The following is a 56,958-nucleotide window of genomic DNA, read 5'->3' as shown; positions in this document are numbered from 1 at the left end:
CTGGCCGGAGGCCTATGAAGACGCGCTGGCCGCCTGCGCGCCAGAGGCCACAGATTTCGACCGGCAAGTCGCCTTGATGCAGTTTGACAAAGGCTGGCTCAAAGAAATGCGCAGTTCGACCAATCCGTTTTACTCCAATCACAACAACACCAACAACACCTACGTCGGCTATTGGAATTTCGAAGCCGCCGCCATCGTCGCGATGTTCGGCATCGACGACACGCCACTCGCGAACTCGAAAACCTACCCCAAAGACTGGGCCGACTGGGTGCGGAGATAAGCGGGAGGTCTGAATGTATCGCTGGATTACCTGACGCAAATTCAAGTGTAGAAAATGGGTAATGACATTATTGAATGATTGGTTGAAATACGTCGACGACCCCGGGCTGTTTGATGATCATCATTTCGAAAGTCTGATGTTAGTGCTGGAAACGCGGCAGCAGTTAAACGCGGCCTTCGCTCATTTACCCGGCGGGACTGAGTTCATTGATCGGATTTTTTGGCTGCGTGAACAAGCTGCGTTTAATGGAACATATCTTGTTGCTAAGCCCCAAAAGGTTGACGCGGAAATTATCGCGCTGGCAGAGCTGTATCGCGATTGCGTGGCCGACAGATTAAGTTAGCTTGGTGATGATGAGGCAGTGTTGGTCCGAAAAAACCAATTCTGGAAATTACCAGATCTCACTACAAAGCGAGCATTGCATCCGAGATGCTTGCCATGCCTGAGAGCGACGACAACGATCGGCGATGATGAAACAGGCATTATTTTTGAAAGGCCTGGATGGCTTTTAGGCCTGTACGAAGCGGTCTACATGATGACCACCATTCCTGAGGTCACCCGTTACCTTCTGGCCCCCTTTTTACGCTACTCGCTGAATGATGAACCTGCCACAAAGCTCTGGCTGATGGGGTACAGCGTTGATTTCACTGAGGACAATACTTTGCTGATTGCCGATGATGCCTGATGGCATAAGCCCCGCCCCCATCCTGACAGAGCGCGAGGCGCTTGAGACCTGTATCGCCTATATCGAACTGGCCAACGAAGGTCAGGGGGATGTGACCTTTCAGGGCACCTATTTGATGATGAAATTCATGTTTGAGGCGCTGAACGCGGGCCGCACCCTACGCGATGCGCTTTGGGAAGATCGGTTTTTACCAAAGTTGAAAGAAACCCAGGAAAAAGCGGATTTGCTTGATCCCGATATCGCACGTGCATTTGGACTGATGGCGGATGCGTTGCACACCACCTCTGACACTTTGGATGGGAATGAGGGCTTTTTCTTTTGGGTTTCCTACCTCAGCACGATCATGGACAAGATGGTTAACGAGCGTAAAGACAGGTCTGAAAGCCTCAAGGTTCCGGTGTGGATCGTTCGCGATAGGCTTCTCGAAGCCATCTACAAAAAAATGCTGGTGGTGCGTCAGGTTGTGAATTCAGGTGGATCTTCCGAGAGCTACCATCAATGGGACATAGAGGCGAATATCGCAAAGAATTGTTTCTGTTACCTTCCGGTGAAAACAAATATTCTCTCGCGGACATTTGCGCTTGGCTTACAGATCGGTCGCGATGACGTCTGGGGCGAGGCGCGCGTACATGCAGAACGGCTTGCAGCCTATATCCTGGATGAACGTTGCCGCGGTCAGCCCGCCAACCTTCTGGACCCAAATGGGATCCGTATCAAACCCGAAGATCTGGCCTGGGCTTGGGGCAAAGAAGGACGCCACTTCTTGAACTATTGGTGGGAAAAAGACCCCGACACGCTGTGGCCCCGGTACTATAATCCGGTCTAAACATCAGGACAGGCGCTCGGTGTTGCATTTGCGGCGCTGAGCGTAAAATCAAAACGATTTCAGAGGATCACATATGCCCGCAGCAGGCCGCAAAGGCGATACAGGATCTGGACACGATGGCTTCCCGCCCACACCGGCCACGGCTGGAAGCGGAGATGTCTACGCCAATGGCAAACCCGTTCTGCGCAAAGGGGACCCTTTCGCGCCGCATTCCAAACCGAAACACCCACCCCATGGACGCGCACTTTCAGCCGGATCCGGGAGCGTGTTCATCAACGGCAAACCCGCTGGCCGCGTCGGCGACGCCATCGACTGTGGTGGTTCCATCGCAAGCGGGTCTGGAGACGTGTTTATCGGTGATTAGTGTACCGGCATGACACTGCACAAAGCAGATGCATCGCAGCCGGACGGCACTGTGTTCATCAATGTCCACAAACAGCGTGACGATAGCAAAGCTGCCCCTTTGGCTTTTCAGATTCGGGGCTTTGAGGTTGGCAAAAACCGTCATGGCGAGACTACTGCTGTCCCTTGGGCTGTCCCGTTTGAAGCCAGCAGCTCGCTGATCGAGGAAGCCCCCCAAAAAACAGCAAAGTCCGGGAAAGAGCCGATTTCAGCTCAGCGTGCCAAAGATCTGTTCCGCGTGCTCTCAGACCTTTGCAAGCAGGATGCTGGACAATGGCCCAAGGCCCTGGGTCAAATGTCTGGCGAGCCATTCAACGGTATTCGCACCAAGCGCAGCACGCACTCCGCTGCAGACGCAAAATGTCAGGGGCGTTTTCCCGGAAGCGGACACTCGGTGCGGCGGTTTGGATATTTCTGATGCCGCAGCCGCACCGATGTCAGCGAAGCGCAGTTAGTGAACTTTGCAAAGTCTTTCGATCTGCCACCTGGGCGGCGGTCCAATGCTGCACGCGCAATGCAAACAGCAGACCTTCGCCGCGCGTGCAGCCACCAACCATCATCGAACGGAAGGGGTGCGGACAAAGCGCTAATTCGCTGCAACTGCGCTAAGGTCTTCTTTTTAACCGTCGCCACCTGTGACACCGGATCAGTGTGTTTAGTGCGTTTCAAAGTTCAAAATGGCCACTTCGGGAACCGGCGGTTTAATGTTGCCGTGGTCGAACAATCCGGTCTGGGTCGACCTCTTGGCAATTGATAGAGGCGCAGCGCCAACCTTCGAGAAGGGCTTCGACTTCGCGCTGTCTTTTCCGTATGGCCTGCAGGTCAAACGGCACATTTTCAGTATCTAAACGAACATGTCCTTGTTCTCGATTGGCAATGACAGTGCACCAGTTCCAACGGCATTCACGCCAGACTTGCAACCTCGCATTCTCGTCTGTGTAGAATTCTCGCTGATGGAGTTTGTAACCATGCAACCCTTGCCTCGGATCGATCTTCATCCAGTACTTTTCCCGGATCGGGCCGATTGTTTCGCCTTCGAATGTGATATTGCTCATTCTTTCGAGGGTACGTCTTACGTACCAATTGCTGGTTATCGGACGATGGGAAAGTCGCAAAGCGACTTGCCGCGGCGTTCCTTTTACATGTTTGCAACGCCCGGAATAAAAGGCCCTACCGGTTTGAAAGCATATGGTCAGTGAAAGCCCCAGCTCTTCCGGCGGGTCAACATCGCTTCTGTAGGCAACCTGCGGTGCATAGTGCCGGGGAATGGCATAGCCTTCGTTATTGAAGTTCAAAACGATCAGGTCCGGAGCGGGAACAACCAATTTGGCAGCTTCAAAAAGCGCGGGCCAGATCAGAAAACAGATCCCCAACTCGGCAACAAACCGCAGTGGACTGATTTGTCTGGCTTTGACCAAATGACGCGTTGCCACAAACCCGAAAGCAACAACCATGGCAAGACCCGACCCCAAAAAATAGGGGAGATAATGGGCGACATCAGAATGCGGGTGATAGGACGACGTAAGCCCCCCTAACACTCCCTTGTATACAAAATAAATAATTGAGAGCAGGAAGATGACGAGCGAGAAACCGCCATGGAAAAACCGTTGCCAAAACGACATTATTTGATTTGGGCTGGAATTCATTCCAAGAACCTAGACCGTCATGCGGGTATTATCAAATCTTTCTTCAATCTATTATAGTCATGACGTTTACCGGTTTTTCCGCCGTTAAACCAGTCATTCACGTGTCGCGCAGCATCGGTGACTCTGGGCTCTCAGCACCCGCCCAACTGCCGAGCCCTCCTTTGATGGACACCCAACCCTATGCGGACATACAGATTAAGATCAATTGGTGACGCACAGCGGACTTAGTGAGCTTTCGCTGCGGCTGCGCCGATGGCTGCTCTTGGACCATGCCTAGCGATCAATGCGCGCGCAACGCAACTAGGTATAGAAGCAGAAAGACAGCGCCAATTGAAACGAACCAACCAAGAACAAGATATAAATCCCTCAATTTGTCGGAGAAGTGGAGCTTAACCTGATCTAGACGTCCGTTCGGTTCTCGCCTCCAAGGCCTCAGTATTCTTGGAAAGAATGAGGCCAACCCATGGACAATTCCAATTGGAAGCACCGATAGAATAACACCAAAACCAACTGCACTTCCTAACACCCCCGCGAAGGTCCAAGTGCCTGCAGCGGCATCTAAAATCACCAATATGATTACTATCGTGCAAAAAACTTCGGTCAGCGCCATCGAAAGCGCGCCCACTCGTTGCATAGGTGTTTCGGGTGCTGTTCTAGCCCAAAATGACAAAAGGCGATTGATACTCAATTTTGCGAGACCTAGTCAGCAACGGTTCTTACCCACTTGTAGCGGTCCTTCGAGCAGTACGCAGCATCTTTCTTTATGGGCTCTCAGCACCCATTCGCCGCCCAACTGACGAACGTCTCCATTGTTGGACGCCCCACCCTATGCGGACATAAAGATTACGATCAACTGGTGGCGCACAGCGGGACTTTGCCGACTTTCGCTGCGGCTGCACCGGTGTCCGCATTTGATTGCAGGCGTTTATAACTGTTGCTGCACCACGACAGCAAACCTAGTCTTTCAGTAACGAGGACAAAGATGGGACAGCACAATGTCGAACGGAAAGCTAGTTTTGCCCCAATTGATTTTATCGTCCAATGAATTTCTTGTTGGTTTGGGCGGAGAAAAAAATGAGGTAGAACTTCCACCAACTTGGCTCTATTTACTTGAACATCTTGTTGCTTCTGGGGCGCAGAAAATCGTTGTTTGTGAGGAGTCTTTTCCAGAAAACACTCTCCTGTCGCTTCCTGAGTTAATGAAGAAATATATTGAAGTTTCTTCTGCACCTAGCCGCGGAAGGAACGTCGCAAACGCTTTTTTTGAGGAAATACTCGACGAACTAGAAATTGATCACCGCGGTAATGGTTGGTTTCTTCGTGGCAATGCAACAAGGAATTTCTTTAGTCCTGCCGTTGATGCGCACAACTGCCTTAGCCTTTTCCTTGGAGCCTTTTATTCAAAGGCGCATTTTCATTTCGACATCAACGCGTTCGTCAGCCAACTAAAGTCTACGATGAATGAACTTCGCAACCCTGAGTCACGGGCAAAAATAGCTGCGTTACTCAACTGCTTAAATTCTTATGAAGGTGTTGCCCTACCGAGCCTAGGGGCGATTGCGCAACATAGCCCGAGAAGAACAGAGCTCTTAGTGGAGTTGATGCGTAGCATAGAGTTTGACGCGCTTAGCAAGGAACACGGCAAGTTAGGAGCGATTGCTGACAAGACGCACTTGTTGGAACAAATCAATTCAAGAGTACGTAGGGTACTATCGCTAAGATCGGCTAAAGAGATTGCCTCATATTCATCCAAGGCGGCTTCAGTCGCAGTAGGTGCGCCGATCCCCGGGTCCGCACTAGTCGAGAAGATTGTCGGTGATGCGTTCTTGCCACCTGCAATTAATCTATATGATGAAATGAAAGTTATTGCCGCTCGCGTCCAACGTGACTTCCCAGACAGGAAAATTGACTGGTACCACGAACCTTACGACGGGATCTTTCGACGTTAGACTTGATGGCTGGCCCGAGCGGTAGCCAAAGTTGTTGATCTACCACTCCTATGCCTATTTGAACACTGAGGCGTTTAACCAAGATCTCGCTCAGACATGATCGATAGCAGACGTTCGCGCAAGTTGCAGCATCGGTCAGAATGGGCTCACACCGGACTTGCGGCGGTGCGGCTCCAAGGTTGCAGCGAACCCGCATCTGATCCATGCTGCCAGATGACGCCAGTCAGCCCTGACCAGCCATTGACGTCATGCCAGAGTGCTGCAAGCGCAACATCTAGCAAAAAGCGCCGACCCAATGTGAGGTTAAGTCCGCGAAGGGAGCTTTTGCTGCGCTTGCGCGAATGGCAGCTTCACAGCGACAACGAAATTCGGAGCTGGCTTCCGCAATGCTCTTAACGAAGTGGGGGTTCGAACCCTTCTTCGCGATACAGTTGCTTGATCTGTTGCTCAAGTTCGTCGGCAGTCGGCCTGGTCGTGGTAGGCATTAGCTGAGTTAGCTCGCGCAATAGCTCAACCTTTTCCTCCATTTCTTTCAGCTGCTTTTCCCGTGAGACTGCCAGCGACACTTCTGTCAACGTCGAGTACAGGTCCGCTGCCTCCTCGACTTTTCTTCGCACATCTTGGTCTGATTGGGAGCATCGACTAAGCCAGAGTCCCCTTGCCGACTCTAATGAAGTATCTGCTCCGGCATTCAGAAGGAGCTCATGAATGCGCAGGTAAGGCCTTCGCTGCTCGTAATAGGGCAACTTAACAATGAAGGGTACAAGAACAAAAGGATTTTCCGCTTCCGGGTGACACGCAAGCATTGTCTCAGATAGCGCCAATTGGGCGTGCTCGTATGCTGTTAGACCGTCGTTGTCTTCACTGTTGAGCCATTGATTGGCTCTTTCGTGATCGAGCAAGAGTTCAACAAGAAAATAGAACCCTTGAGCGGATGCTTCGTGCAAAGGAGTGCGCCCATGCTCATTCAAGACAGAGTTGTCTGATTGTAGATTTTGCAGCGCGGACGTCATCGCACTAGCAGAAGTTTCTTCCAATGATCGCCATTCTAGGTCGCTGCCCCCTGAAAGCTCGCTCGTCCTGTACAAGTCACTACCGAAGGCAGAGACAGCCATAGCCTTATCTTCCATCGCCCTTACAGGCCCTGCACCCACCTTCGCAGCCACGCAAGCGGAGGTATCAAGCCGGTCCCTGACGATATTGGAAACAGGGTTCAAACAGCTCAGCACAGCCGATCGGATTCAGGTCCAACGCGAGCTGGCAGCCTATAACTTCTACGGCAGCACGTTAGATGGCCTGTGGGGCCGCAATACGGCCCATGCGCTCAGGCAAGCTCTGGGGCTGATGGAACACAATATGGGACATCAGATAGATCTGTCCTCCTCTTCAGAGGTGCAAATCTTCCTTGGTCGCTTCATCGATGGATCAGCCAGCGCCTTTATCTGGGGTGAAGGCGAAGAATGTGATGGATGTGGGGAAGACAATGTGGCTGCTGTCCCTGAACCCGACCAATACGACAGCGCTGATCAAACACTCGAGCAGGCGATTTACAGGACCTGCCTGAGAAACGCCAAATTGATAAACCAATTCATTTCAACAGATCCCCTTGGTAGCGATGCTTTCAACACCAAGGGCAATATGCCAAGTCTTTGGTCGCAAATCGGCATCCCAGCGAGCCAACTCAAACTAAGGCATGTCAACAATCAGTGGCAGCCAGTCGGCACCGTCACCTTAGAAGCCCTTTGCAAAGATCAGGAAGCTTGGGCCGAACCTTTTGGTTCAGAATTGCAATACAGGGGTGAGCGGCAGCGATTTCGTGACCTTGCCTATTTCAACACAGAGACGCAGCAACCCGATAAAAATATCGCAGTCTATGGCAAGCACACAGTTGCCGTGTATCCGCTGTCACCCAAAGAGATCGACAGGCTGAACGGTATCTCAAACGCCCTTGATTTCACGGCGGTGTCATTCCACCTGACGGAACAAACAGCCTGTCGAGAACCTCAAGGAACAGCAGTTAGGTCCCAAAAGCCAATCTCAGAATGTGGGGGCATTCACGAGGTCATGAACCTCGGCAAGCCGGTAGATTTGACCCAGCAAAGCAGGTGCCGTGTAACATTCCATGTCGCAGCCAACACGTTCAATGTGGAACAACATAGGCTTGAAAACAGCAATCTGACAGCTTTCAACAAAACCGGGGGATATGCAGCCCTCTCACAACCCTTCGCAATGACCTATCTCTCGCTTTGGTCGCAGGCCGACAATCAAGACTGGCACGCGCAAGGCTCTTGGTTTCTCGAAAGCCCCCAAAACAGAACCGCACTCACCGATATCTTGAGCGCAGCCACAGACGCTTTTGAGCAATCAATAGATTGGCAAGGCGCACAGCAAGAGCTGAATAAATCTGCATTACATATGGAAGCTCTTCCGGCGAATGGCCGGGATACAAGTCCCGTTGTCACGCATCCAGCTTGCCAAGCTGCCCTCACAGACACCCGCAATCAAGTCGCCAGTGAACGTTGAACACCCGACGCACCGCTGGGTGACATCAAATCGTTTTCAATCGCCAACATCATTTGAAGCACAGAGAAACAGATATGACACAAACAACAGAGACCGCAAACCAAGGTAAGAAACGCAAAGGCCCTATTCGGAGGTTGAAAAAACCAATCATTTTGTTGGGTATCGGCTACATCCTCTACTGGCTTTTCACCTCGGATGTTCAAGGTGAGAAATTCGAAAAATACGTGGCTGCCTATGCTCCGGCGGACCAACATGTGTTTTTGGACATTATCGGCAGCGCTATCGCCGAAGCAGATGCCGCCGCCAACGATGCAGCGGCAGCAACAGCCTTCATCAACGCCAACGGAACCCTGTGCGGGGACCAAGTGTTTCATGGTTTAGCGCCGCACCACAATTGGGTTGGGTTATTTGAAGATGCAGACGCCACCGATGCAGGAGACAAAATCTATGTGGAACTCTTCGTCGGCTTTGGAAACAGCGTCCGAGCCGAGGTTGCCCCAAATGCATGGCCTGCCATCTTGACCATGAAACGCAACGACCCCGTGATGTTTTCTGGAAAGTTCAAATACGGCAATATGCTTGAGAACCAATGTATCCGCACCACATGGTCCGCAGTGTTTGGCTCATCGCCAGACCTCGAAGACCGAACATTCCTGTTCAGCCTGACGGACATTAAAGTCGTGCCCACCATAGAATAAAACGTTCACTTTGAACGACTTGGACGACTGGCAACCTTTGCCAGTCGCCAAGCTTCGGTTCGATCTCCGTTGATCGGAAAACAATAGAAATCCCAAAAAAGACGAGCGTTGGACCCAGCACCAACGCTCGTTTTTTGACCAAGGCATAGATGCCTTCTGGTGGAATATGGGGGGCGTACTCGGCCCTAATTGAATGAATTGCCTTTGGCAGCAATTCCGTTAAAAAACGACCCAAGGAAACAACTACTGCAATCGCCTTGAACACACTGAAACACTGAAGCACTGAAGCACTGAAGCACTGAAGCACTGAAGCACTGAAGCACTGAAGCACTGAAGCACTGAAGCACTGAAGCATCACTCTACTTTTTTCATAACAAAATAGTTTCCTAACATTGCAGCAGGATAAAATTTCGTTATTTTCATTCACCGGATTCAAACAGATCCCTAGTATGTTCCCCAGACTTACGAATCTTTTTAAGCTTAAATTTTGCGGCCAAACCATCGTGCAGCTGAATACCTTCAAAAAAGTCGGGAGAGGTATGGCCTTCGAAATAAAAATCTGCTCTCGATCCACCAGAGGGCACACCCACAATACCATGAAAATAGAGCAGTTCCAGAACATCCAATGGCTTAAATAACTCCTTGAGCGCCTGACCTTTCTCACTCATAGCGGCGATACTGTCTATGCGATGCTGCAGTTCGTCTATGTTGAATTTCCGATGAAAGCGAGAGAAAACGGATTCAAGGGCTGATACGACCTCTGCACCAACCGAACCGGACAACTGTGCCTGAATATCGCGCCAACTGCCAAAGCTGTAAGGTCCGAGGGATCTGTCCAGCAAACTTTTGTCAAACACCTTAGCATCCCCATCCAAGTCGCGGCAGGCATTAAGGTAGCGAACAACATCTCTAGGTTTCATCCAAGTTAGGCGCAAAATTTCGTTGGGTGACAGAACTTCTCCTTGAGTTTTCTGAAAGTATTTCTTCCATATTTCTCGGTAGTTCTCGTCGTCTTGGTGTCCATAAATGCCTAGTTTTTTCTCAGAATGGATAATCTTCTTGCAAACCATTTTTATCAGAGGATGGTCTACGTCTCGTCGACCTAACTCCCCCCAATTCATGTGTATACCTAGAGTTTCCAGGTATTTATGCACCTCCTTACCCAACCGATTGACTTCACGGAGTATTTCTGAGCGAATGGCTGCGCTGAAGAAAACGCGCCTTACCGAAGACGAATGGCTGCGATTAAGATTGTAGATGGTAAGAATAAGGTCTCGGATGAGAATGCAATCAAGGTCAAATGCTTTACCAGAGCCAACTCTAGGATCGATTTCGTCAAACATCAAATGGTAAGAACCTGCAGAGAAGGTAAGCTTACTGTATTCATCCCGAAGTTCCGAAACATAGTCAGAAAACTTGGCCACATCGCTGGACGATCCATCGAACTCAAGATCAACTACCACAGATGGACTCTCGGCTAAAGACAATGAACCTTTACGTACTTTTGGCAAAAGGCGAGCAAATCGGTCAAAAACCGATCCAGACTCAACAAGGTCCAAGAGCTGCAAAAAACGCTTGAAGTGAACATCGTGAACAACTTTCAGGCCTCCGTTTTCCTTGACCTGTTCACTAAGTTTTTGGAGGAGGATAAATGTCCAAAGGTCCTCATAGTCGATATCGCGAAATGGGTTTAGGCGGTGCTGGAAATCATCTGGGTCAATTTTTCGCTTTTTTGCAGTGAACTCCGTTAAATCCTCGTAGATGGCTTTTGGGAAGTCCTTAGAAAAAAGATAGAGATCAAAATCCCTACCCATTTGGGTATCGCGTCTAAGGCGCTCACCTATATAACGAAGGAACGCCGTTTTTCCCGCACCTTTTTGACCGTAAACAAAGCATTTCCGACCGTCTAAGAACGAAGCAACCTCTGCATCGCTACGGACGTAGTAAGAGTTGTAAAAATCGCTTCGGGCCTCTCTCCCGCTGATATCGAGTTCTATGGTAGTGTCTACTTCGCCTAGATACATGTTCTTCAACGAAAGCTTATCACCTTGCGCCATGCGTTTCTTCTTCGCGGGGGTTCGCTTTGACATCGCATCGTACCGTCTTTGAAAGTTGCAAGAATCACACCAACCACCGCCCGCAAACGTAAACATATCGGAAACGGGAGCGTGTCTACGACTCCGAAAACTAACACGAAATTGTAACACCCACTTCGGTCTTTCCAATCACACTTTGCATTGCGAAAAATTTTCTAATATATCAAACGGTGGCTCATACGAACTACAAATGCACCCAATCAAGCGCAATGGTTCTAGTGTTTAATTTGAACACACTGGGTGCTTCACAGCAAGTTAAATAGCATAATGCCACTTTACTTAAAGCAGATTTTAGACTTGAGGCTTATAAATAGCTCTTGACAATCTCACTTACTGTCAAGAGCTAGCATGAAGCCACACTTGAAGAAAAGGACGGCTATTTCCGCGTTTATACCGCAAGGGTATTCCATCGAACGCTCTGATGCTGCAACGTTGCCACGGGCGCTAGCTGAGCATAACAGACATCTAATAAGACAAGAGTTCAAAGTAGATACGCGGCAACAGCGCCTCTCCCCCTCCATTCTGAAATTCCTTCCCTCAATCACTCAAGCCTTTCGTTGATCCATTTTCCCAACTTTCGGAAGCCTTCTACGACAAACCAACGTTTGTCGGTTACGGAGGGATTTTTTGGTCGAATATGTCGTCTATTTTCGAGTTTCAACGGAACGCCAAGGACGCTCAGGTCTCGGGCTGGAAGCGCAACGCACGATGGTCGAGCAATTCCTTCAGCCAAACGACAACGTGATTGCGGAGTTCACCGAAGTACAATCAGGAAAGCGCAATGACCGAGTTGAACTGTGGAAAGCGATCAATCTCGTCAAGAAGACCCGATCCAAACTGCTGATCCCAAAACTCGACAGGTTTTCTCGGAAGGTCTCGTTCATCTCTGGCATCATTGATCAGGGGATTGAGCTGGTCGTCTGCGAACATCCAAATGTCTCAACATTCTTTTTGCATCTGCTGGCGTGTTTCGCTGAAGAGGAACGCAGACAGATTTCTGAGAGAACCAAAGCTGCTCTGCAAGCCGCCAAGGCGCGTGGAACGATCCTTGGGCGGAACGCACAGCGGCTTGCAAAGGTCAGACAGCAGGAAAAGCAGGAGTTTTATGGAACGATCAGCCAAGAGTTTGAGACGGCTTTGGCTGAGGCTGGCAGCTTTTCAGGAACAGCTAAGCTGCTGAACGCGAGAGGTGTGAAAACCCGCAAAGGTGGCAAATGGCATCCACAAACGGTCAAAAACTATGCAGCCAGCTTGAAGGGAGCAAAGCGGACACTTTCAGATTAAGCAGCGAATGCCCGTAGAGAGCCCAAACCTCCCAAAGTGAGGTGACGCGGCGAATGACTGCATCGCCAACTCAGAGAGTGTCAAAAACCTACCAAAACTGAGAGGAGTTTTGGCAACGGTTTGTGATCACGGCAGAATCCGCAATATCAAGGCCCAAGAACACGTGGTCAGAAACGACAGTTTTTGACGACCGCCTATGCGCGAAAGTTCTGAATGAGTGTAAGCGTTAACCTGGTGTCACAGCCCTCCCACACCCATGCCCAGACCCCGATGAAGGTTTCGCTGTGATCTAGTTGGTGAAACTGATCTGGCTCAAGGGGTGGCGGAGGCATCGGACGCCTTAGTAGACAACGACCTCTCGGGAGTGTCAGGAGTCGTTTGCAACACTGAGCCGGAATCGCTCTCTGTGCTATAAACGACCTAAAGCATCGCAACGATACGTTGTAAATTACAGAGGTTCGGAATACACTCGGTCTCTAGCAAGGGATGTTAATTCATGGGAAATAATTCAATTAATAGTTTGATATATTAACCTCGGAGAGGTAAGTTTCTAAATGGCTTTAAGATTCTGGATTTATGCTGGCAAGAATGCTACGATAATAATGGTACTAAACCTACTTGCTGGCTTGTTTCTAATTGCAGCATCATTTGCTCTGCAGATTCACGATGTGGAGTTTAACGGTTATGTTTCAGGCGAGAAGTTGGCGGGTTTTCCGGTCGCGGCAACCTATAGCAAACAGGTTGGCTATGTCTGGGCACCAAACTGGGCCATTACAGGTTTGCTTCTGCTACCTCTTGCGCTGGTCAATTTGCTGCTGGCCATCCGGGAAATCGAACGGCTACTGCGGGAACTGGTCAGTTCGGGGATGCTGCGCCGAAAAGACTTCTCGCCAGCAGATCCGGACTTGGTAATCGCGAAATGGCGAGACATGGCACGCCCTTGGGCGCTGATCGGCCTCGGCGTCGCCGTCTCCTCGGGACTTTATATCGGGTTGTTCGATTTCTGGCCGGTCGTATTGGAGTGGCTGTGGATGGAGCCAAGCGAACACCAGAAACGCTTCGTCGATTTGCAAGATCCGGTCGGGTTCATCCATCCCCTGCACGAGTTCGACTGGTCCGTTGCGGCAACGTTCGATGGCGCGCTCATCAGTACGACCGCAAACGCGATCTTCGGCTTCGCGGCCTACTTTCTGATCGCAATCGTCGGCATGGGCATTGTATTCGGTGCATTCATTTTTCTGTGTTCTTTCTCCGCCTTCTTCTCTGAGACCATGCGACATGAGCTTGACCTAATCCTGGTTCCTGATCTGGGAAGCGACGACAGCCGCTGCGGTTTCGAGCGTTTCGAGAGCTTCTTCCATCACCTGATCCTCGCGGCAATTTTCACCGGGACCATGGCTGTCGCGATGCACTTGCAAAATGTCTTTCTGCGCTCGACCGAAGATGAGACTATCATCGATATGGTCTTTGGCGGTGCGATTGCGATCTTCCAGAAGGACTTCACCAAGCTCAGTATCGAGGATTTCACAACATTTCTGAGATCTATGAACGATGTTGTCGATCTGAGCGATTACACCTTAAGTCTTCAGACTTACGCGGCCCCTATCGTACTGTTCATGATTGGGGCGATCACTTTCAGCTGCCTATGGCTGTGGTTGCGGCGCGCGGCTATCGATGGGCGCTTGATCTACCGAAACAATCCCAGCCTCAGCGACGAGGAAAGCGACAAGCTCGATGAGATGGATATCTGGCCTATCGGCTGGATGTCCCTCGATCTGCTGATCTCCGTCGGTGTGGTGGTGTTCCTGTCACTATGGTTTGTGAACTTCGTTTCGCTGGTCCTACTGTATTTTGCCGTGAAAGCTCTGGCAGCGATCCTGTCCGCAGTCTGGGAAACGGTCGTAAGGGCAGTCAAGCGGCGCCGAAAACGAAACGACCGTAAACGAGGCGGCAGTTGAGCGAAACGGTGCGGCTGCTGTTCTGGAATACCTACTGCGAGAACTCCGACAGTGGCCGCATCACGAGCTGTCTGGATGCGCTGAGCCCCGATGTGGTTGTCATGTGCGAGGCGACGGAGGGGCACCTCGAAGCAGTCGCACGTCGCTACCGCCACGTTGTCCAAGCCCGGGACTACCTTCAGGATGGCGTGCTCTGCCATGTAGCTATCGCTGCCCAAGTCCCATTATCCGACATCAGCGTTGTCCGCCACGGAGAGATCAACAAGGCCCCGGCGTCCTGGCTTGCGCGGCGCATGGGCTGGGTCGAGTTTCTGGACACGCTTGCAGCCAGTCTTCCGGCGCTCGGATTCCGAGTGCTCTGTTTGCACCTGAGCGCTGGTTGCGGACCAATGCGACGGCGTCGAGAGCTTGAGGCTGCCGCCGAACAGATTTCCCTTGAGGGACCAATGGTGGTTGCAGGCGATTTCAATAGCTTCTCCGAACCATGGCTCGCGCCGATACTAGCCGCACCGCTCGGCTATACGTGGCGGGATTGGGGGTGGCGCGAGCGCAGCGCCAACGATGCCTGGTTCGCCGAACGTGGATTTACGCCGGCAATCGATGGCATCACCTTTCCCCGTTTCCAACTGAGGATGGACCAAATCTATGTTAGGGACGTGACCCTCACCACTGGCGGGGCTGTATCGGAGCTCTGGGGATCAGACCACCGTCCGGTGATGATAACGCTCTCGACATAGCGGGATGAGCACCCGCATACAGCGAATGAATGATCGCTGCCAGGCTATCCGGCAAATGGTTTTGAACAGGGTTCTGATCACCAACTGAAACCACGGTTTTTTGGAAGCCGCCATTCCAAGAAGGTCCGCAAAGTCCGCGTTCCAGCCCTGCACAGCGCAAGATCCAATGTCATCTACTGCCCTCTCACAGATCCTCTTGCAAAGGCTTTGCCATATCCCTTTCGACGATCTTCAGATCAAACGTGGCCTTTGGTGTGAGGAATTGTTCAATATCCAGTTTAGGAAATAGGTCCCTCTTGATCGCCTCCAAGATCTTAACGGACTGGTCACAGTTGGGGACTTGCTTGGTTACAAAGGCTTTCTTCTTCCGGGCATTGTCCACATCGGTCTTGGCGCAGGGAATGCCAAAGCGGTCGTTGAGGATATTTGCGAACGTCTCTGCCTTCAGTTTGAAGCCGTCAGGAAGCACATCCTGATCAACAGCGCTTGGTTTAAGCTCATGGGTGCCAGCTTTGCGAAGCCTCTGAGCGATCACCAGATCCCTGCGAATGCGCTTTAGGATGCCATCCTCCTTGGCCAAATACGCCTCAGCCGGACCTTGTGCCGCCAGCTTGCTTTCAAAGTAGGTGGCCCATTTTTGATAGTCTTCAAAGGATTTGAGGCAGCGCGGGGCGTCCTTGGTATAGGAACGCCAAAGCTCCCGAACGGTATTGTACTGCTCAACACTGTCCCAAGGTATGGTGGAAAACGCCAGATGACTGACTTCGGATTGGGTGCCAAATTGCACTGGAACATCACCAGCAGCATGCGGCCTGCGTTTCCAGTCAAACTCCATCGACAGACGCTTGGTCATTGTCTTGTCGACAAAATCCATCCCCTTTTCGTGCATCTCCCGAATGCCTGCCCCCAACACAACCGCCATTGTATCTGTTGGCTTCCGGTTTAATAACAGCTCCACAATCTCATCATTTTGCTGTGACTTGGACCACGTTCGATCAAGTTTGATCCCCCCCTTGGCCAAGACAACCCGTTCATCCTCCCGAGGCTCAAGATTGACACCTTCAAAGTCCGAGACCTGAGAAGGTTTCAGAGTCGCCTGCCCGCGTGTCCGCCAGCCAATCGGTTGGCGTATGACGTGCTTGGTCTCATAGATCTGCGTATCCCCAACAAGTATGCCGCGCGCAGATCGATAGTCCCAACCCAAGTTTATAATGGTCGTCTTCCTCATCTGCGCATCCGTTGCAGTTGTAAGAAAGCCATCTGTGGTGACGCTGAAGATCTCAACACTCCGCGGCAGCGCGTTCATGATTTCGCCCAGCGTCGCGCGGCAGAGAGCGGTAATATAAGCCGCATAGACAGGATTGGTAATCTTACTGGGCTCCAAACGCTGGGTCTGCGCAGATCTCAGATCGTACACACGGCGCTCCCTGAGCCCCTGCGCCGTCTTTCCATAAGTGGAATTGACCAGCTCCTTCCAAAAGAGATTGTTCAAATTCTTCTTGGGGTGTTTCTGACGCTCAATGATGCAGTGCTTGGTAAAATCAAGGAACGGACGAATAGGATACCCATGTTCCCTGATGCGGCTGAAGACATAATCACTGTCGATGTATCGCCCCTCCACCAGTTCAATTTTACACCCCAACTGGAGCGCCAAATTGATCTCGCTGATGTGGGTGGTGCTGTTGCCTTTGCGGGGAAACAGCAAGCCCGTTTCCGTACGCACTGGCAAAACGGGAAAGCGGACATCATCAGGGAACTCAAAGTTCACATTGGCAAAGGCCAGATCTCCGGATAAAAACGTCCCTTTCTTTAGTTCTTTAGTGGGCGTGATGGGGCGAATGCTGTCCCAATGCACCTCCCCAATCAACGACATGGCCGACGGGTAAGCACTGGAAAGATCATAGTCATACCAAACACCTTCGGGTGCTGGACCAAACCAGAATTGCTCATTGCGCCCACCGTGATAACATTCTGTAAAGAAGTCCTCACTCCAGTGAAGCTTCGACAAAGACACTGTTTTCGTCTCCGTCACATAGCGCTCTCGTTTCTTATCCCAGCGCCGCTCCTCAACAGTCTCCTTGCCCACCACATATGCAGGGTCAAGACCAAGCTTTTTCCAGTGGTTTTGAATCAGGTCGACACCAATGGAGGTCAGCGTCACAGGCAATTTGAAGGTGCCAGTCTGATCAAAGTAGAGACGGATCAATCGGGTGGTGTATTGATCGCAGATCTCAGCATCCCGGATCGCATAGTCCCGGAACCGCTCCCAATCAGCGGCCATAAAATCGGCCATATGCGTTTCGTAGTGCAGATCTTTGTCAGGGTCATCTGACAGAGACAACTTCTCAAACCCAAGTATATCACCAAGCTGAGCAAGACTTCTGGCACCTGCAGGAGCCAATGCAAGTGTATCCCGGATCTTAACTGCAATCCGCACATGTCCTTTGCCGTCGTCGCAGGGCAAAGAGACCTCAATATCCGAGCTGACATTCATAAACAGGCTGCGAATGTTGTCGAGATTCAGCGCACCCCGGCGCTCGTCATCCTTGAAGTCACTAAACGCAGGCACATCCGCACGGGTAAAATGCGCCACCAGATAGATATCAACGGGCATTTTGACATCTGGATAGGCTTTGAGCCCTTCCGCCAAAGCATGTGTGACAAAGGCCTCAAGGGACAGACGGTCGCTGACCAAAGGCCCATCCGGCAAGATAATCCCAGACCAATGCGGTTCCTCCCCAGCATTATCTGGAGTGACGACACGACAGCTAAATTGATAGGAAAGCACTTCATTTTCTATCTCGACCTGTCCTGCCGCATTGGTCCGTGGCCTGCGCTGATACTCCGTGTCAAAGCCAAAGACCAAATACCGTCCTTTTTTGTATCTGCGACCGTTCGGCTTGCCAAATTGCGTAGCGGAGAAGAGAGAGGATGAAGGCATCGGTGGTCCTAAAAGACTTCAAAAAATGGGCTGAGCGCAGCTTCAGGGTTCCTGTTGAAGCGGATGCCGAGTGTTAAAAATAGTAAAAGTTTGTGCTCTACACCCAAATAGAACTTTTACTATTTTTATGATCCTTAAATGGGCCAAAAAAGTTCAAATAAAACATGTGACATCGCCAGAGCTCCCCAAGCACCGACCTATAAATAAACCATATAAAACAATATACTATACATATACAAACATACAAATACAGCTCGCAACTCTCTTGTATCAGGAACGCGATACAAACCAAAATCATAATCAGCCCGAAGCGTTATGCAATCAGAAGGGAATTTCCACCGGACGGTGCAGAGCCAAAGTTACAACGGCCAGCAGACATAACGTCATAGAATAGTAGGGTTAGGAGACAGCGAAAGCGGGGGAAAGATGAAAGCCCCCAAAGAGAGCAAGAGCAAACAATTGTCATCACGAGACGGGGAAGTGCCGTCGCCGAGCGTGTCAAATTGCCATCTACAGGACGCACGCATATCGGTCCGCCGTGTAAGCAGCACGTAGGCTGAGACCGGATAACCGCCAGCCGCACCCTTCAGGTAATCGTGTGTAGATGGTTTGTAAGATCACCAGATCTCACATGCTTCTCCTCAACGGATAGGAGAAGTATGTCCAAATTCCAAAAAACACTAAAAGATTATCCGCCAGAAACATACCCCCGAAGGGGGTACTCAATCACAAAGTGATTGAGCCTCAAGCAAATATAAGCTGTTATAAAGATTGATTATAATCTTCCTATAGACACCCAATGGGTTCACTTCGTGAACTGTGCTTCGCACAAAAGCTAGAGATTTAAAGCCCCGGTTGGGTTCCGGCGGGCTGAGTTTAAATTCCGGAGATGACCTAGAGGGCCCTAAGTCTCCAGCTCTAAACTTGCTGGGAACAAAATATCTTCCCAAAGTTTGACCTCTCCAACACCCCCAAGCACGCAATCGAGGTAGTTCCGATCAAACGTATCCGGACAGTCATCAATCAGTCTTGGAAAGGGCAAATCAGGATCTGTTGGCAGGTAAGACCAAAAGAAGAGTCTGTTTTTGGGGCTGTTTGCTTTCTTTTGCTGATAGAGCGCTTGGACCTCTGCCTCTGTCATCCCCCGAAGGAGAGCAAAATGGATGGAGCGGCCTCGTTTCCGCCCAGTACCTTCAAACATCACCTTCTTATCCTTGAGATTGCCAGCATTGCGCGCCAGCCATTGGAAAGCCAACCGATTGTCAGATCGAGACCCATGGACACGCGATGGTTGGAAACGGATTACTTCTAAGTCATTCATAATAATTACCTTTCAAATGAGTATATGTGTTCAAGTGTGGCCATCGCCATGACAGCGCTGGCCCCTGTTTTAAGCCTTGGCAAAACGACTACGGATCGCCAAAGCAGCCGCCTCCAAAACCTCATCCAACTGACCATCTTGAGCCAAGGATTTGAGCTTCTGGAGGGATTGGACAACGCCCTTGGCGTCACCGCATTTGATTGTTGCCATACCATCCGCAAGCTCAAGCGCCGCTCGCCCATACCGGGGGGAGAGGAACCATTCTCCGGCTTCAGACTGCCATGCCCAACTGGACGCCTTTGGCAGCGCATCGCCTACGCGGGCTGCTGCCAATTGCTTCTCAATCGCAGCTATGAACTTCTGACGGCGCAGATGGCTGGCCGACAAGGACTTGGGTTTGGCAATGGCGGACAGATCAAATTCTTTACTAAGGGACATATCGCTTCTCCTGTGATGTCCCTTGCGCCCTCCCCCAAGACGCGCTTTGCAGACAACCCGCTCCGTCAGCCGACGATCTGAAGGTTCTCAATCAGCTCTTTTGAGGGGGCCATCTTCTTCAGATAAAACCGCTCTAGCTGATCCACCGAAGTGCCTGCATTTTTGGCCAACGTATGAAGGTTCACCTTACCTTTGGACTCCCGCAGCCGGGCCTGGATAGCATAGTGGCGTAGCGAATAAGGAGACAGTTTGCGATCCCCGTCCGCAAGCCCTGCTTCCTTCAGGATGTGGTTGAAGATACGCCGGGCCGTATTGATCGCTGTGCGACGGTTTGGGTATTCAGGCATCCACACGTATTCATCAGCGGGATAGCGGATGCCCTTAAACGGGTCTTTGAGGTCAGTGTAAAAAGGCACCGCAATTGGCATCGTCACGCTGACGCGGGCACCGGTTTTGCCGCCCCGCACATTCAACTCCAGATGCGTCGGATCGCCTTTGACCTGAATATCCCCGTGCTTCAGGCCAAACAGCTCTCCTTCTGTCGGCCTCAGGAAGGAGTGCACGCAAAACATGAACATCATCACATGTTCCCGCTTCACTCTGACACCGCGCACCTTGTCGCCGCGATTTGCACATCTCTGCGCAACCTCTTTAAACAACTTGTACTCTTTGTCGGTAAACGTATGCCGGGGCGTATCAACGGTCTTTTGCTTCGGCATGACCGGCAGCACATTTAACACGCCATCTTCCACCGCCAGCGCCAGCACCTTGCGCATGATGATCGTATGTTTCGCTTTGGTCGATTCCGCCAACCGTTTGGGACGATTGCCATCCAAATGGATCAGGTAATCGCGAACCATACCAGTGTTGATCTTGGTCACATCATATTTGCCAAAATAGACAATCAGCCCATCATTGGCCCGCATCAGCAGCATATTGTCCCCATCGGACCACTTCGACGCTCCCTTCTGAAGGTCCATCAGCTTCTTGGCATAGTGCTCAAAGCTGGTGGACTTCTTCCGGGCATGATCGCTGTTGGCTTGGCTATGATAACTGTCGGCAAACTCGCCCGCTGCATCAATCGCCTCAATCCGGCTGGTCTCTTTGGTTGAACGCACCACATAGGCGCGAGCAATGGGGTCTCTCAGCCGCACATACCAATAGGGACTACGGGCCGTTTTATAGATCGACAGGCCTTTGCGGAGGGGTTTGATTTTGAGGATTTTGTTTTTTGAATCTTTCGGCAAATCAGGAACTTAAATTGAGTGTATAACTGTGTGTAACTTTTAGAACCGCTGATGAAATCTACCAACGGAGAAAAATAATAATTGAAATCAATATATTATGGTGCCCGGGGGCGGAATCGAACCACCGACACGAGGATTTTCAATCCACTGCTCTACCCCTGAGCTACCCGGGCACGGGAAGGCGTCTCGCCTTGGGTGGAGGCGTTCTATGCCGTCCCGCCGGGAGTGTCCAGAGGGATTTTGCAAGTTTTTCAACTTTGTTTTGTAGGCGATGTTTTTTCTGCGTTTTCTAGGGCTTCGTCGAGGTTCAACAGGTCCTCTGGGTCTTGGCTGGGGACCGCATAGGCCCCGTTCATCCATTTTCCGAGATCAATATCGGCGCAGCGTTTCGAGCAAAACGGGCGAAAGGCCGGGACTGTGGGTTCAGCGCAGATCGGGCAGCTCATGCCAGGGCCTCAGTCAACGAAATCCGCCCACGTTTGCGCTGCAATTCAAAATGGCCAAGGTTGGTCCATCCCAGCATTGTAGTCTCTTCGCTGTCAGCTTTCAGGCTGGCGCGCAGCGCGCTTTCAAAGGCGCGGCGGTCCTTTTTGGGCATGGGCGCAAGATCTAGGATGATTTGACCGCCAAGACCGCGCACACGCAAAACCCGAGGCAGCTGTTTGGCACAGGCCATATTGGCTTTGATCCCGGCGGCCAGTGAGGTGTCGCTGCCGGTGTTCACATCAACGGCCACAAAAGCGCGTGTGGGCTCCACATAAAGGAATGCGCCACCTGACAGCGGCTCGCGAATGTCTTGCGCCACATCCAGCGCATCCAGCACCCCGTGGCGTTCAAACCCACCTTTGGTGCTTTCGATGGATGCGGGCTCAACCCAATCGCGCCAGGCCAAAAGATGCGGGCCATCGCCCTCGCTCAGAACTTCCGGGGTGTCGCCGTCATCGTTCAGCACCTGTTCGGCCAGATTGCACATGGCAACGATATCTTCGGCAATGTCCTCCACATCAGCCCCCGCGCAGGCGGAGCGCAGGATCAGACCATAGGGGAGATCGCCGGTGGATTCATGGGCGACTTCCAGCAGGCGGTCGCGTTCATCTTCGTTGCGGATGGAGCGAGAGATATTCAACCCCGGCGCATCCGGTGTCACGATGGCATAGCGGCTTTTGAACAATAGCTTTTGGGTTACAGGAATGGCTTTGCCCTCTTCGGCATAGCCTGTGACCTGCACCAGCATCATTTGCCCTGGCGCCAACCCCTTGACCTGCCGCAGAAAAGCCGGGCCATCAGGCGTGGTCAGGAACATGCCCCCCTGCCCTTTTACAGGACGGTCTGCACGGGCGCGATAAATGGTACCCGGCGTTGGAGCATCGCCTTCGATCAAGAAATCTTCAAGCACCCCGTCGACGATCAATGCCGCCGCCTCGCGGTCGTTGAGGTGGTCCAGAACTACGGTACGCCCCTTCATTCGGCGGCCTCCTGTTGTAAAATGCGCAGGCCAACGGCGCGCAGTAGATTTGCTGTTTCCGCCAATGGCAGACCGACAATGCCGGTAAAGGATCCGCTGATCCATGGGATGAAAGCACCTGCGGGCCCTTGGATGGCATAGCCACCCGCCTTGCCCTGCCAATCATTGCTGAGGAGATAGGCGTTCAGCTCTTCATCCGACAGGCGCTTCATTTTGACCTGGCTCACCACTTCGGTGGTCAGGATCTGATCCCCTTTGCGTACGGCCACAGCGGTAATCACTCGGTGACGCCGCCCGGACAAGGCCATCAGAAACTCCGCAGCCTGACCGGCGTCTTCGGGTTTGCCCATAATCCGGCGCCCCAGGGCAACGGTGGTGTCGGCGCATAACACCACATCCTCGGCGCGTGCCTCCACGGCTTCGACCTTGGCGCGGGTCACGCGGGCGCAATAAGGGCGCGGTTGCTCCCCTTTCAGCGGGGTTTCATCCACATCCGGCGGGCGCACGGCATCGGGTTCAATGCCCAATTGCCGTATCAACTCCAATCTCCGCGGGCTGCCCGATCCAAGAATGAACGCCATTTTAACCTCTAAAGTCTCGTCACACCGGTGATACGCGGGTGTGTGCAAAAACAAAAGCCCGGCACAGGCCGGGCTTTGAACGTCTTTTACGGATCCTGCTTACTTAAAGCGATAGTTGATCCGACCCTTTGTCAGGTCATAGGGGGTCATTTCCACCTGTACCTTGTCGCCAGCCAGAACACGGATGCGGTTTTTGCGCATCTTGCCTGCCGTATGTGCGATGATCTCATGGCCGTTTTCCAGCTCGACCCGAAACGTCGCATTGGGCAGGAGTTCCTTCACGACACCGGGAAATTCGAGCGTATCTTCCTTGGCCATGGTCTCTCCATTATTAGTTAGGTCCCACACAAAACACGGGACGTGCGCTTAAATGAGGGCTTTTCACCCTTTTTTCAAGGGCGCAATCACGACAAGCTGGATTTTGCGGTCATTTTCACGCGTGCCGCCTGTTCTTGCCAATGCAGGCGGTTCAGAACTCCGCCATCCGCGCGCACATTGGCAATCGCATCCAGGTCGACCTCGGCAAAAGTCCAGCCAGCGTGATTCATCCGCCCCTCAGCCAGTACACCGGTGCCGGGAAACCCATGATCTGGGGGACCAAATATACCGCCCATGCCAGTGTTTACGTCTACCGCCTCGGACCAGTCGACCGTCCCAACCAATGACGCCATGGCGGTAACACATTGCCCTTCCAGGGCGCGGGCCATCGCACCGATCCGCACGCGGCTGTATCCCGCAATCCCTTCCGTGCACGAGGGCACAAGAATCACATCCGCCTCGGACAAGGCACGCCCCAACAGCGGGAATTCGCTGTCATAACAGATCAAAACCCCGATCTTCCCTATGGCAGTGTCAAACAGACGCAATCCGTCACCGGGTAGGATATCCCAATCCTCGCGCTCAAACCGGGTCATGATTTGCTTGTCCTGGTGATCAGACTGACCATTGGGGGCAAAGAACATGGCGCGGTTCACTGGACGTGCAAAACCCGCCGCAACCGGCGCCGACGCCCCCAGGATGTGGACATTGTACTCTGCCGCCAGTTTGGCGTGGAGCGTGTTGGCATCCTCCATCCGGTCAGAGGTGGCGTAAATCGACCCCTCCAGATCACTTGCAACCGCACGCCCTGCAAGGGTCGACAGCTCCATCGCGCCATATTCCGGGAACACCAATAAATCCGCGCCCTGCGCGGCCCCATCGCGGACCCAGGTGGCGATTTTGTCCTCATACTGGGACCAGCTGTCCAGCCAATCGAGCGGATAAGCGGCGGTGGCGATTTTCATAAGCGTCTCCCATAATTGGGCATCAAAGGGCGCGTGACCAGAATTGCAGGTCTTTTGTCGTCTGCGCGGCGTCCCCGACGTCTGTCCAGGTGAACCGCGCCAGAACACCTGGCAAAGGGGCATAGCCACGCTTGTGCCAAAAGCTGTCCAGCGGTCGGTAGTCTGCGGGGCGCATTGGATGATCCGCAGCCCGGATCACACCACAAAAGGCACTGGTTTTAAAACCCAGCTGCCGGGCAAAAGCTTCGCGTTTGTCAAAAAACGCATGGCCGATCCCCTGACCGCGATATTCGGGTAGCAGAACGCTTTCGGCGCAGTAAAACACGTGTTCAATGGGCTGCGCCAACCCGTGCAACTGTCCTGCATCCCCGTGATCCGCCAGCGGCATTCCGGTTGCAGCGCCCACAATTGTGCCTGCGTCGATGGCCGCCACCAGAACGGCCTTTGAATTGTCGTGATAGGACTTCAGATACGACTGTTCGTACTCCAAAGAACCGTCATAGAGATAGGGGAAATCCCGAAATACGGCGATCCGCAAACGCGCCAGGTCCGGCAGAGCGGCCACCAGCGCATCTCCGGACAGCGCCGCAATCTCAACACTCATGCGGCTGAAACCTGCGCGATCCAATCCGACAGGTTGTAATAGGTGGTCACGCGCGCAATTTTCCCATCCCGCAGATCAAAGAACGAACCCGCAGGCAGCCGATAGGTCTGGCCTTTGGCCTCGGGCAGGCCTTCATCGGTTTCCAGATAGGTGCCTTTGACGATAAATTCCGCCGCTGCGCGGGTCTGGTCGTCGTTCACAAAGACCACCATATCCGTCAGCTGTTCTTTGTAGCAGCGCGCCATATGGGCGCAGAATTCGGCGAATTTCTCCTGCCCGACCCGGATCTTACCCTCGTTCACATGATGGGCGATGTCATCGGTCAAACAGGCCAGCATTCCATCAATATCACCGGCGTGAAACGCCTCGAAATAACGGGAAATGACGTCGCTCATTCTGCTTCCTTTGGCTGGCCCCAACGTGCGGTCAACCGCTGAATGATCTGATCACGCGACTGACGATACATCTCTAACTTGGCGTCGCGTGTCTCGCCTAGTCCAGTAGGGTCCATAATTGGCCAATATTCGACATCCAGGTGGAAAAACCGGGTCAGTTCAAGCGCCCGGCGCTGGCTGGCCGGAGACAGGGCCACAACCAGATCAAAGGACGACAGGTCATCGCCCCATTGCTCCATCTCGTCGAAGGAGCGTGAGCGGTGCCGCCCCAACTCCACGTCAATTTCCTGGCAGACCGCGATCGAGAACCCGTCGATCTCCATGTCATTCTTGACGCCGACAGACTGCACATACGTGCCAGCGCCATAGAATTTCTTCATGATCCCTTCGGCCATTGGAGATCGCACCGCGTTGTGATCGCAACAGAACAGGACCGAATGCGGCAGTTTCTCCAAAGTTTAGGCTCCAAAATGCAAAACGCAGATCAGCGTGAACAAACGACGCGCCGTATCCGTGTCGACTTCGGCCTTTCCATCAAGACGTTCCTGCAACACGCGGCTTCCCTCATTGTGAATGCCCCGGCGCGCCATGTCGATGGTCTCTATCTGACTTGGCGGCAGATTTTTGACTGCATTGAAATAACTTTCGCAGATCTGATAGTAATCTTTGACGACTTGCCGAAAAGGCGACAGCGACAGGTGGAACTCAGCCGCCTTGTCGCCGGATTCGGTGTTCAAATCAAAAACCAGGCGTTTGTCCCGGATCGCCAGCCCCAGATGATAGGGACCATGCGGCACATCCTGCCCATCACGGGGCGGGATAACAAAGCTGTTTTCCTCGATCAGGTCGAAAATTGCCACTTTGCGCTCTTGCGCGATTTCTGGCGTCGGCGCAGGCAGATTCCCGTCGTCCAGTTCAATTTGACTGATGTAGCTCATGTTGGTGACCTCAGCACTTGATGGACCTTATAAGAGTAATGCAGTGACAAGATTAACTTATGCTGCAGTGCAGCACAATCCACCCAAGGTCGTAACTTATCACAAAAGCCTCGGCACGCCATTGTTAACGATTCAATGAGTCCAGACGGGCCCGCACTGACAAACCGTGCGCTTCCAGGCTTTCACTTTTTGCCAAAGCTTCCGCAGCCGGGCCAATGGCAGCCAGTGCTTCGGGGGTCATCTGGCTCAATGTGGTGCGCTTTAGGAAATCCATGACCGACAGCCCGGAAGAGAACCGCGCCGACCGCGCCGTTGGCAACACGTGGTTCGGCCCACCAACATAATCCCCGATGGCTTCAGGCGTGAATTGCCCCAGAAAGATCGCACCGGCATGAATGGTCTGCTGGCTCAAACCCACGGGATCAGCAACACACAGCTCAAGGTGCTCCGGCGCAATCCGGTTGGAAAGAGCTGCCGCTTCGTCCAAGTCCTGCACTGTAATCACCGCACCAAAATCACGCCAGCTGGCGCCTGCGATTTCGCGCCGCTCCAATGTTTCCAGTCGTTTGTCCACCGCCGCGGCCACAGCTTGCCCAAAGGCCGCATCATCCGTGATCAATAGGGACTGCGCGCTTTCGTCGTGCTCAGCTTGGCTCAACAGATCCAGCGCGATCCAATCGGGATTGTTGTCCTTGTCCGCGATCACCAGGATTTCAGACGGGCCTGCGATCATGTCGATGCCCACTTTGCCGAACACGCGCCGCTTGGCCGCCGCAACAAAGGCGTTGCCGGGGCCGGTGATTTTGTCCACGGGTGCAATCGTTTCGGTGCCATAGGCCAGCGCAGCAATCGCCTGCGCGCCGCCAACACGGTAGACCTCGTCCACACCTGACAAGCGTGCGGCTAACAGAACCAGCGGGTTCACCTCCCCGTCTGGGGTTGGAACCGTGATCGCCAGACGGTCAACACCGGCGACTTTTGCCGGGATTGCGTTCATCAGAACCGAGGAGGGATATGTCGCCAAACCACCCGGCACGTACAGACCTGCGGCCGAAACCGCCGACCAACGCCAGCCCAATGTCGCCCCGGACGCATCGGTCCACTGATCATCCTGCGGCATCTGTCGCGCATGATATGCGCGGATTCGCTCAGCCGCCAGCTCGAGCGCTGCGCGATCTTCTGCGCCAACGGTCGCGATCGCCGTGTCAATTTCTGCATCCGAGAACCGAAGCCCGGACGCCTCTAACGCCAAGCGGTCGAATTTGGCCGTCAGCTCCAGCACCGCTGCATCGCCACGCGCCCGAACATCCGCGATGATATCCGCAACAACAGCGTCCACATCCGGGCTATCTTCGCGCTTGGCCCCCAACAGGGCAACAAAGCGGTTTTCAAAATCCGCATCACGGGTGTTCAGAAATACGGGCATGACGGCTCTCCTTTGTCACCGGCATAGCGGCGCAGGCGCTGATCCTCAAGCGGTCCAGTGGTTTTTCCCAATGAACCACTGAGTGCCGCTGGATTACTCTGGGTGGGTTGGCGTGTGACCGGAGGGTGCACCATAGGGGCGCGTGACGTCTTTGAGGCTGACTTCCAGCGCCTCGACCCGCAGACGCAGGCCACCGTCACCCGCAAGCGTCAGGTGTACAAACCCGCCTTCGTCGTCACTGCCGTCAAAGGTCACGGACATCAGAGAACAAACAAGGCCCGTGTCCCGACGATCCACCCCTTGCGAGGCGACCCCCAGAACATGATCAACCACCAACAGGGACTGGACGCGTTCAACCGAACGACCGCGCGCCTCGGCGGCGGGCTGATCTTCCCAGCGGAAACGGTTCACCAAGACCGCAAAGCGACGCTCTTTGGCCAGCCAACGCATCTCTGTCACCGGGAACACAGCGTCCTGCACCAGTGCAGAGAGAACCTGCAGGTCCTCACCATCCAATGCGCCAAGGTTAACCGGAACCTCGCGCCCGTCTTCAAACGTGGCGTCAGTCATTACGCCTCCTTGATCCGTTCGATCTTGGCCCCGACACCCGACAGTTTGCGCACCACTTTTTCGTAACCGCGGTCCAAGTGATAAACCCGGCTCACGCGTGTCTCACCTTCGGCGGCCAGCCCCGCCAAAATCAGGGACACCGAAGCCCGCAGATCCGTGGCCATCACAGGTGCACCTTTCAGTCGCTCAACCCCGGTCACCGTGGCGGTGCCGCCGGATACATCAATCTGCGCCCCCATGCGCATCAGTTCAGGCGCATGCATAAATCGATTTTCAAAGATCTTCTCTTCCAGAACACTGGTGCCCTCTGCCGTGCACAACAGCGCCATCATCTGCGCCTGCAAATCAGTGGGGAACCCTGGGAACGGCTCGGTTGTCACATCCACCGCCTGAACCCGACCATTTTTACGGGACACTTTGACGCCATTCTCGGTGGCCGACACCTCAACACCGGTGGCCGACAGTTTTTCGACAAATGCACCGATCAGATCCAGGCTACCGCCCAGCAGTTCAACTTCGCCACCACAGATCGCCGGGGCCAACATATAAGTGCCCAATTCAATCCGGTCAGCGACCACGGGATGCGTTGCCCCGTTCAACCGGTCCACCCCCTCGATCGTTAGGGTCGAGCTGCCCTCGCCTTCAATCTGAGCACCCATTTTACGCAAACACTGGACCAAATCCACAATCTCTGGCTCGCGCGCTGCATTGGTAATAACCGTTGTCCCCTTGGCCAAAGTTGCCGCCAGAACCGCGTTTTCGGTCGCCCCGACCGACACAAACGGAAAATCAATTGTCCCGCCGATCAAGCGACCGCCTGGTGCCTTGGCGTGGACATAACCGTCTTTCAACTCCAACTCAGCGCCCAACGCCTCCAGCGCTTTGAGGTGCAAATCCACCGGGCGGGCTCCGATGGCGCAGCCGCCGGGCAAGGACACAACCGCGTGACCATCGCGCGCCAGCATAGGGCCCAAAACCAGAATGGAGGCACGCATCTTGCGGACAATGTCATATTCAGCTGTATGGTTATGAATGTCATGGCTGGACATCGCAAGCACCTGACCATCCTGCATCGCGGCGACTTCGGCGCCCAATGACTGCAGCAGTGATGTCATTGTTTTAATGTCGCTCAGCCGCGGCGCATTGGTCAGCGTCAGCGGCTCTTCGGTCAACAGCGTCGCGGGCATCAGGGTCAGACAGGCGTTCTTTGCGCCTGCGATCTCAATCTGTCCATTCAAAGGGCCATTGCCCGTTACCAGAATCGAATCCATCGTATCTCTACCCTTCGGTTTTGCCTGCTGCGTCCACTGGTTTTGTGGATCGTGCCTTCGCCTGCGCTTTGCGACGCGCCATATTCGCCTTGAGCGCCGCCTTCAATCGGTCCTCGCGATTTGCATCGGAACCTTGTTTTTTTGGTGTTTTCGGATCAGCCATAAAACTTCTGTAACTTAGTGAGAAAAAACCGTCTAGATGCTCTTGCATCCCCCATCGAATATGCATAGAAGCCCCCTCACCGGCGCTGCTGTAGCTCAGAGGTAGAGCACTCCCTTGGTAAGGGAGAGGTCGAGAGTTCAATTCTCTCCAGCAGCACCAGAATTTCCCAAAATCATTAAATCCTGCAAGACGGGCCAGCGATTTTGATTTTCCTAAATTCTTGATGGCACATTCGCGTGACAGTGCGTTCATTTTTGTGGACCATAACGTGTCTCTGGCCCCAGCCCAGAGCGCGATCTGCGTATTGCTATCATAAAAAACAACACACCCGCTGGGTGCTACGGACATTCACCAGCCGATAACCTCCATTTTTATCAGCCAGTTGCATGAACCACTTGAACACACTCATTCGGGTTGCTCAATCTAGGGTTATAAAATTAACTATCCATTCAATTGGGAATGTTAATCACTTCCGCATTGGTAATGTGTCTGAGGTTCCCATGAAGCTTCGCGTTGTAATGTTAACGATCATACTACCCCTGTTGGCGCTGGCCGCCTTCTTCGCCATCGTTCACCTTCAGGACGTCCGAAACACCCGAGACGGCGCACAGTTAACCAGGAAAAAGGTCGTCGAAGAGTCGCTCATCGCAGACCTTGTGCATCAGCTCCAACGGGAGCGGGGGTACTCGGCCGGATTCCTGGCCTCCAAAGGTAAAAACTTCTCTCGCGAAGTGCGCGCGCAACACACAGAAACCGACGATTTCGTTGGGCCAGTTCGGCAAAACACCGCCGATCTGCGCGGTGATCACGCCGAAAGCTACGACCATATGATGTCAGAGCTGTCCAAGCTGGGCGACATACGTATCCAAGTCTTGAACGCTGAGATCCCGCTAAACACAGCAGTGACATTTTACACCGGCCTGATTCACGACCTGTTGGCAGTTTCCCACCACATCGAAGAGGGGAAAACCGAAGGATTGATCCAAACATTGATCACAACACGCACAGCCATAGCTGCAGCCAAGGAAAAGGCGGGGCTAGAGCGCGCCGTGGGATCAGCGGGACTTGGATCGCAGTTCACATTGTCCCTTCACAACCGATATCTGCAGCTTATTGGTGCGCAGCAAGGGCTGCTGGAAGAGGCCGAAATCATCATGCATGAGCTTCACATGCAAAATGACCTGTACTCCTCCGATGCCTATACTGCGGTTAAAGAGGCACGCAAAACCATTGCCGAAGGTTTGGAAAGCGGTAGCTACAATGGCCTGACCGCGCCCCAGTGGTTCCAGATTTCAACCGCTTGGATTGACCATTTGCGGGCGATCGAAGTTGATATTGATGGACAAGTGACCGAATTGGCAACCGCCATTTATCAGGACGCGAACCAAACGCTTCAACAGTTTCAGATGATCGGAATTGTCTCCACTGCGCTTGTGGGCCTATTCGCGATTTTTGTCTTTGAACGGATGATCTCACGCATCAAAACGCTCACCAATGTTGTGGATGAATTCGCCAAAGGCAAATTTGACATCTTCGTGCCTGGCATCAACCGACGCGATGAGCTGAGCAAAATGGCCAAAGCGATTTATCATTTCAAACAAGAGACTTTGGCGATGCGCCGGTCCGCAGAAGAGTTAAAAGCCTCAGATGAGGCTGCCTTGAACGCAAAACACGGACGCGTTGTCGAATTGGTCACCGAAGGGTTGGCTGCGCTGGCCAAAGCTGATCTGACCAGCCATTTCGAAGACCCGTTGGACAGCGAATATGACGACATCCGCTGCGACTTTAACACAGCATCTGAACGGCTGCGGACCGTTCTTGCCTCCATAGCCGAGACGGTTTCGGATCTGGACCATGCGTCGGCCGCCATGCGGGCCTCGGCCCTGGATCTGGCGTCGCGAACCGATGAACAAGTTGACACAATCCGCACCACCACGGACCGCGTGGACGCGCTGTCCACTGAAGTGGAAACATTTGGCAACGACATCCTGTCCGCCGCGCAACTGGCCGGCGCTGCCCGCGAACGCGCCAGCACATCCGCCAATGTCATGCGCGAAGCCGTGGAAGCCATGAGCCGTATTCAGAACTCGTCGGAACAGATTGGTCAGATCATCTCGATGATTGAAGATATTTCCTTCCAAACCAATCTGCTGGCCCTGAACGCCGGGGTGGAAGCCGCCCGCGCGGGAGAGGCGGGACGCGGATTTGCCGTTGTGGCCTCCGAAGTCCGCGCCCTGGCCCAGCGGGCGAGCACCGCCGCGATGGAGATCAAACAGCTGGTCGATGAAAGCGGCACACATGTGAATTCAGGCGTGACACTTGTGGACCGAACCGGTGCCGCACTGGACGAGATTTCAACTGAGATTACCCGCGTGGACGACGTGCTAACCCGAATTTCCGAGGCCTCTCAGGATCAGATCCACCAGTTGCAGGACCTGGCGTCCTCTATGAAGGTGATCAACAATCTGGCCGGGCAAAACACCTCAATGGCCAAGGACACGCAAAACGCATCTGGCGATATTGCCACCCGGTCCAGTCGCCTCGCCAATTTGATCTGCGACTTTAAACTCCACAAGGGCGACAGCCGCAGCTCTTCTGCGCGTGCCGCCTAAAAAAGTTCTCCCGCACCCAAAACACCGGTGCGGGCGCCATCCTAAAACTTGCGGAATAGGCGTGTCAGATCAAACAGGTCATCCAGTCGGTCATACCGGGCCTTGGTCTCATCCCAGCTTTCTTCCTGGGTCGCGGCAATCATTGCCTCCAGCAACATCATGGTCGAAATATTTGAATCCCAAGCAGAGGGAATTTCGACCCAACAATTAAACGTTTGATCTGCCGCAGCCGCAATTGGGCTGCTCCATTGATCGGTAATCAAGATCACATGGACGCCACGTTCCCGTGCAAGTTCTGCCAAACGCTGCAAATTCGTCTCGTACCGGCGCACGTCAAACATCAGCAATGTGTCGCCCTGGACCATGTCCAACACATAGTGCGGCCAGGTTGCTGACGAAGACGTCATATGCGTAACCCGTTGGCGCACGGCCTGAAAATGCGTAAACGCATAATCCGCAAGCGCCCGAGTGATCCGCCCTCCAACAACATAAAGGCGGCCATTGGTATCGGCCAATTGGCGCACTGCAGCATCAAACGCATCCGCGTCCAAATTGGAAAAGGTCTGAGACAAATTCTGTGTCACAGCTCCCGCAAATCTGTTGAGCATATGTCCTTCGGGCGCGTCAGAAGCCCAGTTCTCACGACGTTGGGTGGGACCAGACACTTTGGCCTCCAGCTCCTCGCGCAGAGCCTGATGGAACTGAGGGTAACCTTTAAAGCCAAGCTTTTGCACCATACGTGCCACGGTCGGCGTCGATACACCTGCGTTTTGCGCAACAATTGTGATCGAGGCCAATCCAGCCACTGGATAATTGTCCAAAAGCGCCTGCGCAAACTTTCGTTCGGTCTGCGTCAGATCTGCATATTGTGCCCGGATCAATTCGCGGACTGAGGCTGTGGGCTTGGCCAATCTGAAGTCTCCCGTGTTAAATGCCGACCCGTGCACAAACCTTGAACAGATTTCTTCAGCACGACCTGCATCTCGCTCAGATTTCTGAAAAGATATTGACAGAAAAATCTCTCCGTGGAAACATTTTTCCAAAACAGGGAGTTTTTTGTGTCTGCCGATTCTCAATCACCAGACCATACTGTAGAAGTCATTAACCCCACTGGCGCTGGGGATGTGGTCTTGTTGTGCGAACATGCCAGCAAGTTCATTCCCAATAAATACAATAGCTTGGGACTAAACGCAGCAGATAGAAACAGTCATGCGGTTTGGGATCCAGGCGCGCGCGCGCTGTCTGTATTGTTGTCACAGGTCTTGGATGCGCCATTGATCGCCAGCACAGTGTCCCGCCTAGTCTATGACTGCAATCGCCCGCCCAGCGCCGCCTCTGCAATGCCGGTGAAATCCGAACTGATTGAGGTTCCCGGCAACTGCAATTTGACGGAAGCACAGCGCTCTGAAAGGATCTCTTCGGTTTACGAACCGTTCCAAAACGCCGTCCAGCAAGTGATCCAGGCCCGCAAGACAAACGGTATCTGGACGGCCTTGGTTACAATCCACAGCTTTACGCCGATCTACTTTGGCCAGAAACGCAGTGTCGAGATCGGCATTTTACATGATCAGGACAGCCGCTTGGCCGATACGATGCTGTCACATGCTACTGACACCTACAAAGTGGAGCGCAATTCGCCCTATGGGCCCGACGATGGCGTCACCCATTCTTTGATCTGCCACGGCGTTGAAAATGCATTGGCAAATGTCATGATCGAAGTCCGCAATGATCTGCTGGCAGGCCCTGAGGACATCAAAATAATCGCCGAAGAACTTTTGGGACAGCTGCGCCCAGCGCTCACCAACCTGAAACGGCAGGAGCGGCCCGATGCCTAGATGGATCCTTGCCTATGTCCGCGCGATCGACACGCTGAACCGATGGATCGGGCGGTTTGCGATGTATCTGATTTTTGGTTTGATCGGCGTTTTATTGTGGTCTTCCGTTTCCAAAACCTTTTTCACCCCGTCGCTGTGGACGCTGGAGACGGCGCAGTTTGTCATGGTCGCCTATTACATCCTTGGCGGGCCATATTCGATCCAGATGGGGTCAAATGTCCGCATGGATTTGTTTTATGGCGACTGGTCCGCGCGCACCAAGGCCCTGTTCGATGCTCTTACCGTTTTGTTCCTGATCTTCTACCTGTGGATGCTGTTTTACGGGGCGGTCAGCTCGACGGCGTATTCACTGGGGTATTTCGGGCTCGAACCGTTTGCGTTTTTCTGGGACCTGTTCACCACATTCCTTAGCGAGGGGATCAGCGGGGCACAGGAGAAAATCGGTTATCTTGAACGCTCCTCCACCGCTTGGCGCCCGTTTCTTTGGCCGGTCAAAACAGTCCTTTGCTTTGGTGTTTTTCTAATGCTGCTTCAATGTCTTGCTGAACTCTGCCGCGACATTGCCCGACTTCGCGGAGAAGAGATCTGATGTCGCATGAATTGATCGCAATAGTGATGTTTGCCGGCATGATGCTGATGCTGATGACCGGGCAACGAGTCTTTGGTGCCATTGGGTTTGTTGGCGCTTTGGCTGGGCTTTTGTTGTGGGGCACTGGAGGCTCTGAAATCCCGTTTTCGGCCGCCATGAAACTCATGAAATGGTATCCGCTTCTGACCCTGCCGATGTTCATCTTTATGGGCTATGTGCTGTCGGAATCCAAAATCGCAGATGATCTCTACAAGATGTTCCACGTATGGATGGGACCGGTCCAAGGTGGGCTGGCCATTGGCACCATTGGTCTGATGGTCCTGATCTCCGCGATGAACGGTCTCAGCGTGGCTGGCATGGCAATCGGAGCCACAATTGCCCTGCCGGAATTGCTGCGTCGGGGCTATGACAAGATCATGGTGACCGGCGTCATTCAGGCTGGGTCTTCGTTGGGGATCCTGGTGCCACCCTCTGTGGTTCTGGTCCTTTATGCCATGATCGCGCGTCAACCCGTTGGGCAGCTGTGGTTGGCAGGTGTTATCCCCGGCCTTCTGATGGCGACCCTGTTCATCATCTACATCTATGTGCGCTGTCGGCTGCAACCGGAGCTTGGTCCCACCTTGCCACCCGAAGAACGCAATGTGCCGATGGCCGAGAAACTGCGGCTTCTGCAGGCGGGGCTGCTGCCGCTGGGTATTTTCGCCGCCATGATGGTGCCGTTTGTGAACGGCTGGACCTCGCTGGTGGAAAGCTCGGCCATTGGCGCGATCGCCGCCTTTCTTGCCGCTGTCCTCAAAGGTCGGATGACCAAAGAGGTCTTTGAAACATCGGTCCGCTCCACCTTGGGCATCTCCTGCATGTTCATGTGGATCATCCTGGCCGCGCTTGGATTTGGCGCAATCTTTGACGGTCTCGGCGCAGTTAAAGCGATCGAGGATCTGTTCACCGATCAGCTTGGCCTCAGCCCGTGGATGATCCTGATCCTGATGCAGCTGAGCTTTATCATCATGGGCACCTTCTTGGATGACACCGCCATGCTGGTGATCGTCGCTCCGCTTTATGTGCCGCTGGTGGGCGCGCTGGGATTTGATCTGATCTGGTACGGTGTCCTTTATACGATCACCACGCAGATCGCCTATATGACGCCGCCCTTTGGCTACAACCTCTTCCTGATGCGCGCGATGGCGCCGCCAGAGATCGGACTCAAAGACATCTATGTCTCCATCATCCCCTTTGTCGCCGTCATGGTAGCTGCCCTCGCCCTGATCATGGTCTTCCCACAGATCGCGATGTGGCTGCCTGAACTGGTCTACGGAAAATAACCTAAAAAAGAGCCCAAAAACGGGCCGGACAACCAACAAGGAGTAAGGAAATGACCTCAAGACGTAAGTTTCTGCAAACCGCCGGTGTTGGCGCAATGGCCGCCCCGCTGGCGACCCCTGCCCTGGCCCAATCCACCATCAAATGGCGCATGCAGACCTATGCTGGTGCGGCGCTGGCCGAGCATGTGGTGAAACCCGCCATCGACATGTTCAACAAGATCGCAGGCGACCGCATGCAGATCGAACTGTTTTATGCGGACCAGCTGGTGCCGACCGGCGAATTGTTCCGGGCCATGCAACGCGGCACCATCGACGCGGTGCAATCGGATGATGACTCCATGGCCTCTCCGACAGAAGTAACTGTCTTTGGCGGCTACTTCCCCTTTGCGTCGCGCTATTCTCTCGATGTGCCGGTCCTGTTCAACCAATACGGCCTGAATGAGATCTGGGACGAGGAATACTCCAAAGTCGGCGTCAAACATATCTCCGCCGGGGCCTGGGATCCCTGCCACTTTGCCACCAAAGATCCGATCAACTCGCTTGCGGACCTGAAAGGCAAGCGCGTCTTTACCTTCCCAACTGCAGGCCGCTTCCTGGCACAGTTCGGCGTTGTCCCCGTCACTCTGCCTTGGGAAGATATTGAGGTTGCGGTTCAAACCGGCGAGTTGGACGGCATCGCCTGGTCCGGCATCACCGAAGATTACACCGTCGGCTGGTCCAAAGTGACCGACTACTTCCTGACCAACAACATCTCGGGCGCGTGGGCCGGGTCCTTCTTTGCCAACCAGGGTCGCTGGAACGAGCTGCCCGAAGATCTGCAGACCTTGTTCCGCGTTTGCTGTGACCAGTCCCATTACTATCGCCAGTGGTGGTATTGGGGTGGAGAGGCGTCCCTGCGCGTCAACGGCAGCGACATGAAGCTGACCACCATTCCGGACGATGAATGGCAGCAGGTCGAAGATGCTGCGGTTAAATTCTGGGATGAGATCGCCGCTGAAAGCCCAACAAAGGCCAAGGTTGTTGAGATCTTCAAGAAATACAACGCCGATATGCAGAAAGCCGGTCGCCCTTATCGCTACGGCTGATCAAACGGCCCGCATCCCCGGTTGGGGATGCGCGGCTCAAACTGTGACCGCCCCATTGGGGCGGTCTCCGCTTGATAACAAAAAGAGACCTCGCCCATGCCCGGCCCCTTCACTCTTGATGCCCTCCGCGCCGATATCGAAAGCGGCCAGATCGACACCGTCCTGACCTGCATCATCGACATGCAGGGCCGCCTGATGGGCAAACGGTTTCACGCCGAAGCCTTCCTGGAGATGGCCGAGGACGAAACCCATTGCTGCAACTACCTGTTGGCCACCGATCTCGCTATGGCCACCCCCGATGGGTATGCATCCACCAGTTGGGAGCGCGGCTATGGCGACTATGTGATGAAGCCCGATCTGTCGACCATTCGTCCGGTACCCTGGCTCGATGGAACCGCATTGGTGCTGTGCGATGTGCTCGACCACCATCATCACCAGCCAATCCCATTCGCCCCCCGCGAGATGCTGAAAAGGCAAATCGCCAGAGCCGAGGCACTGGGCCTGACCCCGATCATGGCGACCGAGCTTGAGTTCTTCCTGTTCCAGGGCACCCATGACGAGATCGCCCGAAACGGTTTCAAATTACAGCCGATCTCCAACTACAACGAAGACTACCATATCTTCCAAACCTCCAAGGAAGAGCCGGTGATGCGCCCGATCCGCAATCACTTGCGTGCCATGGGCATTCCGGTCGAGGGTTCCAAAGGAGAGGCTGAGGCCGGTCAGGAAGAGTTGAACGTTAAATACGACGAGGCACTGGCCACTGCAGATCACCACACGCTGGCCAAACACGGGATCAAGGAAATCGCACACCAGCAGGGGTTCGCCGCCAGCTTCCTGCCGAAATGGCATGCAGACCGTGTGGGGTCCGCGTCCCACGTCCACCAATCGTTGTGGAGGGATGGTCAGAACGCCTTCTTTGATGCAAAGCAACCATTGGGCAAATCCCGTCTGATGGACCACTATATGGCGGGCCTGATGAAATATGCCGCCGACTATACCTATTTTATGGCCCCCTATATCAACAGCTACAAACGTTTTGCCAAAGGCTCCTTTGCCCCAACACAAACCGTATGGTCCGTTGATAACCGGACTGCCGCGTTCCGCCTGTGTGGGGACGGAACCAAAGCCGTGCGGGTGGAATGCCGGGTCCCAGGTGCAGATATGAACCCCTATCTGGCCCAGGCCGCGATGCTCGCCGCAGGCCTGAAAGGCATCGAAGAAGAACTGGAGCTGCCTGCGCAGTTCACAGGTGATGCCTATAGCAATGATGAAGCACTACATATTCCCGGCACCTTACGGGACGCCCGCGATGCGCTTTTGGCGTCTGACATGCTGAAAGAGGCGCTGGGTGAAGACGTTGTTGCCCATTATGCCCGCGCGGCGGAATGGGAAATCGAAGAGTTTAACCGCGTGGTCACCGATTACGAAATTGCACGAGGCTTTGAAAAAGCATGAGCACCCTCCAATGTATCTCCCCCATCGACGGCTCGGTCTTTGCCAGCCGTGACACTCTGTCGCTGGATGCAGCCCGTGTCGCAGCATCGCGTGCGCGGGATGCGCAACGGGCCTGGGCCGCGCGTCCTTTGCAGGAGCGCATTGATCTGGTGATGGCGGGCGTGGCCGCTGTGGGCGCAATGAATGACGAGATCGTCCCAGAGCTGGCCCAAATGATGGGTCGCCCCGTGCGTTATGGTGGCGAGTTCGGCGGGTTTAACGAACGCGCCTCCTACATGGCAGAAATCGCGCAAGAGGCCCTGGCCGACATCGAAGTTGGTGAAGACGCCACGTTTAAACGCTATATCAAACGCATCCCTCATGGTGTGGTGCTGGTCGTGGCCCCCTGGAACTACCCCTATATGACCGCGATCAACACCGTCGCGCCTGCGCTGATTGCGGGCAATACGGTCCTGTTGAAACACGCCACGCAAACCCTTTTGGTGGGTGAACGCATGGCGCAGGCCTTTGCTTCGGCTGGCGTGCCCGAGGATGTGTTCCAGAACGTCTTCCTGGATCATGACACCACCTCCACCCTGATCGCCGAACGTGCGTTTGATTTCGTCAATTTCACCGGCTCCGTCGGTGGCGGCCAGGCGATGGAACGTGCCGCCGCCGGAACGTTTACCGGCGTCGGCACCGAACTGGGCGGCAAAGATCCAGGCTACGTCATGGAGGACGCCGACCTGGATGCAGCGGTTGAAACGTTGATCGATGGTGCCATGTTCAACTCTGGCCAGTGCTGCTGCGGGATCGAGCGCATCTATGTGCATGAAAGCCTGTATGATGACTTTGTGGAAAACGCAGTGGCTTTAGTAAACTCCTACAACCTCGGCAACCCGCTGGACGCCGAGACCACCATTGGCCCGATGGCAAATGTTCGCTTTGCCGCGGAAGTGCGCGCCCAGATTGAAGAAGCGGTCGCCGCGGGGGCCGTGGCCCATATTGAGACGTTTGCCGAAGATGATGGCGCCGCTTACCTCACGCCGCAGATCCTGACCAATGTGACCCACGACATGCGGGTGATGCGCGACGAAAGCTTTGGTCCTGTTGTGGGCATTATGAAAGTCTCCTCGGACTCAGAGGCCATCGCCTTGATGAACGACAGCGAATTTGGCCTCACGGCCTCGCTCTGGACCAAAGACGTCGACCGCGCCGCGCAGATCGGCGATCAGTTGGAAACCGGCACCGTGTTTATGAACCGCGCGGATTACCTGGATCCTGGCCTGTGCTGGACGGGATGTAAAAACACCGGACGTGGTGGCGGCCTGTCGGTCATCGGCTATCAGAACCTCACCCGTCCCAAATCCTACCATCTGAAAAAGGTGACATCATGAGCCTTGTTGGAAACTGGTCCTATCCGACCACCATCAAATTCGGCGCGGGCCGGATCAAAGAGCTGGCCGAAGCCTGCGCCACCGCCGGGATCACAAAACCGCTGCTGGTCACAGACAAAGGTCTGGCCAACCTGCCGATCACCACGGCTACGCTGGACATTATGGAGGCTGCAGGCCTGGGGCGCGGTCTTTTTGCGGATGTGGACCCCAACCCGAACGAGATCAATCTGGATGCCGGTGTTGCGGCCTACAAAGCCGGTGGTCACGACGGTGTCATCGCCTTTGGCGGCGGCTCCGGTCTGGATCTGGGAAAAATGGTTGCCTTTATGGCGGGGCAAACCCGCCCTGTCTGGGATTTCGAAGATGTCGGCGATTGGTGGACCCGTGCCGACGCCGATGCCATCGCCCCGATCATTGCGGTGCCCACAACAGCAGGCACCGGATCCGAAGTGGGTCGCGCCAGCGTGATCACCAACTCGGTGACACATGTGAAAAAGATCATCTTTCACCCCAAGGTTCTGCCTGCCGTGGTGATCTGCGATCCCGAACTGACCGTGGGCATGCCTGCCTTCATCACCGCGGGTACCGGGCTTGATGCCTTTGCCCATTGTGTCGAAGCCTATTCGTCACCTTTCTATCACCCGATGTCCCAAGGCATCGCGCTGGAGGGTATGCGGCTGGTGAAAGAGTATCTGCCCCGCGCTTACAAGGACGGCAGCGACATTGAAGCGCGCGCGCAGATGATGTCGGCCGCAGCAATGGGCGCGACAGCCTTTCAAAAAGGGCTCGGCGCTATTCATGCCATGAGCCACCCAATCGGCGCGGTGTTCAATACCCATCACGGCACCACCAACGCGGTGTGCATGCCCAGCGTGCTGGAGTTTAACGCGCCTGAAATTGCTGCACGTTTTGATCAGGCCGCGGCCTATCTGGGGATTGCAGGCGGCTTTGACGGGTTCCGCGCCTATGTCCAAGAGCTGAACGACAGCCTGGGTATTCCCCGCAACCTGTCGGACCTTGGCGTCACGGCAGAGGCGATCCCAGAATTGGTCAAAGGTGCAATCATCGACCCGTCATGCGGTGGCAACCCAATTGAGCTGACCGAAGCGAACCTGACACACCTCTTTAACGCGGCACTGTGAATCTGATCGCCCCTGCAGCCATTTGCAGGGGCGGTATTCTTACAGCGTCTGACCGATGCTGATTGTGGGCTGCAAGGTCTCACGAATTGGATCAAGCGGCGCTGTGGCCTCCCGGTCCTCCAGAATGATCTGCGCGGCCCGTTCGCCAATTTCCCGGCGCCGCGCGTCCGTGGTGGCCAGATCCAGCGGCAGACCGCGCAGGATCTCAAGGTTGTTAAACCCGGCCAAAGCCACGTCGCTAGGCACAGACAAGCCGCTGGCCAGACAATGCATCAACCCGCCCACCGACATCACGTCACTGGAATAACACAGACAATCAATGTCGGGATGATCTGCCAAAATCTCAGCCGTCAGCGTGCGACCCGTCTCAATGGAGGAATCCCCGGCATAGGTCACCTGATCCACAAAGCTCAACCCCGCCTCAGTCAGCGCGTCTGACAGACCCAACATGCGCTTGCGCGCGCGAAAGTCGCGGGGCAGTTTGGTGCCGATAAACCCAATCCGCCGATAGCCACGTTCCAGCACCGCGCGCCCGATCTCATATCCCGCTTGATGGTGCGAAATCCCCACGCAGTGCCGGACGGGATCGCCGTCGGTGTCCATCACCTCCACCACCGGACAAGCGGCTTGGGCCAGCATGCGCCGGGTGGCCTCGTTGTGCTCCAGCCCGGCAACAATCAACCCCGATGGTCGCCAGCTCAGCAGTTCGCGGATCACTTCCTCTTCTTCGGTCAGGTCGTATCCCGTGACCCCCACAACCGGTTTCAACGGGCTGGCCGCAAGCGTCGCTGAAACACCCGACAACACTTCGGGAAAAACATAGCTGTTGAGCGATGGCACAACCACGGCCACCAGGTTGACCGACTGCGACGACAGAGAGCCGGCGATGCGGTTGGGCACATATCCATGTTCGGCCGCGATGTTCTCGACTTTGGCCTTGGTCGCTTTGGAAACATCCGGCGCGCCCCGTAAGGCGCGCGAGGCGGTCATTTCACTCACCCCGGCCAGTTTCGCGATATCTTTGAGCAGTAGCTTTTTCGACATGCCCCCTTTTACCCAAAGGATGTGTCATTGAGACAAGCCAAGAATTGCATCGGGGCTTGATTTCGGTCAATGTTATCGCTACCGGTATCGCAATCATATGACGCACTGCGCATTCAAGCCCGGAAGAATCCCGGAGGAGGCCCTATGACCCTGAAGATCGCAATCAATGGCTTTGGCCGCATCGGCCGCAATGTTCTGCGTGCCATTCTGGAAAACGACGTCCAAGACATTGAAGTTGTTGCAATCAATGACCTGTCCCCGCCGGAAACTCTGGCGCATCTGCTGAAATACGACAGCGTCCATGGCCGTCTGGCGGCAGATGTCTCTGTGTCGGGTGACACAATGACCGCAGGTGGGCAGACCATCCGCCTGACCGCGATTCGCAACCCCGAAGAGCTGCGCTGGAGTGATGTGGACATCGCTTATGAATGCACCGGCCTGTTCACAGCCCGTGACAAAGCCGCGCTGCATCTGAAAAACGGCTCCAAACGCGTTCTGATCTCTGCCCCTGGTAAAGAAAGCGATCGCACCGTTGTATTTGGCGTGAACCATGGTGACCTGACCGCCGACGATGTGATCGTCTCAAACGCGTCCTGCACCACCAACTGCCTGGCACCGCTGGCCAAAGTACTGGACGATGCCTTTGGTATCAAAACCGGCTATATGACCACCATCCACGCCTATACCGGTGATCAGCCGACACATGACACCACGCACAAGGATCTATATCGCGCCCGCGCCGCTGCGATGTCGATGATCCCAACCTCAACCGGCGCTGCCCGTGCAATCTCTGAGGTTCTGCCCCATCTGAAAGGCCGCCTGGAAGGCTCTGCCATCCGCGTGCCGACCCCGAATGTCTCGCTGGTGGACCTGACCTTTGTACCCGAGAAGGAAGCCACCCGCGAAGCCATCGACGCTGCGGTTATGACGGCTGCCGAAGGCCCGCTGAAAGGGATCCTGAACTACAGCAACGATCCGCTGGTTTCGATTGATTTCAACCACGACATTCACTCGTCGACCTATGCGGCGGCGCAGACCTCTGTCACCTCCGAAGGTCTGGTGCGTGTGGTTAGCTGGTATGACAACGAATGGGGCTTCTCCAACCGGATGTTGGACACAGGTCGCGCAATGGGGGCCTTTATCTCCTAAGCTTTTATGCCTCCAAAGCCGAAAAGGCCGTGCAAATTGCACGGCCTTTTTTATTGCGCTGTTGCAGTGCTTTAGAACGGCACGCCAAGCTTTTTCAGCAATGGCAGACGTTTGGTTGCAAATGCTTCGGCCTGTGCTGTCAGCTCCATCAGATTTTCCTCAGGTGTTTCCAGCTGACGCCCGTCTTTCAGCACCCGTTGCCCTTGTGGGGCTAGGATCATCCAGACCAATTCCGCCCAGTCCTGTGGCTGCTGCCGCCCTTCGCTCATCGCCAGAAGGAACAGCTGTTCAAACCGGTTCACCTGAATGCCGCCACCTGTGACTGGCGAGGCCAGGAAATGGATGACTTCGCTGTCTTCCGCGCGTTTGCAGACGGCTTCATTCATACGACGACAGGTCACCTCACGTGCCTCAAGCCCCTCAAGCGGCAGGCAGGGCGTGATATGGCTGGCCCCGGCCAAGGATGTGAGCAGATGGGTGATCCGACCCCAGGTCATCTCTCCAAATACACCTTTGTCGAGCAGCTCTTTCACTGTTGCCGGCCCCTGCGACAGGGTGCGCAGGATTGGTTCAACCTGATGCATTTCCAAAGGAACCTCCCCCAGACGCCAACGGATCGACGGCAGTTCACCGGTAAACGGGCGCGTCAAAGCAAACGGCGTGTGGAACCACGCCCCCACTGCCCCGCGTTCCGTCAAAGGTTGGCGACCCCGCACAAAAATGTCGGTCCGGAATTGTTCGTTGACCAGAATATCGCGCAAATTCTCGCGCCGGACCGGATCATACTCCTTGTCCAGCATCGCGATCTGATCGGGCTGGAAATTCAAATCATCCAAATGGTCCATCGGGTTGGCCGAGCCGAGATAGCTCATCTTGGCCTGGCTCATGTCGGCTGCCATGTCGGTGAAATGCATCGGCGCCCAGCTTGAATTCATATATTCATGCGCCAGGTAATTCTTGGGCATTTTGCGCATTTTCGTCAGCCGTTTTTCAAGGCCGGGGTTGTCCACAAAATACTTGGCCCCGCTGGCCTGAAGCATTTCGCAGAACTCCAGCGCGGCCTCGATCCGGTCAGGAATTGGACCGGTGCCATTTTCGATAAGTTCGCCGATCATCCGGCTGAGGGGCACCGCACCGGCCCAGCCGGGCAGCGTGTTGTAGCTGACATAGACCAGCCCACCGGGTTTCAGACGTTTGGTGATGAAATCCAAAATCAGCTGCTGATTGTCTTTGGACACCCACGTGTAAACACCGTGCAGCGAGATTACGTCGAATTGTTCTGGCAGGCTTGGTTCGTTATGAAACTCATCAAAGGATTGTTCATAAAAGTGCAGGTTTTCAAGCGCTGCGTCCTTGGCCAATTTGTCCGCGCCCAGAATGTGGACCGGGTTGAAATCCATGGCATAAAATTCAATGTGGGGATTTGCGGCTGCCAGCAGATTGGCGGCCATCCCATAGCCGCAGCCCAATTCACAATAGGTTACGGTGTCGCCATCCAAACGGTGCTGCACACCCTGCGATGTCGCGCAAAACGCCAACAAAGATGGCGTCAGTTCCCGTTGGAAATCGTGCGTGTAATCAAGATCAGCCGTATAGCCAGCGGTCCAGTCGGTCATGTTCGATCCTTGCTTTCTGCATCCCATGATCAAAACGGCAGGAATTAAAACGCATGCACAGAACAACCATCCAAGCGCCAAGCCCAAAAACAGGGGGAACCGGAACAACCACCCGTCTTCATCACGCTGAGGTTTTAAGAAAAATGTCTGTAATAACTCTTAAGATCACGACCGGCGCGCACAGCTCACCATAAAATCCAAGACCTGCCCGTGGTGGCTTCACGTTTTATCGAGGAGATCTGGATCTGGGTCCGGCTGGACCTACAACCAAACCCAAAGACCCACTGTTTTATGGCCCTATGTTTTGGGAGAGTTCCATGTTTACACGAGCGGCTTTCTGTCTTTTGGCTTTTACCACAATGGCGCAGGCCGATATTGGTCTGCCAAATGCGCAGCCCCTTGGCAGCGCGTCCTTTCGCTGGCTAGGCGTGACCTTTTATGACGCGACACTTTACACCCAGCAAAACCGGCAGTTCAGCTGGCAGAATCCAATGGCGCTTGAACTGCGGTATCGCAAAGGTGTCAGCGGTCAAAAGCTGGCCGGGTCCGCAGGGATCGAGATCCGCCGCCTGGAAGGCAAGCCCGCAGATTATTCGCAGTTCATGTCCAAGCTTGAGCGCTGTTTTCGCGACGTCAGAAAAGGCGACCGTTATGTGGCGGTTTCGCCCTCGGTGAACCGGATACAAATGTCCCTGAACGGCAAACGCACCTGCACCGTTGATCACCCGGACGTACGTCAAAGGTTCCTGGGGATCTGGTTGTCTCCAAACAGCCGTATGCCGTCCCTGTCCCGACGGCTGCGTGGCGAATAAGCCATTAGGCCGCACGCCTATACGCCCCCTTTGTTCTATGGCACAGTGAAGCATTCTTTTGCTCACAGGATCTCTCACTTGCGTTCTGTTCGCCTACGACTGCTGATACTGGCCCTTCTCCCACTCAGTGTACTGATCCCGCTGTTGCTGGTTCTTGCCATGGCGCGCTGGAATGCTGACTATGACGATGTGCTAATCGCCAAGGTCGAGAGCGATCTTAAGATTGCTGAACAATACCTGGCACGCTTGGAAGCTGAGACCGGCAACCATCTGCAAAACCTTGCAGAATCCGCGTCGCTGCATCAGGAACTGGAAGCCTCTCCGCAAGAGCTGCGCCGGTTTCTGGCACAGCGGCAAAGCAATCTGAAACTCGATTTCCTCTATTTCCTCCCACAGGAGCAATTGTCGGACGAGACTTTGAAATGGCCCGTGATTTCTGCAGCCGCCGTGGGGCTAACAGAACACGCCATTGATATCTTTGACCCGCAGGAGTTGGATGCGCTGTCCCGTCACCTGGCAGAACGGGCGCGGCTGCCATTGCTGGCGACCCAGGCTGCCAGCCCAAGTGCGCGCCAGATTGAAGATCGCGGCATGGTTATTCATGCCGCCGCGCCTGTGCAGCAAGGCAACCATCAGGGCGTCTTGGTTGGTGGGATCTTGTTGAACCGAAACCTCGATTTCATCGATACCATAAACGCGCTGGTCTATCAGGATCCCAACACAAGCCAAGGACGCCAGGGCACCGCCACCCTGTTCCTGGAGGACACGCGGATCTCTACCAATGTGCGTCTGTTTGAAGACGTTCGGGCCCTGGGCACACGCGTCTCGGCCGAGGTACGCAATGCGGTTCTGGGGAATGGTCAAACCTGGTTGGACCGCGCCTTTGTGGTCAATGACTGGTATATTTCGGGCTATGAACCTTTGATCGACAGTTTCGGCACCCGTGTTGGCATGCTCTATGTCGGTTTCCTCGAAGCGCCTTATTCGGCTGCAAAACGTGCGGCCTATTGGAGCATTCTGGGCGTCTTTATCGTGGTGATGGCACTCTCGGCTCCGGTCTTTCTGTGGTTGGCCAAGGGGATCTTTTCGCCGCTGGAACGGATGACCAAAACCATGCGCCGCGTTGAACAGGGAAATCTGAGCGCCCGCATCGGTCTTGTGTCCAACCGGGATGAAATCGGACAGGTGGCCCAGCACCTTGATATGTTGCTGGATCAGATCCAAGAACGCGACCGGCGATTGCGCAGCTGGGCGGATGAGTTGAACGCACGGGTCGACAAACGCACCGAACAGCTGAGCGACGCCAACGCCAAGCTGGAAGAGACCTATAAACAGCTGGTGATGAGCGAGAAGCTCGCCTCGATCGGGGAAATCACGGCCGGGGTCGCACATGAGATCAACAACCCGGTGGCTGTGATCCAGGGCAATGTGGACGTCATCCGCATGGTTCTGGCGGAACAGGCCGGTCCAATCCAAACCGAGCTGGATCTGGTCGACAATCAGGTCATGCGGATCAGCGCCATTGTCGGGAAACTGCTACAGTTCGCGCGCCCGTCGGAATTTGGCAATTTCGCCGAGAGCCTCGACATTCTTCCGGTGGTTGAGGACTGTCTTGTACTGGTTGCGCATAAGATCTCGACCCAGGAGATCACTGTTGTCAAAGCGCTTGGCCGCGCGCCTGAGGTCCGGATTGATCCCGGCGAATTGCAGCAGGTTGTGATCAATCTGATCATAAACGCAGCCCAAGCGATGGAGGGCCAGGGCACGCTGACGCTGACGCTGGAAGAGGTCCAACGCAATGGTATTTCAGGCGCCATGCTCACCGTCGCGGACACGGGTCCGGGTATTCCGGCCGACAAGCTGCGAACCGTGTTTGATCCGTTCTACACCACCAAACTGGGCAGCGGCACAGGCTTGGGCCTGTCGATCAGCCAGACCTTAATCCAAAAAGTTGGCGGTATCATCCAAGCGGACAACAGGGAGACCGGCGGTGCGGTCTTTTCGATCTGGCTGCCAGCCGCCGCTGCGGCAGAGGTGGCCGCACAATAAAGGGCCTGTTTACAGGCCCCAGGTTGCGCATTTCCGATCAATGGTTTTTCGCGACACGCCCAGACGCCGCGCCGCCTCGGCCCGATTGCCATCACAGGCGTCCAGCACATGCATAATGTGGCGTTGGGTCACCAAATCCAGCGATTCAATCGCCGCCTGCCCCGCCAGATCGCCGTTGCCTGCAAACTCTTCCGGGAATTCTCCCAGGATCATAGAGCGTTCTATCAAGTTCCGCAGCTCACGCACGTTGCCGGGCCAGTCATACCGGCTGAATTTGAGCAATGTCTCCTCATTCAGCTCCAATGCGGGCATGCCCAATGTGGTGGAGAATTGTTCGATGAACAGCGCAGCCAGTTCGACGATGTCCTCGACCCGATCCTTCAGCGGTGGCATCTCGATGTTGACCACATTGATCCGGTGATACAGATCCGCGCGGAAACGCCCCTCTTGTACAGCCGCTTCCAGGTCAGCATTGGTGGCAAACAGGAACCGCAGGTTCAGTGGAATATCCCGTTCTGCCCCCAGGGGCCGCACCCGCTGGTCTTCCAGCACACGCAACAGCGCGGCCTGGACCTGATCGGGCATCTGGGCGATTTCATCCAGAAACAAGGTGCCGCCGTCCGCATGCAGGAACAGCCCGCCCTGACGACGGTCCTGCGCATCCGCCTGACCAAAGAGCTCCTGCGCAATGCGATCCGATGGGATGGTGGCGCAGTTGATGGCCACAAACGGTTTTTCGGCCCGTTCCGACATCGAATGCAAGGTACGCGCGGCGATTTCCTTGCCCGTACCGCTTGCGCCCGTAAACAGAACCGGCGTCGGCAAAGGGGCCAAACGGCGCAGCATGTCTCGGGATTTCGTTATGGCTGCGGATTTCCCCAACAGTCGCCCGCGAACTGCTGCGCCCTCACTCGACAGCTCATGCTTGAGCAGATAGTTTTCCTGCCGCAGATACTTGCGATCCAATGCACGCGCGACCGAATTCAGGATCTGATTGGCGCGAAACGGCTTTAACACAAAATCCGCAACACCCGTGCGCAGCGCCTGGATGGCCGTCTCAAGATCCGCATAGGCCGTCACAAGGATCGTATCCGCGAACAATCCAACCTTGTGCTGTTCCTGAACCCATTCAAGCCCGGTTTTGCCAGGCATGATATTGTCCAGGATCACCAGATCAAAATGGCTTTGATCCAGAAACCCCGTCGCCTCATCAGCCGAGGCTGCCTGCTCCACGCGTTTGCAGCGCGGCTCCAGGATCTTGGTCATAAAATTGCGCATGCCCGGTTCATCGTCGATCACCAGGATCGACGCACCAGCCAAGCTATCGCCATAGTCATCGCGCAGCGCAGGGTTCAGATTCAATGTCCGTCTTCCAATCGTACGTTTGCACCCGACTGACGTTCAGCCGATGCAAATCCGATCTCGTCCAAAACAAAGTCCGCTGCAACGGCAATAATCGCAATCGCTGCAAATCCAGCCAACATTACTTTCATGTTCAGTTCCGCCTATTGGGCTTGCCTACATGGCTTTGTGGAATTTTATCTATCAGGTGAACACACAGCCTGTACAGAAAAACACAAAAAAGCCGGGCAAGAGGCACGTCCAACTGCCCGGCTTCCTTGGCTATTCTGCGGGCTGTTGTGCGGCCGATTTGGCTTTTTCTTCTTCCAACCAGATCGAGTGGTGTTGATGGGCCCAGGCCTCATCCACTTCGCCGCTGCCCATTGCGTCATAGGCCCCTTCCATGCCGACAGAGCCGATGTAGATATGTGCAATGACAATTGCCATCAGAACAAAGGCCATGATCGCATGCCAGGCTTGGGTCAGTTGCATTTCTTCCTGTGCGGCCAGATCCGTTGGCAGAACCCCCAGTCCAACCATCTCCGGCAGGCCGGTGGTGTTGAGGAACGCGAAGGTCTTGGCCATCAGCGGCAGCTCATACGGGAACAGCAGCGACACGCCTGAGACCGCGATTGAGCCGCCAAACAGGATCACCGACCAAAAGATCACCTTTTGACCTGCGTTGAACTTTTTTGCAGGCGGGTGTTTGGAGCCAATGATGCCGCCAAACTGCTTGATCCAGGTCAGGTCGGTTTTGTTTGGGATGTTATGTCCAGCCCACATGACCAAAATCATCCCCAAGGCCAGCATAAAGGCCCAAGAGACATTATTGTGGACCCATTTACTGCCAATCAAAAGGACCGAGTTAAACTCATGCCCCAGCAACGGCAGGATCCCAACCCGACCAAACAGCACAAACAGACCGGTGATACCCAACAGGATGAAGGATCCCGCCAGCATCCAATGGGCAAAGCGTTCGATGGATTTGAACCGGGTTACAGTGCGGCCCGTGATTTCGCCGTCGACACCAATGCGACCGCGCAGCAGGTAGAACACAATCAACGCGCCCAGGGTGCCCAGCAACAGCCATCCACCATAGGTGCGCAGCGGTCCGTCGCGGAATGCAAGCCACGCCATGCCGCCGTCTTGGACAAGGGTCGCCGCAACATCGCCGCCCGCAGACACCCGCACATTGGCTGTGTCATATCGCAGCGCCCGCCAGATATCCGGGTCCGACGCCCCGCCCAAGGTGCCCAGCTGTTCTGTTGTGGGCTTGGCTAGATCCGGGTCGCCAACGTTGTCGCGGCGGAAGCTGTCGTCAATTTTCAGCTGTTCTTGACGCGCAAGAATATCCGACAGCGTCTGAGCGCCGCCCGTGGCGGAGCGATCCGGCGCGGTTTGCGCGATCGCAGGCACAGTCACCACAGAGATCAGCGCCGACCATAGAATTGCAAAAGCAATGCGCAGCATCGGCACACTCCTTTGATATGAATAAGTTACAACTTTTCGAGGTGCGGAACGGCCCGGCAAGACCGGGCCATTCCGTTGTTCACGTCCGAATGAGATCAGCCGCCTTTTTGGTCGTAGGCAGTACCCCACCCCCAAGCGCCGGTGCCAAAGCCGCGGGCCACAACACGTTCGCGGTAGACCGCGGAAACGGTGTCGCCGTCGCCCGCCAAAAGCGCCTTGGTCGAGCACATTTCGGCACAGATCGGCAGCTTGCCTTCGGCAATCCGGTTACGACCATACTTCTGGAACTCAGCCGAAGAGTTGTTTTCCTCTGGGCCGCCAGCGCAGAAGGTACATTTGTCCATCTTGCCACGGCTGCCAAAGTTGCCCGCCTGCGGATACTGCGGCGCGCCAAACGGGCACGCATAGAAACAGTAACCACAGCCGATGCAGAGGTCTTTGGAGTGAAGAACAACACCTTCTTCGTTCTGGTAGAAGCAATCCACCGGGCAGACGGCCATACAGGGCGCGTCTGAACAGTGCATACAAGCAACCGAGATCGAACGTTCACCGGGTTCACCATCATTGATGGTCACAACGCGGCGACGGTTGATGCCCCAAGGCACTTCGTGTTCGTTCTTACATGCGGTGACGCAGGCGTTGCATTCAATGCAGCGTTCGGCGTCACACAGGAACTTAGCTCTTGCCATAACGGTTTCTCCTTATGCTGCGCTGATTTTGCAGAGAGTACATTTGGTCTCCTGCATCTGCGTGACTGAGTCATAGCCGTAGGTCTGCGCGGTGTTGGAGCTTTCACCCAGTACATATGGGTCAGCCCCTTCGGGGTATTTGTGACGCAGATCTTCGCCCTGGAAGTGACCGCCAAAGTGGAACGGCATGAAGGCGACGCCCTCACCCACCCGTTTGGTCACCATTGCCATGACTTTGACCTTGCCGCCTTCGGGACCTTCGACCCAGACCTGCGCCCCGTCACGAACGCCCAGATTGTTGGCGTCACGCGGATGGATCTCGACGAACATGTCCTGCTGCAGCTCGGCCAACCAAGGGTTGGACCGGGTCTCTTCACCGCCGCCTTCATATTCCACCAGACGACCCGAGGTCAGAATGATCGGATAATCCTTGGCCACGTCCTTTTTCTGGATCGAGGCATAAAGGGTTGGCAGACGATAATCGTGACGGTCCTCATAGGTCGGGTAATCGGCCACAAGGTCACGACGGTTGGTATAAAGCGGCTCGCGGTGAATTGGCACTGGATCCGGGAAGGTCCAGACAACCGCGCGGGCCTTGGCGTTGCCAAAGGGCGCACATTCGTGCTGGATCGCCACCCGCTGGATGCCGCCGGACAGGTCGGTTTTCCAGTTGGTCTTTGGTCCCGCCACAGCGTCAATGCTTGCGCGTTCCTCATCGGTCAGATCGCCATCCCAACCCAGATCCATCAGCATCTGCATTGTGAATTCCGGATAGCCATCCTGAATTTCCGAATTCTTGGAATACACACCTTCGGCCAGAAGGTTGTCGCCATCACGTTCAACACCAAAACGGGCACGGAAGGTCAGGCCACCCTCAGAAACAGGCATCGACATGTCATACAGGTTCGGCGTGCCCGGATGCTTCATCTCGGGCGTGCCCCAGCACGGCCACGGCATACCATAGTAATCCCCGTCAGCAGGGCCACCGATGGCTTTGAGCGTGGTTTTGTCAAACGTATGCTGGTTCGCCATGTGCAGTTTGATCCGCTCTGGCGACTGACCGGTATAGCCCACCGTCCACATGCCCGCGTTGAACTCGCGCGTGATGCTTTCGATATTGGGCGTTTCCGCGTCTTCCATCTCGATATTGCGGAACAGACGATCGCCAAAGCCGAACTTGTTGGCAAACTTGGCGATGATCACATGATCCGGCAGCGATTCAAACAGCGGTTCAACCACTTGGTCACGCCACTGGATGGACCGGTTGGACGCGGTCACAGAGCCGCGGGTTTCAAACTGGGTACAGGCCGGCAGCAGATACACACCATCGGTGCGATCCTGCAGAACCGCTGTCACGGTTGGATAGGGGTCAACCACCACCAACAGGTCCAGTTTTTCCATTGCCGTTTTCATTTCCGGCATCCGGGTTTGTGAGTTCGGCGCATGCCCCCACAGAACCATGGCGCGAACATTGTTCGGCTGGTCCATGTTGGCTGCGTCTTCCAGAACACCGTCGATCCAGCGGCTGACCGGGATCCCTTTGAGGTTCTGCATCGACTTATCTTTGCCGTCAGAGCCTTTCATGGTGCTGAAGCGGCCAGACAGCCAATCGGCATCTTCACCCCAGACACGACCCCAATGCGCCCATGCACCACCGCTCAGACCATAATAGCCCGGCAATGTGTGCGACAGAACGCCAAGGTCGGTTGCACCCTGCACGTTGTCGTGGCCACGGAAGATGTTGGTGCCGCCACCTGCGGTGCCCATGTTGCCCAACGCCAGCTGCAACACACAATAGGCGCGGGTGTTATTGTTGCCGGTGGTGTGCTGGGTGCCACCCATACACCAGATCACGGTGCCCGGACGGTTGTTGGCCAGCGTATGAGCCACGCGGCGCAGCTGCTCACCGGGAGTGCCGGTGACGCGCTCCACCTCTTCGGGCGTCCATTTCTTCACTTCGGTGCGGATCTGGTCCATGCCCCAAACACGGGTGCGGATGAACTCTTTGTCTTCCCAACCGTTTTCAAAGATGTGCCACAGGATACCCCACACCAGCGCCACGTCAGTGCCGGGACGGAAGCGAACAAATTCATCCGCATGGGCCGCGGTGCGCGTAAAGCGCGGGTCACAAACGATCAGCGGCGCGTTGTTCTGTTCTTTGGCTTTCAGAACGTGCTGCAGCGACACCGGGTGTGCTTCGGCAGGGTTGCCGCCGATGATAAAGATCGCTTTGGACTTGTGGATGTCGTTGTAGCTGTTGGTCATGGCGCCATAGCCCCATGTGTTTGCTACACCCGCAACCGTGGTCGAGTGACAGATCCGCGCCTGGTGGTCGACGTTATTGGTGCCCCAATAGGCGGCGAATTTGCGGAACAGGTAGGCCTGTTCATTGTTGTGCTTGGCGGAGCCCAGCCAATACACACTGTCAGAGCCGCTTTCGTCGCGGATCTGCATCATCTGGTCGCCGACCTCATCAATGGCCTGCTCCCAAGAAATACGCTTCCATTCACCACCCTCTTTTTTCATCGGGTACTTCAGGCGGCGTTCACCGTGGGCGTGTTCCCGCACGGATGCACCCTTGGCGCAATGTGCGCCCAGGTTAAACGGGCTGTCCCAACCGGGCTCTTGCCCGATCCAGACGCCACCCTGCACTTCGGCCATAACGGTACAGCCGACAGAACAGTGGGTGCAGACGGATTTTACGGATTTAACCGCGCCATCTGCAGCAGTGGCCGCATTGGCCTGTGTCACGCTGCCGCCTGTGGCGCTGATTGCAGCCAGACCACCAATGGCCAGGCCGGATCCACGCAGGAATGCGCGGCGATCTACGGATGTTTCCGCAACCTTGGACAGGATACTTGTCCGCTGGGGGCGTCTCGCAACCCCGTTGGTCTTTTTCCTAAGCATTTCAAACCTCCCATGCTAGCTCTGCCAATTCCAGAGCGCGCTCGGTACTGTGTTGGAGCCTCAGGCGGTCGGGCGTTTCGCAACCAGTTGCCTTTGGCGGGATCGGGTCAAAGCGCCCGGCTCAGATTAGAACCGGATGCTCTCGTAATAGGCGCGGGTATGCGCGGTATCCTGCATCTTGTCAGATGACAGATCCGGCTGTGCCGCGGCCTGCGCCTCGGTGCCGGTTGTGGCCACAGCAACCGCTGCCGCCGGTGCGGCTGTCGCCGCCAGTTTCAGAAAGTTGCGGCGGGAATTGCCGCTGTTGTCTGCCTTGGTCATCAAAGTGATCCTCCTCCTGTTGGTCTTCGGGTCACGGTTCATTGGCGCCACCGAACATCCGGTGACACCGGTGCGCGCATCACTGCACGCTCATACGAAAGCCCTCGGCCTCAATCTCCATGAACACCCGGCCCACATGGGCAACCGAGGCATAAAAGATCGAGGTTTTGGCACCTTCGAGGTCGCTAAAGAAATGTCCGGCCCAGGGGCCGATGTGCTTGTTAAAGAACTGTTTCTGGTCCGCCAGCGACGCGGGCGTGCCAAATCGGCCCACAATAAGCGCGCCCATCATCTCCATGAGCGAGGCGATATTGTCCTCGGGCTCATAGACATTCTGGGCCCGCGTCATACCGCGCGCCGCCATATCCTGCCGCAGCGCGGCCAGCGGTTTTTCGTTCAGGAAACCGGTCAGGTAATAGCTCGCATAGGGCAGCAATTCACCGCGCCCCAGTCCGATGAACAGGTTGTTGAACTCACGCTCAACACCAGCGGGTTTGGTCTGTTTGGCCACTTTGGCCAGGGCGGTGATGGCCTGCCCCAATGCGCTGTCATCCCCGGACAGGCCGGCGGTTTGCTCCAACAGCATCTGATCGGGCGCACCGGACAGCAAGAGGCCCAGAAAATTATAAAGATCCGCGCGCAGGCGGTCTTCTTCTACAATGCTCAGGTTCTCAGCCACAGCTGTCATATCCTTCTGCCTCCTCACATCTGAGCGGTATCGTCAAACCGAAACCGCATCCGCCCCATTGGCACGGGCGTGCCCGTGTCTTCCTCAATCGCCATTGGCACAGCCTCCTGCTCCTCGGCAGCGGCTACCAAAACGGACGCGTCCGTGTCCGGGCTTTCGCACGGTGCCTCGGGCGCATCCTCTTCAACAACAGGGTCGTCTGCGACCTCATCCGGGACGTCCGCCGCATCCAGTTCGGCTTGGCGGGCCAGCTCTTCCACATGGGCGGTCATGCCTTTTCCCACCTGATAGGCGGTCTGCATGTTCTCCATCACCAACGCGGCGTCGGTGAAATCCTCGCCGTAATCGATCAGCCCATCCACATTGGCCAACACCGGGTTCACCCGCCACAGGCGTCGCAGGGCGCGGGTTCGAATGCGGGCGGGCACAGCATCGGTCAGAAAGACCTTGAAATCATCGCCCTCTTTCAGCGTTTCCGGATCCGGCAGCTCAAGCTGTTCCAGCAGTTCCTCATCCGTCAGCGCGTCTTGCTCGGCTTCACGCAGGGCGACCTCTGCCTCGGCAGCGGCCTGCACTTCAGCCACGGCTTCTGCCTCAACAGCGGCTTTGCGACGGGCCCAGAAATCGCTCATTGCAGGCGCTCCTTGCGGATCTGACCGGGCGCGCGATAAACATCCGCCACCTGTTTGATCCGCACATCGCCAATGCCATCTTCGGCCTCACCCACGGTGCGCTTGTCCCGGCGGCGTTTCTTGAACTCTTCCTGTTTGAAATGCGCATCGGTGAACTGCTGGACCCAGGCCACCAACCCCTCGGGCATGGCGATCTTTTCCACCAGATCCTCACCGTTGTCCGCATAGTCCTGCGCCTCAAACGGCGAAGCGGTCACCAGTGTAACTTCCAATGGCGGGTCCAAACTCGCGTCTTCGCGTAGCACCACATAAACGCTAGGCGGCGTAGCAGTCAGACCCTGCTTGTACGCTTCGGCCTCTGCGCGGTGTAGTTCCAGCGGAACAGTGGCGGCATGAAACTCACGTGCTTCGCCTTCCTCGCGCAGCAGCTGCCAATTGGCCTGTCCTGCCCCCGGCAGCACAGCGACGGCCTTCCACGACCATTTGGCCCAACGGGTCACACCCGGCATACGCCGGACCACAACCCCCAAGGGCATCACTTCCATTTTCTCAAAGTCACGGGCCACGGTGCGGCGCTCTCCCAAAGTCTGCAGCCATGTTGCCGCAGATGGCACCGCCGTCTGAACCGTGATTTTACGCTCTTTGGGCTTTTTCGACATTTGCGGACAAATTGGGTAGCCATGAATACCGTCGCATGCAGGCCCGGACGAAAAGTCTATGTCGACTGTTTCGATCAGGTTCACCGTGCGTGCATATTTTCGCGAATCACTTGGCCGAATCTGGCCCGATCCACGCGGCGAGCGTGGCTTGAAAACGGTTTACGAGATCCCAGAATCAGGTGTAGCAAGTTATCAAACAGCCCGCATTTTTGCGCTCAAATACGCTCAACCGCCAGCGAGGAATAAATGAACAAACCGTTGATTTTATGCGATTGTTCCGGATCCAACCCAATTGACGGAGACCGTCTGACGCAGGCAACAGGCCGCCCCTGCTCGAAACTGCATACTGCCCTTTGCACCACCGAAGTTGAGGCCGCCGCCGCCGCGATGTCGCAGGGAGAGGTGACAATTTGCTGTACTCAGGAAGCCCGTTTT

At 54.9% G+C, this 56,958-nt stretch carries 57 protein-coding genes and 2 tRNA genes (2 of these 59 running past the window's edge); 26 read left to right on the top strand and 33 right to left on the bottom strand.

Translation table 11 applies throughout. The features are described 5' to 3' along the window. The 6 genes from GFB49_RS17640 to GFB49_RS17615 all read left to right on the top strand — a co-directional run. Positions 1-280: the end of a PoNe immunity protein domain-containing protein gene (locus GFB49_RS17640; protein ID WP_194269386.1), read on the top strand. Its footprint begins 473 nt before the window's first position; only the last 280 of its 753 coding nucleotides appear in the window; its start codon lies off the left edge, out of view; the stop codon is at positions 278-280. A gap of 61 nt (positions 281-341) precedes the next feature. Further along, positions 342-623 (top strand): hypothetical protein, encoded by a 282-nt coding sequence (locus tag GFB49_RS17635; protein WP_153217254.1) that lies wholly within the window; start codon positions 342-344, stop codon positions 621-623. Between the two features lie 189 nt (positions 624-812). Continuing rightward, on the top strand, positions 813-965 hold the full coding sequence (locus GFB49_RS17630) for a hypothetical protein (RefSeq protein ID WP_194269385.1): 153 nt from the start codon (positions 813-815) through the stop codon (positions 963-965). Then, the gene (locus tag GFB49_RS17625) at positions 958-1,791 is read left to right on the top strand and encodes a hypothetical protein (protein WP_153217252.1); all 834 of its coding nucleotides are present in this window, start codon (positions 958-960) and stop codon (positions 1,789-1,791) included. The genes GFB49_RS17630 and GFB49_RS17625 overlap by 8 nt, the downstream gene beginning before the upstream one ends. Positions 1,792-1,864: 73 nt before the next feature. Continuing rightward, positions 1,865-2,155, top strand: coding sequence for a type VI secretion system PAAR protein (locus GFB49_RS17620; RefSeq protein ID WP_153217251.1), 291 nt, complete (start codon positions 1,865-1,867; stop codon positions 2,153-2,155). 9 nt (positions 2,156-2,164) lie between these two features. Beyond that, complete coding sequence (locus GFB49_RS17615; protein ID WP_153217250.1) at positions 2,165-2,611, top strand: hypothetical protein; 447 nt, start codon at positions 2,165-2,167, stop codon at positions 2,609-2,611. A 283-nt stretch (positions 2,612-2,894) separates the two neighbouring features. Here GFB49_RS17615 and GFB49_RS17610 read toward each other — a convergent pair whose 3' ends face one another. Continuing rightward, the gene (locus GFB49_RS17610) at positions 2,895-3,839 is read right to left on the bottom strand and encodes a hypothetical protein (RefSeq protein ID WP_153217249.1); all 945 of its coding nucleotides are present in this window, start codon (positions 3,837-3,839) and stop codon (positions 2,895-2,897) included. A 995-nt stretch (positions 3,840-4,834) separates the two neighbouring features. Between GFB49_RS17610 and GFB49_RS17605 the strand changes: the two genes are divergently transcribed. Continuing rightward, on the top strand, positions 4,835-5,788 hold the full coding sequence (locus GFB49_RS17605; RefSeq protein WP_153217248.1) for a hypothetical protein: 954 nt from the start codon (positions 4,835-4,837) through the stop codon (positions 5,786-5,788). A 392-nt stretch (positions 5,789-6,180) separates the two neighbouring features. Here GFB49_RS17605 and GFB49_RS17600 read toward each other — a convergent pair whose 3' ends face one another. Continuing rightward, on the bottom strand, positions 6,181-6,903 hold the full coding sequence (locus GFB49_RS17600) for an ankyrin repeat domain-containing protein (protein ID WP_194269384.1): 723 nt from the start codon (positions 6,901-6,903) through the stop codon (positions 6,181-6,183). 85 nt (positions 6,904-6,988) lie between these two features. Between GFB49_RS17600 and GFB49_RS17595 the strand changes: the two genes are divergently transcribed. Both GFB49_RS17595 and GFB49_RS17590 read left to right on the top strand, forming a co-directional pair. Then, a complete protein-coding gene (locus tag GFB49_RS17595) occupies positions 6,989-8,311 on the top strand; it encodes a hypothetical protein (protein WP_153217246.1) in 1,323 nt (440 codons plus the stop codon). 134 nt (positions 8,312-8,445) lie between these two features. Next, positions 8,446-9,009, top strand: coding sequence for a hypothetical protein (locus tag GFB49_RS17590; protein ID WP_214644983.1), 564 nt, complete (start codon positions 8,446-8,448; stop codon positions 9,007-9,009). A 419-nt stretch (positions 9,010-9,428) separates the two neighbouring features. Here the strand turns inward: GFB49_RS17590 and GFB49_RS17585 are convergent, their stop codons facing one another. Further along, positions 9,429-11,066, bottom strand: a complete 1,638-nt coding sequence (locus tag GFB49_RS17585) for a P-loop ATPase, Sll1717 family (RefSeq protein ID WP_153217244.1) — start codon at positions 11,064-11,066, stop codon at positions 9,429-9,431. Positions 11,067-11,732: 666 nt separating this feature from the next. Here GFB49_RS17585 and GFB49_RS17580 point away from each other — a divergent pair. The 3 genes from GFB49_RS17580 (at position 11,733) to GFB49_RS17570 (ending at position 15,084) form a co-directional block, all read left to right on the top strand. Then, positions 11,733-12,389, top strand: a complete 657-nt coding sequence (locus GFB49_RS17580) for a recombinase family protein (RefSeq protein WP_153217243.1) — start codon at positions 11,733-11,735, stop codon at positions 12,387-12,389. Positions 12,390-12,991: 602 nt separating this feature from the next. Further along, on the top strand, positions 12,992-14,347 hold the full coding sequence (locus GFB49_RS17575; protein ID WP_153217242.1) for a hypothetical protein: 1,356 nt from the start codon (positions 12,992-12,994) through the stop codon (positions 14,345-14,347). After that, positions 14,344-15,084 (top strand): endonuclease/exonuclease/phosphatase family protein, encoded by a 741-nt coding sequence (locus GFB49_RS17570; protein ID WP_153217241.1) that lies wholly within the window; start codon positions 14,344-14,346, stop codon positions 15,082-15,084. The genes GFB49_RS17575 and GFB49_RS17570 overlap by 4 nt, the downstream gene beginning before the upstream one ends. Before the next feature lie 184 nt (positions 15,085-15,268). On the opposite strand, the gene GFB49_RS17565 is transcribed toward GFB49_RS17570, so the two are convergent. Beyond that, positions 15,269-17,290 carry a DNA polymerase gene (locus tag GFB49_RS17565; protein ID WP_246149779.1) on the bottom strand — a complete coding sequence of 674 codons (2,022 nt, stop codon included), beginning with the start codon at positions 17,288-17,290 and terminating at the stop codon, positions 15,269-15,271. Between the two features lie 231 nt (positions 17,291-17,521). Between GFB49_RS17565 and GFB49_RS21300 the strand changes: the two genes are divergently transcribed. Continuing rightward, positions 17,522-18,019 carry a hypothetical protein gene (locus tag GFB49_RS21300; protein ID WP_246149778.1) on the top strand — a complete coding sequence of 166 codons (498 nt, stop codon included), beginning with the start codon at positions 17,522-17,524 and terminating at the stop codon, positions 18,017-18,019. Between the two features lie 910 nt (positions 18,020-18,929). Here GFB49_RS21300 and GFB49_RS17560 read toward each other — a convergent pair. The 17 genes from GFB49_RS17560 to GFB49_RS17480 all read right to left on the bottom strand — a co-directional run bounded on the left by GFB49_RS17560 (position 18,930) and on the right by GFB49_RS17480 (position 29,793). Continuing rightward, a complete protein-coding gene (locus GFB49_RS17560) occupies positions 18,930-19,346 on the bottom strand; it encodes a hypothetical protein (RefSeq protein WP_153217239.1) in 417 nt (138 codons plus the stop codon). 69 nt (positions 19,347-19,415) lie between these two features. Beyond that, complete coding sequence (locus GFB49_RS17555; RefSeq protein ID WP_153217238.1) at positions 19,416-19,784, bottom strand: hypothetical protein; 369 nt, start codon at positions 19,782-19,784, stop codon at positions 19,416-19,418. A gap of 65 nt (positions 19,785-19,849) precedes the next feature. Further along, positions 19,850-21,031 carry a tyrosine-type recombinase/integrase gene (locus GFB49_RS17550; protein WP_153217237.1) on the bottom strand — a complete coding sequence of 394 codons (1,182 nt, stop codon included), beginning with the start codon at positions 21,029-21,031 and terminating at the stop codon, positions 19,850-19,852. A gap of 98 nt (positions 21,032-21,129) precedes the next feature. Further along, positions 21,130-21,204 (bottom strand) — tRNA-Phe (locus GFB49_RS17545). Positions 21,205-21,282: 78 nt separating this feature from the next. Further along, the gene (locus GFB49_RS17540; RefSeq protein ID WP_153217236.1) at positions 21,283-21,477 is read right to left on the bottom strand and encodes a DNA gyrase inhibitor YacG; all 195 of its coding nucleotides are present in this window, start codon (positions 21,475-21,477) and stop codon (positions 21,283-21,285) included. Then, positions 21,474-22,496 carry a ribonuclease E/G gene (locus GFB49_RS17535; RefSeq protein ID WP_153217235.1) on the bottom strand — a complete coding sequence of 341 codons (1,023 nt, stop codon included), beginning with the start codon at positions 22,494-22,496 and terminating at the stop codon, positions 21,474-21,476. The genes GFB49_RS17540 and GFB49_RS17535 overlap by 4 nt, the downstream gene beginning before the upstream one ends. Next, positions 22,493-23,077, bottom strand: a complete 585-nt coding sequence (locus GFB49_RS17530) for a Maf family protein (protein WP_153217234.1) — start codon at positions 23,075-23,077, stop codon at positions 22,493-22,495. The genes GFB49_RS17535 and GFB49_RS17530 overlap by 4 nt, the downstream gene beginning before the upstream one ends. 99 nt (positions 23,078-23,176) lie before the next feature. Next, positions 23,177-23,395 (bottom strand): translation initiation factor IF-1, encoded by a 219-nt coding sequence (gene infA / locus GFB49_RS17525; RefSeq protein WP_005978431.1) that lies wholly within the window; start codon positions 23,393-23,395, stop codon positions 23,177-23,179. A gap of 86 nt (positions 23,396-23,481) precedes the next feature. Then, positions 23,482-24,360: a carbon-nitrogen hydrolase family protein gene (locus GFB49_RS17520; RefSeq protein ID WP_153217233.1), complete on the bottom strand. Its 879-nt coding sequence runs from the start codon at positions 24,358-24,360 to the stop codon at positions 23,482-23,484. 22 nt (positions 24,361-24,382) lie between these two features. Continuing rightward, positions 24,383-24,964, bottom strand: coding sequence for a GNAT family N-acetyltransferase (locus tag GFB49_RS17515; RefSeq protein WP_153217232.1), 582 nt, complete (start codon positions 24,962-24,964; stop codon positions 24,383-24,385). Then, positions 24,961-25,359, bottom strand: coding sequence for a ketosteroid isomerase-related protein (locus GFB49_RS17510; RefSeq protein ID WP_153217231.1), 399 nt, complete (start codon positions 25,357-25,359; stop codon positions 24,961-24,963). Before GFB49_RS17510 ends, GFB49_RS17515 begins: the two co-directional genes overlap by 4 nt. Continuing rightward, positions 25,356-25,814, bottom strand: coding sequence for an arsenate-mycothiol transferase ArsC (locus tag GFB49_RS17505; RefSeq protein ID WP_153217230.1), 459 nt, complete (start codon positions 25,812-25,814; stop codon positions 25,356-25,358). The genes GFB49_RS17510 and GFB49_RS17505 overlap by 4 nt, the downstream gene beginning before the upstream one ends. Positions 25,815-25,817: 3 nt before the next feature. Continuing rightward, positions 25,818-26,297, bottom strand: a complete 480-nt coding sequence (locus GFB49_RS17500) for a UPF0262 family protein (RefSeq protein WP_153217229.1) — start codon at positions 26,295-26,297, stop codon at positions 25,818-25,820. 124 nt (positions 26,298-26,421) lie between these two features. Beyond that, the gene (hisD, locus tag GFB49_RS17495) at positions 26,422-27,723 is read right to left on the bottom strand and encodes a histidinol dehydrogenase (RefSeq protein ID WP_153217228.1); all 1,302 of its coding nucleotides are present in this window, start codon (positions 27,721-27,723) and stop codon (positions 26,422-26,424) included. A gap of 93 nt (positions 27,724-27,816) precedes the next feature. Then, positions 27,817-28,293, bottom strand: a complete 477-nt coding sequence (locus tag GFB49_RS17490; RefSeq protein ID WP_153217227.1) for a DUF2948 family protein — start codon at positions 28,291-28,293, stop codon at positions 27,817-27,819. Further along, on the bottom strand, positions 28,293-29,564 hold the full coding sequence (gene murA / locus GFB49_RS17485) for a UDP-N-acetylglucosamine 1-carboxyvinyltransferase (protein WP_153217226.1): 1,272 nt from the start codon (positions 29,562-29,564) through the stop codon (positions 28,293-28,295). The genes GFB49_RS17490 and murA overlap by 1 nt, the downstream gene beginning before the upstream one ends. A 7-nt stretch (positions 29,565-29,571) precedes the next feature. Next, complete coding sequence (locus tag GFB49_RS17480) at positions 29,572-29,793, bottom strand: hypothetical protein (RefSeq protein WP_153217225.1); 222 nt, start codon at positions 29,791-29,793, stop codon at positions 29,572-29,574. An 18-nt stretch (positions 29,794-29,811) separates the two neighbouring features. Here GFB49_RS17480 and GFB49_RS17475 point away from each other — a divergent pair. Further along, positions 29,812-29,886 (top strand) — tRNA-Thr (locus tag GFB49_RS17475). A gap of 341 nt (positions 29,887-30,227) precedes the next feature. After that, a complete protein-coding gene (locus GFB49_RS17470) occupies positions 30,228-32,339 on the top strand; it encodes a methyl-accepting chemotaxis protein (protein ID WP_194269382.1) in 2,112 nt (703 codons plus the stop codon). Between the two features lie 41 nt (positions 32,340-32,380). Here the strand turns inward: GFB49_RS17470 and GFB49_RS17465 are convergent, their stop codons facing one another. Next, positions 32,381-33,250, bottom strand: coding sequence for a MurR/RpiR family transcriptional regulator (locus GFB49_RS17465; protein WP_153217223.1), 870 nt, complete (start codon positions 33,248-33,250; stop codon positions 32,381-32,383). Positions 33,251-33,397: 147 nt separating this feature from the next. Between GFB49_RS17465 and GFB49_RS17460 the strand changes: the two genes are divergently transcribed. The 7 genes from GFB49_RS17460 (at position 33,398) to GFB49_RS17430 (ending at position 41,146) form a co-directional block, all read left to right on the top strand. Next, the gene (locus GFB49_RS17460) at positions 33,398-34,174 is read left to right on the top strand and encodes an N-formylglutamate amidohydrolase (protein WP_343032625.1); all 777 of its coding nucleotides are present in this window, start codon (positions 33,398-33,400) and stop codon (positions 34,172-34,174) included. Next, positions 34,167-34,763: a TRAP transporter small permease subunit gene (locus GFB49_RS17455; protein ID WP_153217222.1), complete on the top strand. Its 597-nt coding sequence runs from the start codon at positions 34,167-34,169 to the stop codon at positions 34,761-34,763. Before GFB49_RS17460 ends, GFB49_RS17455 begins: the two co-directional genes overlap by 8 nt. After that, on the top strand, positions 34,763-36,085 hold the full coding sequence (locus tag GFB49_RS17450; protein WP_153217221.1) for a TRAP transporter large permease: 1,323 nt from the start codon (positions 34,763-34,765) through the stop codon (positions 36,083-36,085). Before GFB49_RS17455 ends, GFB49_RS17450 begins: the two co-directional genes overlap by 1 nt. A 50-nt stretch (positions 36,086-36,135) precedes the next feature. Then, on the top strand, positions 36,136-37,170 hold the full coding sequence (locus tag GFB49_RS17445; RefSeq protein WP_153217220.1) for a TRAP transporter substrate-binding protein: 1,035 nt from the start codon (positions 36,136-36,138) through the stop codon (positions 37,168-37,170). 96 nt (positions 37,171-37,266) lie between these two features. Beyond that, positions 37,267-38,628 carry a glutamine synthetase family protein gene (locus GFB49_RS17440; protein WP_153217219.1) on the top strand — a complete coding sequence of 454 codons (1,362 nt, stop codon included), beginning with the start codon at positions 37,267-37,269 and terminating at the stop codon, positions 38,626-38,628. Next, on the top strand, positions 38,625-40,004 hold the full coding sequence (locus GFB49_RS17435; protein ID WP_153217218.1) for an aldehyde dehydrogenase family protein: 1,380 nt from the start codon (positions 38,625-38,627) through the stop codon (positions 40,002-40,004). The genes GFB49_RS17440 and GFB49_RS17435 overlap by 4 nt, the downstream gene beginning before the upstream one ends. Further along, positions 40,001-41,146: an iron-containing alcohol dehydrogenase gene (locus GFB49_RS17430; protein ID WP_153217217.1), complete on the top strand. Its 1,146-nt coding sequence runs from the start codon at positions 40,001-40,003 to the stop codon at positions 41,144-41,146. Before GFB49_RS17435 ends, GFB49_RS17430 begins: the two co-directional genes overlap by 4 nt. A 39-nt stretch (positions 41,147-41,185) precedes the next feature. On the opposite strand, the gene GFB49_RS17425 is transcribed toward GFB49_RS17430, so the two are convergent. Further along, the gene (locus GFB49_RS17425; RefSeq protein ID WP_153217216.1) at positions 41,186-42,190 is read right to left on the bottom strand and encodes a LacI family DNA-binding transcriptional regulator; all 1,005 of its coding nucleotides are present in this window, start codon (positions 42,188-42,190) and stop codon (positions 41,186-41,188) included. A 144-nt stretch (positions 42,191-42,334) separates the two neighbouring features. On the opposite strand from GFB49_RS17425, the gene gap reads away from it, so the two are divergent. Then, a complete protein-coding gene (gene gap, locus GFB49_RS17420; protein WP_153217215.1) occupies positions 42,335-43,339 on the top strand; it encodes a type I glyceraldehyde-3-phosphate dehydrogenase in 1,005 nt (334 codons plus the stop codon). Between the two features lie 71 nt (positions 43,340-43,410). On the opposite strand, the gene GFB49_RS17415 is transcribed toward gap, so the two are convergent. Further along, complete coding sequence (locus GFB49_RS17415; protein WP_153217214.1) at positions 43,411-44,955, bottom strand: methyltransferase regulatory domain-containing protein; 1,545 nt, start codon at positions 44,953-44,955, stop codon at positions 43,411-43,413. A gap of 317 nt (positions 44,956-45,272) precedes the next feature. On the opposite strand from GFB49_RS17415, the gene GFB49_RS17410 reads away from it, so the two are divergent. Together GFB49_RS17410 and GFB49_RS17405 are read left to right on the top strand one after the other, a co-directional pair. After that, a complete protein-coding gene (locus GFB49_RS17410; protein ID WP_194269381.1) occupies positions 45,273-45,767 on the top strand; it encodes a chalcone isomerase family protein in 495 nt (164 codons plus the stop codon). A 78-nt stretch (positions 45,768-45,845) separates the two neighbouring features. After that, the gene (locus GFB49_RS17405) at positions 45,846-47,816 is read left to right on the top strand and encodes a sensor histidine kinase (protein WP_153217212.1); all 1,971 of its coding nucleotides are present in this window, start codon (positions 45,846-45,848) and stop codon (positions 47,814-47,816) included. A 9-nt stretch (positions 47,817-47,825) separates the two neighbouring features. On the opposite strand, the gene GFB49_RS17400 is transcribed toward GFB49_RS17405, so the two are convergent. The 9 genes from GFB49_RS17400 to GFB49_RS17365 form a co-directional block, all read right to left on the bottom strand. Further along, positions 47,826-49,178 (bottom strand): sigma-54-dependent transcriptional regulator, encoded by a 1,353-nt coding sequence (locus GFB49_RS17400; RefSeq protein WP_153217211.1) that lies wholly within the window; start codon positions 49,176-49,178, stop codon positions 47,826-47,828. Further along, positions 49,175-49,309: a hypothetical protein gene (locus GFB49_RS21390; protein ID WP_281347161.1), complete on the bottom strand. Its 135-nt coding sequence runs from the start codon at positions 49,307-49,309 to the stop codon at positions 49,175-49,177. Before GFB49_RS21390 ends, GFB49_RS17400 begins: the two co-directional genes overlap by 4 nt. A 130-nt stretch (positions 49,310-49,439) precedes the next feature. Beyond that, complete coding sequence (locus GFB49_RS17395) at positions 49,440-50,627, bottom strand: formate dehydrogenase subunit gamma (protein ID WP_153217210.1); 1,188 nt, start codon at positions 50,625-50,627, stop codon at positions 49,440-49,442. A 95-nt stretch (positions 50,628-50,722) separates the two neighbouring features. Next, a complete protein-coding gene (gene fdh3B, locus GFB49_RS17390; protein ID WP_153217209.1) occupies positions 50,723-51,316 on the bottom strand; it encodes a formate dehydrogenase FDH3 subunit beta in 594 nt (197 codons plus the stop codon). Between the two features lie 12 nt (positions 51,317-51,328). Beyond that, the gene (locus GFB49_RS17385; RefSeq protein ID WP_153217208.1) at positions 51,329-54,223 is read right to left on the bottom strand and encodes a formate dehydrogenase subunit alpha; all 2,895 of its coding nucleotides are present in this window, start codon (positions 54,221-54,223) and stop codon (positions 51,329-51,331) included. Positions 54,224-54,349: 126 nt separating this feature from the next. Continuing rightward, entirely contained in the window at positions 54,350-54,544 is a 195-nt protein-coding gene (locus GFB49_RS17380) for a twin-arginine translocation pathway signal protein (RefSeq protein WP_153217207.1), read from the bottom strand. A 79-nt stretch (positions 54,545-54,623) separates the two neighbouring features. Next, positions 54,624-55,232: a TorD/DmsD family molecular chaperone gene (locus GFB49_RS17375; RefSeq protein ID WP_153217206.1), complete on the bottom strand. Its 609-nt coding sequence runs from the start codon at positions 55,230-55,232 to the stop codon at positions 54,624-54,626. Between the two features lie 14 nt (positions 55,233-55,246). Next, positions 55,247-55,864 carry a DUF3306 domain-containing protein gene (locus GFB49_RS17370; protein WP_153217205.1) on the bottom strand — a complete coding sequence of 206 codons (618 nt, stop codon included), beginning with the start codon at positions 55,862-55,864 and terminating at the stop codon, positions 55,247-55,249. Beyond that, on the bottom strand, positions 55,861-56,400 hold the full coding sequence (locus GFB49_RS17365) for a DUF3305 domain-containing protein (RefSeq protein ID WP_153217284.1): 540 nt from the start codon (positions 56,398-56,400) through the stop codon (positions 55,861-55,863). Before GFB49_RS17365 ends, GFB49_RS17370 begins: the two co-directional genes overlap by 4 nt. 369 nt (positions 56,401-56,769) lie before the next feature. Here GFB49_RS17365 and GFB49_RS17360 point away from each other — a divergent pair, with 369 nt between their 5' ends. Continuing rightward, positions 56,770-56,958, top strand: partial view of a 4Fe-4S binding protein gene (locus tag GFB49_RS17360; protein WP_153217204.1) — the beginning only. Its footprint extends 1,761 nt past the window's final position; the window shows 189 of its 1,950 coding nt (coding positions 1-189); its start codon is at positions 56,770-56,772; the stop codon falls past the right edge of the window.

Origin of the sequence: Tritonibacter litoralis (genome assembly GCF_009496005.1) — a bacterium.
GTDB classification, from domain to species: domain Bacteria; phylum Pseudomonadota; class Alphaproteobacteria; order Rhodobacterales; family Rhodobacteraceae; genus Epibacterium; species Epibacterium litoralis.
Note: the sequence above shows the minus strand (reverse complement) of the source record. Positions and strands in the feature narration are given on the sequence as shown.

What these genes read in the sequence shown, in the direction of transcription:
- GFB49_RS17625 (WP_153217252.1), top strand. Translation starts at nt 958, where the DNA reads ATGCCTGATGGCATAAGCCCCGCCCCCATCCTGACAGAGCGCGAGGCG.
- GFB49_RS17375 (WP_153217206.1), bottom strand. Translation starts at nt 55,232, where the DNA reads ATGACAGCTGTGGCTGAGAACCTGAGCATTGTAGAAGAAGACCGCCTG.
- GFB49_RS17410 (WP_194269381.1), top strand. Translation starts at nt 45,273, where the DNA reads ATGTTTACACGAGCGGCTTTCTGTCTTTTGGCTTTTACCACAATGGCG.
- GFB49_RS17600 (WP_194269384.1), bottom strand. Translation starts at nt 6,903, where the DNA reads ATGGCTGTCTCTGCCTTCGGTAGTGACTTGTACAGGACGAGCGAGCTT.
- GFB49_RS17515 (WP_153217232.1), bottom strand. Translation starts at nt 24,964, where the DNA reads ATGAGTGTTGAGATTGCGGCGCTGTCCGGAGATGCGCTGGTGGCCGCT.
- GFB49_RS17585 (WP_153217244.1), bottom strand. Translation starts at nt 11,066, where the DNA reads ATGGCGCAAGGTGATAAGCTTTCGTTGAAGAACATGTATCTAGGCGAA.
- GFB49_RS17365 (WP_153217284.1), bottom strand. Translation starts at nt 56,400, where the DNA reads ATGCCCTTGGGGGTTGTGGTCCGGCGTATGCCGGGTGTGACCCGTTGG.
- GFB49_RS17415 (WP_153217214.1), bottom strand. Translation starts at nt 44,955, where the DNA reads ATGACCGACTGGACCGCTGGCTATACGGCTGATCTTGATTACACGCAC.
- GFB49_RS21300 (WP_246149778.1), top strand. Translation starts at nt 17,522, where the DNA reads ATGTCCTTTGCCGTCGTCGCAGGGCAAAGAGACCTCAATATCCGAGCT.
- GFB49_RS17535 (WP_153217235.1), bottom strand. Translation starts at nt 22,496, where the DNA reads ATGAAGGGGCGTACCGTAGTTCTGGACCACCTCAACGACCGCGAGGCG.
- GFB49_RS17530 (WP_153217234.1), bottom strand. Translation starts at nt 23,077, where the DNA reads ATGGCGTTCATTCTTGGATCGGGCAGCCCGCGGAGATTGGAGTTGATA.
- GFB49_RS17540 (WP_153217236.1), bottom strand. Translation starts at nt 21,477, where the DNA reads ATGAGCTGCCCGATCTGCGCTGAACCCACAGTCCCGGCCTTTCGCCCG.
- GFB49_RS17395 (WP_153217210.1), bottom strand. Translation starts at nt 50,627, where the DNA reads ATGCTGCGCATTGCTTTTGCAATTCTATGGTCGGCGCTGATCTCTGTG.
- GFB49_RS17430 (WP_153217217.1), top strand. Translation starts at nt 40,001, where the DNA reads ATGAGCCTTGTTGGAAACTGGTCCTATCCGACCACCATCAAATTCGGC.
- murA (WP_153217226.1), bottom strand. Translation starts at nt 29,564, where the DNA reads ATGGATTCGATTCTGGTAACGGGCAATGGCCCTTTGAATGGACAGATT.
- GFB49_RS17450 (WP_153217221.1), top strand. Translation starts at nt 34,763, where the DNA reads ATGTCGCATGAATTGATCGCAATAGTGATGTTTGCCGGCATGATGCTG.
- gap (WP_153217215.1), top strand. Translation starts at nt 42,335, where the DNA reads ATGACCCTGAAGATCGCAATCAATGGCTTTGGCCGCATCGGCCGCAAT.
- GFB49_RS17630 (WP_194269385.1), top strand. Translation starts at nt 813, where the DNA reads ATGATGACCACCATTCCTGAGGTCACCCGTTACCTTCTGGCCCCCTTT.
- hisD (WP_153217228.1), bottom strand. Translation starts at nt 27,723, where the DNA reads ATGCCCGTATTTCTGAACACCCGTGATGCGGATTTTGAAAACCGCTTT.
- GFB49_RS17605 (WP_153217248.1), top strand. Translation starts at nt 4,835, where the DNA reads ATGTCGAACGGAAAGCTAGTTTTGCCCCAATTGATTTTATCGTCCAAT.
- GFB49_RS17455 (WP_153217222.1), top strand. Translation starts at nt 34,167, where the DNA reads ATGCCTAGATGGATCCTTGCCTATGTCCGCGCGATCGACACGCTGAAC.
- GFB49_RS17555 (WP_153217238.1), bottom strand. Translation starts at nt 19,784, where the DNA reads ATGTCCCTTAGTAAAGAATTTGATCTGTCCGCCATTGCCAAACCCAAG.
- GFB49_RS17635 (WP_153217254.1), top strand. Translation starts at nt 342, where the DNA reads ATGACATTATTGAATGATTGGTTGAAATACGTCGACGACCCCGGGCTG.
- GFB49_RS17480 (WP_153217225.1), bottom strand. Translation starts at nt 29,793, where the DNA reads ATGCATATTCGATGGGGGATGCAAGAGCATCTAGACGGTTTTTTCTCA.
- infA (WP_005978431.1), bottom strand. Translation starts at nt 23,395, where the DNA reads ATGGCCAAGGAAGATACGCTCGAATTTCCCGGTGTCGTGAAGGAACTC.
- GFB49_RS17620 (WP_153217251.1), top strand. Translation starts at nt 1,865, where the DNA reads ATGCCCGCAGCAGGCCGCAAAGGCGATACAGGATCTGGACACGATGGC.
- GFB49_RS17610 (WP_153217249.1), bottom strand. Translation starts at nt 3,839, where the DNA reads ATGAATTCCAGCCCAAATCAAATAATGTCGTTTTGGCAACGGTTTTTC.
- GFB49_RS17445 (WP_153217220.1), top strand. Translation starts at nt 36,136, where the DNA reads ATGACCTCAAGACGTAAGTTTCTGCAAACCGCCGGTGTTGGCGCAATG.
- GFB49_RS17615 (WP_153217250.1), top strand. Translation starts at nt 2,165, where the DNA reads ATGACACTGCACAAAGCAGATGCATCGCAGCCGGACGGCACTGTGTTC.
- GFB49_RS17425 (WP_153217216.1), bottom strand. Translation starts at nt 42,190, where the DNA reads ATGTCGAAAAAGCTACTGCTCAAAGATATCGCGAAACTGGCCGGGGTG.
- GFB49_RS17560 (WP_153217239.1), bottom strand. Translation starts at nt 19,346, where the DNA reads ATGAATGACTTAGAAGTAATCCGTTTCCAACCATCGCGTGTCCATGGG.
- GFB49_RS17490 (WP_153217227.1), bottom strand. Translation starts at nt 28,293, where the DNA reads ATGACTGACGCCACGTTTGAAGACGGGCGCGAGGTTCCGGTTAACCTT.
- GFB49_RS17370 (WP_153217205.1), bottom strand. Translation starts at nt 55,864, where the DNA reads ATGAGCGATTTCTGGGCCCGTCGCAAAGCCGCTGTTGAGGCAGAAGCC.
- GFB49_RS17380 (WP_153217207.1), bottom strand. Translation starts at nt 54,544, where the DNA reads ATGACCAAGGCAGACAACAGCGGCAATTCCCGCCGCAACTTTCTGAAA.
- GFB49_RS17435 (WP_153217218.1), top strand. Translation starts at nt 38,625, where the DNA reads ATGAGCACCCTCCAATGTATCTCCCCCATCGACGGCTCGGTCTTTGCC.
- GFB49_RS17500 (WP_153217229.1), bottom strand. Translation starts at nt 26,297, where the DNA reads ATGAGCTACATCAGTCAAATTGAACTGGACGACGGGAATCTGCCTGCG.
- GFB49_RS17510 (WP_153217231.1), bottom strand. Translation starts at nt 25,359, where the DNA reads ATGAGCGACGTCATTTCCCGTTATTTCGAGGCGTTTCACGCCGGTGAT.
- fdh3B (WP_153217209.1), bottom strand. Translation starts at nt 51,316, where the DNA reads ATGGCAAGAGCTAAGTTCCTGTGTGACGCCGAACGCTGCATTGAATGC.
- GFB49_RS17470 (WP_194269382.1), top strand. Translation starts at nt 30,228, where the DNA reads ATGAAGCTTCGCGTTGTAATGTTAACGATCATACTACCCCTGTTGGCG.
- GFB49_RS21390 (WP_281347161.1), bottom strand. Translation starts at nt 49,309, where the DNA reads ATGAAAGTAATGTTGGCTGGATTTGCAGCGATTGCGATTATTGCCGTT.
- GFB49_RS17575 (WP_153217242.1), top strand. Translation starts at nt 12,992, where the DNA reads ATGGTACTAAACCTACTTGCTGGCTTGTTTCTAATTGCAGCATCATTT.
- GFB49_RS17520 (WP_153217233.1), bottom strand. Translation starts at nt 24,360, where the DNA reads ATGAAAATCGCCACCGCCGCTTATCCGCTCGATTGGCTGGACAGCTGG.
- GFB49_RS17385 (WP_153217208.1), bottom strand. Translation starts at nt 54,223, where the DNA reads ATGCTTAGGAAAAAGACCAACGGGGTTGCGAGACGCCCCCAGCGGACA.
- GFB49_RS17440 (WP_153217219.1), top strand. Translation starts at nt 37,267, where the DNA reads ATGCCCGGCCCCTTCACTCTTGATGCCCTCCGCGCCGATATCGAAAGC.